This window comes from Pseudomonas sp. Pseusp11, assembly GCF_047304405.1.
Classification (GTDB): domain Bacteria; phylum Pseudomonadota; class Gammaproteobacteria; order Pseudomonadales; family Pseudomonadaceae; genus Aquipseudomonas.
Genome location: NZ_JBGLZF010000040.1, coordinates 1 through 48141, shown reverse-complemented (window position 1 = coordinate 48141; position 48141 = coordinate 1). Strand labels below are relative to the sequence as shown.

36 protein-coding genes, 1 tRNA gene and 1 riboswitch are annotated in these 48141 nt (G+C 57.4%); of the genes, 9 read left to right on the top strand and 28 right to left on the bottom strand.

Features of this window, described 5'->3' with window-relative positions:
* Positions 1 to 178: 178 nt before the first annotated feature.
* From ACCC96_RS24730 to ltaE, 5 genes are all read right to left on the bottom strand, one after another.
* Positions 179 to 269 (bottom strand) — tRNA-Ser (locus ACCC96_RS24730).
* A gap of 62 nt (positions 270 to 331) precedes the next feature.
* Positions 332 to 520 carry a carbon storage regulator CsrA gene (csrA, locus tag ACCC96_RS24725; RefSeq protein ID WP_002554426.1) on the bottom strand — a complete coding sequence of 63 codons (189 nt, stop codon included), beginning with the start codon at positions 518 to 520 and terminating at the stop codon, positions 332 to 334.
* A 188-nt stretch (positions 521 to 708) separates the two neighbouring features.
* A complete protein-coding gene (locus ACCC96_RS24720; RefSeq protein WP_007934911.1) occupies positions 709 to 1950 on the bottom strand; it encodes an aspartate kinase in 1242 nt (413 codons plus the stop codon).
* Positions 1951 to 2040: 90 nt separating this feature from the next.
* The gene (alaS, locus tag ACCC96_RS24715; protein ID WP_413697168.1) at positions 2041 to 4662 is read right to left on the bottom strand and encodes an alanine--tRNA ligase; all 2622 of its coding nucleotides are present in this window, start codon (positions 4660 to 4662) and stop codon (positions 2041 to 2043) included.
* A 146-nt stretch (positions 4663 to 4808) separates the two neighbouring features.
* Positions 4809 to 5813: a low-specificity L-threonine aldolase gene (ltaE, locus tag ACCC96_RS24710; protein ID WP_413697167.1), complete on the bottom strand. Its 1005-nt coding sequence runs from the start codon at positions 5811 to 5813 to the stop codon at positions 4809 to 4811.
* Positions 5814 to 6012: 199 nt separating this feature from the next.
* A riboswitch (FMN riboswitch) is annotated at positions 6013 to 6183 on the top strand.
* Between the two features lie 100 nt (positions 6184 to 6283).
* Between ltaE and ACCC96_RS24705 the strand changes: the two genes are divergently transcribed.
* Positions 6284 to 6793 (top strand): 6,7-dimethyl-8-ribityllumazine synthase, encoded by a 510-nt coding sequence (locus ACCC96_RS24705; protein WP_019582888.1) that lies wholly within the window; start codon positions 6284 to 6286, stop codon positions 6791 to 6793.
* A gap of 177 nt (positions 6794 to 6970) precedes the next feature.
* Here the strand turns inward: ACCC96_RS24705 and astE are convergent, their stop codons facing one another.
* The 7 genes from astE to ACCC96_RS24670 all read right to left on the bottom strand — a co-directional run bounded on the left by astE (position 6971) and on the right by ACCC96_RS24670 (position 14743).
* Positions 6971 to 7981, bottom strand: a complete 1011-nt coding sequence (gene astE, locus ACCC96_RS24700) for a succinylglutamate desuccinylase (RefSeq protein ID WP_413697166.1) — start codon at positions 7979 to 7981, stop codon at positions 6971 to 6973.
* Positions 7982 to 7993: 12 nt separating this feature from the next.
* A complete protein-coding gene (locus tag ACCC96_RS24695) occupies positions 7994 to 8284 on the bottom strand; it encodes a hypothetical protein (RefSeq protein WP_046042326.1) in 291 nt (96 codons plus the stop codon).
* A 25-nt stretch (positions 8285 to 8309) separates the two neighbouring features.
* Complete coding sequence (gene astB / locus ACCC96_RS24690) at positions 8310 to 9656, bottom strand: N-succinylarginine dihydrolase (protein ID WP_019651767.1); 1347 nt, start codon at positions 9654 to 9656, stop codon at positions 8310 to 8312.
* A gap of 143 nt (positions 9657 to 9799) precedes the next feature.
* Positions 9800 to 11269, bottom strand: a complete 1470-nt coding sequence (gene astD / locus ACCC96_RS24685; RefSeq protein WP_413697169.1) for a succinylglutamate-semialdehyde dehydrogenase — start codon at positions 11267 to 11269, stop codon at positions 9800 to 9802.
* Positions 11266 to 12291 carry an arginine N-succinyltransferase gene (astA, locus tag ACCC96_RS24680; RefSeq protein ID WP_019651765.1) on the bottom strand — a complete coding sequence of 342 codons (1026 nt, stop codon included), beginning with the start codon at positions 12289 to 12291 and terminating at the stop codon, positions 11266 to 11268. The genes astD and astA overlap by 4 nt, the downstream gene beginning before the upstream one ends.
* A gap of 79 nt (positions 12292 to 12370) precedes the next feature.
* Positions 12371 to 13390 carry an arginine/ornithine succinyltransferase subunit alpha gene (aruF, locus tag ACCC96_RS24675; protein WP_007934901.1) on the bottom strand — a complete coding sequence of 340 codons (1020 nt, stop codon included), beginning with the start codon at positions 13388 to 13390 and terminating at the stop codon, positions 12371 to 12373.
* A gap of 132 nt (positions 13391 to 13522) precedes the next feature.
* The gene (locus ACCC96_RS24670; RefSeq protein WP_096480933.1) at positions 13523 to 14743 is read right to left on the bottom strand and encodes an aspartate aminotransferase family protein; all 1221 of its coding nucleotides are present in this window, start codon (positions 14741 to 14743) and stop codon (positions 13523 to 13525) included.
* A 286-nt stretch (positions 14744 to 15029) separates the two neighbouring features.
* Between ACCC96_RS24670 and ACCC96_RS24665 the strand changes: the two genes are divergently transcribed.
* Positions 15030 to 19895: a dermonecrotic toxin domain-containing protein gene (locus ACCC96_RS24665; protein ID WP_413697165.1), complete on the top strand. Its 4866-nt coding sequence runs from the start codon at positions 15030 to 15032 to the stop codon at positions 19893 to 19895.
* 33 nt (positions 19896 to 19928) lie between these two features.
* Here the strand turns inward: ACCC96_RS24665 and ACCC96_RS24660 are convergent, their stop codons facing one another.
* From ACCC96_RS24660 to acs, 7 genes are all read right to left on the bottom strand, one after another.
* A complete protein-coding gene (locus ACCC96_RS24660) occupies positions 19929 to 20909 on the bottom strand; it encodes a GlxA family transcriptional regulator (protein WP_007934898.1) in 981 nt (326 codons plus the stop codon).
* 112 nt (positions 20910 to 21021) lie between these two features.
* Positions 21022 to 21786, bottom strand: a complete 765-nt coding sequence (locus ACCC96_RS24655; RefSeq protein ID WP_007971015.1) for an ABC transporter ATP-binding protein — start codon at positions 21784 to 21786, stop codon at positions 21022 to 21024.
* Between the two features lie 27 nt (positions 21787 to 21813).
* A complete protein-coding gene (locus ACCC96_RS24650) occupies positions 21814 to 22926 on the bottom strand; it encodes a succinylglutamate desuccinylase/aspartoacylase family protein (protein ID WP_413697164.1) in 1113 nt (370 codons plus the stop codon).
* 1 nt (position 22927) lies between these two features.
* Positions 22928 to 23626, bottom strand: coding sequence for an ABC transporter permease (locus ACCC96_RS24645; RefSeq protein WP_018926395.1), 699 nt, complete (start codon positions 23624 to 23626; stop codon positions 22928 to 22930).
* On the bottom strand, positions 23623 to 24312 hold the full coding sequence (locus tag ACCC96_RS24640; RefSeq protein WP_007934894.1) for an ABC transporter permease: 690 nt from the start codon (positions 24310 to 24312) through the stop codon (positions 23623 to 23625). The genes ACCC96_RS24645 and ACCC96_RS24640 overlap by 4 nt, the downstream gene beginning before the upstream one ends.
* Positions 24313 to 24402: 90 nt before the next feature.
* Positions 24403 to 25176: an ABC transporter substrate-binding protein gene (locus tag ACCC96_RS24635; RefSeq protein ID WP_204125589.1), complete on the bottom strand. Its 774-nt coding sequence runs from the start codon at positions 25174 to 25176 to the stop codon at positions 24403 to 24405.
* A gap of 642 nt (positions 25177 to 25818) precedes the next feature.
* Positions 25819 to 27774 carry an acetate--CoA ligase gene (gene acs, locus ACCC96_RS24630; protein WP_413697163.1) on the bottom strand — a complete coding sequence of 652 codons (1956 nt, stop codon included), beginning with the start codon at positions 27772 to 27774 and terminating at the stop codon, positions 25819 to 25821.
* 367 nt (positions 27775 to 28141) lie between these two features.
* On the opposite strand from acs, the gene ACCC96_RS24625 reads away from it, so the two are divergent.
* The 3 genes from ACCC96_RS24625 (at position 28142) to ACCC96_RS24615 (ending at position 30766) form a co-directional block, all read left to right on the top strand.
* On the top strand, positions 28142 to 28405 hold the full coding sequence (locus tag ACCC96_RS24625; RefSeq protein ID WP_413697162.1) for a DUF2790 domain-containing protein: 264 nt from the start codon (positions 28142 to 28144) through the stop codon (positions 28403 to 28405).
* 182 nt (positions 28406 to 28587) lie between these two features.
* Complete coding sequence (locus tag ACCC96_RS24620) at positions 28588 to 28860, top strand: hypothetical protein (protein ID WP_019651757.1); 273 nt, start codon at positions 28588 to 28590, stop codon at positions 28858 to 28860.
* A gap of 655 nt (positions 28861 to 29515) precedes the next feature.
* Positions 29516 to 30766, top strand: coding sequence for a ribonucleotide-diphosphate reductase subunit beta (locus tag ACCC96_RS24615; protein WP_413697161.1), 1251 nt, complete (start codon positions 29516 to 29518; stop codon positions 30764 to 30766).
* 329 nt (positions 30767 to 31095) lie between these two features.
* On the opposite strand, the gene ACCC96_RS24610 is transcribed toward ACCC96_RS24615, so the two are convergent.
* From ACCC96_RS24610 to ACCC96_RS24585, 6 genes are all read right to left on the bottom strand, one after another.
* Complete coding sequence (locus ACCC96_RS24610; RefSeq protein ID WP_413697160.1) at positions 31096 to 32748, bottom strand: DNA cytosine methyltransferase; 1653 nt, start codon at positions 32746 to 32748, stop codon at positions 31096 to 31098.
* A gap of 172 nt (positions 32749 to 32920) precedes the next feature.
* Positions 32921 to 33835: a PD-(D/E)XK motif protein gene (locus tag ACCC96_RS24605; protein ID WP_413697159.1), complete on the bottom strand. Its 915-nt coding sequence runs from the start codon at positions 33833 to 33835 to the stop codon at positions 32921 to 32923.
* Entirely contained in the window at positions 33828 to 34526 is a 699-nt protein-coding gene (locus tag ACCC96_RS24600) for a hypothetical protein (RefSeq protein ID WP_413697158.1), read from the bottom strand. Before ACCC96_RS24600 ends, ACCC96_RS24605 begins: the two co-directional genes overlap by 8 nt.
* The gene (locus ACCC96_RS24595; RefSeq protein WP_413697157.1) at positions 34523 to 35482 is read right to left on the bottom strand and encodes a hypothetical protein; all 960 of its coding nucleotides are present in this window, start codon (positions 35480 to 35482) and stop codon (positions 34523 to 34525) included. Before ACCC96_RS24595 ends, ACCC96_RS24600 begins: the two co-directional genes overlap by 4 nt.
* The gene (locus ACCC96_RS24590; RefSeq protein WP_413697156.1) at positions 35479 to 37524 is read right to left on the bottom strand and encodes a hypothetical protein; all 2046 of its coding nucleotides are present in this window, start codon (positions 37522 to 37524) and stop codon (positions 35479 to 35481) included. The genes ACCC96_RS24595 and ACCC96_RS24590 overlap by 4 nt, the downstream gene beginning before the upstream one ends.
* A 3-nt stretch (positions 37525 to 37527) precedes the next feature.
* A complete protein-coding gene (locus ACCC96_RS24585) occupies positions 37528 to 40356 on the bottom strand; it encodes a Z1 domain-containing protein (RefSeq protein WP_413697155.1) in 2829 nt (942 codons plus the stop codon).
* A 468-nt stretch (positions 40357 to 40824) separates the two neighbouring features.
* On the opposite strand from ACCC96_RS24585, the gene ACCC96_RS24580 reads away from it, so the two are divergent.
* Together ACCC96_RS24580 and ACCC96_RS24575 are read left to right on the top strand one after the other, a co-directional pair.
* Complete coding sequence (locus ACCC96_RS24580; protein ID WP_310659617.1) at positions 40825 to 41244, top strand: very short patch repair endonuclease; 420 nt, start codon at positions 40825 to 40827, stop codon at positions 41242 to 41244.
* Between the two features lie 388 nt (positions 41245 to 41632).
* Complete coding sequence (locus ACCC96_RS24575; protein WP_413697154.1) at positions 41633 to 42142, top strand: Bro-N domain-containing protein; 510 nt, start codon at positions 41633 to 41635, stop codon at positions 42140 to 42142.
* A gap of 269 nt (positions 42143 to 42411) precedes the next feature.
* Here the strand turns inward: ACCC96_RS24575 and ACCC96_RS24570 are convergent, their stop codons facing one another.
* Positions 42412 to 43878, bottom strand: coding sequence for a DNA sulfur modification protein DndB (locus ACCC96_RS24570; RefSeq protein WP_413697153.1), 1467 nt, complete (start codon positions 43876 to 43878; stop codon positions 42412 to 42414).
* A 303-nt stretch (positions 43879 to 44181) separates the two neighbouring features.
* Between ACCC96_RS24570 and ACCC96_RS24565 the strand changes: the two genes are divergently transcribed.
* Positions 44182 to 45171 (top strand): hypothetical protein, encoded by a 990-nt coding sequence (locus ACCC96_RS24565; RefSeq protein WP_413697152.1) that lies wholly within the window; start codon positions 44182 to 44184, stop codon positions 45169 to 45171.
* 3 nt (positions 45172 to 45174) lie between these two features.
* On the opposite strand, the gene ACCC96_RS24560 is transcribed toward ACCC96_RS24565, so the two are convergent.
* Both ACCC96_RS24560 and ACCC96_RS24555 read right to left on the bottom strand, forming a co-directional pair.
* A complete protein-coding gene (locus ACCC96_RS24560) occupies positions 45175 to 46365 on the bottom strand; it encodes a hypothetical protein (RefSeq protein WP_413697151.1) in 1191 nt (396 codons plus the stop codon).
* A gap of 103 nt (positions 46366 to 46468) precedes the next feature.
* Positions 46469 to 47296, bottom strand: a complete 828-nt coding sequence (locus ACCC96_RS24555; RefSeq protein ID WP_413697150.1) for a sulfite exporter TauE/SafE family protein — start codon at positions 47294 to 47296, stop codon at positions 46469 to 46471.
* Positions 47297 to 47408: 112 nt separating this feature from the next.
* On the opposite strand from ACCC96_RS24555, the gene ACCC96_RS24550 reads away from it, so the two are divergent.
* A partial coding sequence (locus ACCC96_RS24550) for an AraC family transcriptional regulator (protein WP_413697149.1) occupies positions 47409 to 48141 on the top strand: 733 nt, incomplete at its 3' end.

The window sequence follows — 48141 nt, the reverse complement described above, 5'->3', positions numbered from 1 at the left end:
ACTCGACAGGATTCGAACCTGTGACCGCTCGGTTCGTAGCCGAGTACTCTATCCAGCTGAGCTACGAGTGCATTTGTTGCCGCGCATTATAGGCCGTTAAATCTTTTTGTAAAGCACTTTTTCTAGTAATTTCAACAACTTACCGAAGAAGCCAGATTACAACGTACTAAGCAAATAATGGCGGAGAACGGGGGATTCGAACCCCCGACACCCTTTTGAGGTGTACTCCCTTAGCAGGGGAGCGCCTTCGGCCACTCGGCCAGCTCTCCGCAACACGGGGCGTATATTAACCAGCTTCTTCCCCGTTTGCAAACATAAAAAACGATAAAAATTAATGGCTTGGTTCTTCGTCCTTCTCTTTCTTGATACGCAGGTAAATTTCCTCACGATGCACAGCCACCTCTTTCGGGGCGTTGACACCAATACGCACTTGATTTCCTTTAACGCCGAGCACGGTCACGGTGATTTCGCCATCACCAATAATCAGGCTTTCTGCGCACCGACGAGTCAGAATCAGCATACCTTTCTCCTCACGCATTTCATTTCAGGGACAACAGTCTGCAAAAAAAAGGCACCCGACCTACAACCGAAAAGGTCGCAGCCCTACATGCCTGAGTATTGACTAGCGCGAGCAAAAGAACAGTTTTGGTACGCACCATTCAAAAAAACGAAGGGCGCGGTCAGACCGCGCCCTTCGGGGGGAACGCATTACTCGCCCTGTCGGGCCGGCGCGTCCAGTTCGAAAGCTGTGTGCAGGGCGCGCACAGCCAGTTCCAGGTACTTCTCTTCGATCACCACGGACACCTTGATTTCCGAAGTCGAGATCATCTGGATGTTGATGCTTTCTTTCGCCAGGGATTCGAACATACGGCTGGCCACGCCTGCGTGGGAGCGCATGCCGACGCCAACGATCGAGACCTTGGCAATCTTGGTGTCGCCAACGACTTCACGGGCACCGATCTCGCGAGCGGTGTTTTCCAGCACCGATTGCGCCGCCTGGTAGTCGTTGCGGTGCACGGTGAAGGTGAAGTCGGTGGTGTTATCGTGCGCAACGTTCTGCACGATCATGTCGACTTCGATGTTCGCGGCACTGATCGGGCCGAGAATCTTGAACGCCACGCCCGGGGTGTCTGGCACGCCACGGATGGTCAGCTTGGCTTCATCGCGGTTGAAAGCGATGCCGGAAATGATCGGCTGTTCCATGGTTTCCTCTTCATCAATAGTAATGAGGGTGCCCGGACCCTCCTTGAAGCTGTGCAGTACGCGCAGCGGAACGTTGTACTTGCCAGCGAACTCGACCGCACGGATCTGCAACACCTTGGAGCCGAGGCTGGCCATTTCCAGCATCTCTTCGAAGGTGATCTTGTCCAGACGCTGAGCCACGGACACCACACGCGGGTCGGTGGTGTAGACGCCGTCGACGTCAGTGTAGATCTGGCATTCGTCAGCCTTCAGGGCTGCCGCCAGTGCCACGCCAGTGGTGTCGGAACCGCCACGACCGAGCGTGGTGATATTGCCGTGCTCGTCGACGCCCTGGAAACCGGCGACAACCACCACACGACCGGCCTTCAGGTCACCGCGAATCTTCTGGTCATCAATCTGCAAGATACGCGCTTTATTGTGCGCGCTATCCGTCAGAATCCGTACCTGGTTGCCGGTGTACGACACCGCTGGCACGCCGCGCTTGATCAGCGCCATGGCCAACAGTGCAATCGTCACCTGCTCACCGGTGGAAACGATCACATCCAGTTCGCGTGGAACCGGTTGGCCGTCGCCACTGATTTGCTTGGCCAGATCGATCAGACGGTTGGTTTCGCCGCTCATTGCAGACAGCACAACCACCAGGTCATCGCCCGCATCGCGGAATTTCTTAACCTTGTCGGCGACCTGCTCGATTCTCTCGACAGTGCCGACTGAGGTGCCTCCAAATTTCTGTACGATCAAAGCCATTTCAAAGCCGCCTCTGCCCATGAAGGGCGCCCAATAATCACTCAAACAGCGTTCTGGCCCGCCACTAGACCGCGGGCCAGGCACACTGCCTTATAAACCCTGCTCTACAAATGGAACAGTCAGGGCCAATGCGGCATCCAGTGCGCCAGCGTCAATACCACCGCCCTGCGCCATGTCTGGACGACCACCGCCCTTCCCGCCCACTGCCGCAGCAGCCTGCTTCATCAAATCACCGGCTTTGAGTTGGCCAGTCAGGTCTTTGGTCACACCTGCAACCAGAACGACCTTTTCCTCATGGACACTGCCGAGCAGGATCACTGCGCGGCCGAGTTTGTTTTTCAGTTGATCGACCAGCGCCAGCAGCGCCTTGCCGTCCTGACCGTCCAGACGCACGGCCAGCACTTTCACGCCTTTGACGTCCAGGGCAGAAGCCGACAAATCGTCGCCCGCTGCGCTGGCAGCCTTGGCCTGCAACTGCTCGAGTTGCTTCTCCAGCAGACGGTTGCGCTCCAGCACAGCCGACAGCTTGTCGATCAGGTTATCGCGGCTGCCCTTGACCAGGTTGGCCGCTTCCTTGAGTTGTTCTTCTGCAGCATTCAAGTAGGCCAGTGCCGCGGCACCGGTGACTGCCTCAATGCGACGCACACCCGAAGCCACACCGCCTTCGCTGATGATTTTCAGCAGACCGATATCGCCGGTACGGGTGGCGTGAATACCGCCGCACAACTCGACGGAGAAATCGCCCATGCTCAGCACGCGTACGCTTTCGCCGTACTTCTCGCCGAACAGCGCCATGGCGCCTTTCTGCTTGGCGGTTTCGATGTCGGTTTCTTCGGTTTCAACTTCGGAGTTCTTGCGAATCTCGGCGTTGACGATGTCTTCCAGCGCCTTCAACTGCTCAGGCTTGATCGCTTCGAAATGGCTGAAGTCAAAGCGTAGACGCTGACTGTCGACCAACGAGCCTTTCTGCTGAACGTGCTCGCCCAGCACCTGACGCAATGCGGCGTGCAACAAGTGAGTTGCCGAGTGATTCAGCGACGTCGCGTGGCGCACTTCGGCATCGACATGAGTCTCCACCGGAGCACCTACGATCAGGCTGCCCGAATCCAGCACACCGTGGTGCAGGAACGCACCGCCGGTCTTGGTGGTGTCGCGCACGTCGAAACGCGCAGCGCCAGCCTGGAGGAAGCCGCAATCACCAATCTGACCACCGGATTCGGCATAGAACGGCGTCTGATCGAGAACGACCACGCCCTCTTCGCCTTCGCTCAGTACGTCAACCGATTGCCCTTCTTTATAGAGAGCAACGATTTTGGCGGAACCGCTGTGAGCGGTGTAACCGGTGAACTCGGTGGCCACATCAACCTTGACCAGGCTGTTGTAGTCCATGCCGAAGGAGCTGGCGGAGCGGGCACGCACGCGCTGGGCTTCCATTTCGCGCTCGAAGCCAGCTTCGTCGATGGTCAGGCTGCGCTCACGGGCGATGTCGCCGGTCAGGTCCATCGGGAAACCGTAGGTGTCGTAAAGCTTGAACACTACGTCGCCCGGCACCACGTCGCCTTTGAGTTCAGCCAGATCCTGCTCGAGGATCTTCAGGCCCTGCTCCAGAGTCTTGGCGAATTGCTCTTCTTCGGCCTTCAGCACGCGCTCGATGTGCGCCTGCTGGGATTTCAGTTCCGGGAACGCTTCGCCCATCTCGGCGACCAGGGCCGCAACGATCTGGTAGAAGAAGCTGCCCTTGGCGCCCAGTTTGTTGCCGTGACGGCAAGCGCGACGAATGATCCGGCGCAACACATAACCGCGGCCTTCGTTGGACGGCAGCACGCCGTCGGCAATCAGGAAGCCGCAGGAACGGATGTGGTCAGCCACGACTTTCAGGGAAGCCTGATTGTCGTTGGTGCAGCCGATGGCCTTGGCCGATGCGCTCAGCAGGCTCTGGAACAGGTCGATTTCATAGTTCGAGTGAACGTGCTGCAGCACGGCACTGATCCGCTCAAGACCCATGCCGGTGTCCACCGACGGGGCTGGCAACGGGTGCAACACGCCATCGGCGGTGCGGTTGAACTGCATGAACACGTTGTTCCAGATTTCGATGTAACGGTCGCCGTCTTCTTCCGGCGAGCCCGGTGGGCCACCCCAGATGTCGGCGCCGTGATCGTAGAAGATCTCGGTGCAAGGACCGCACGGGCCGGTATCGCCCATGGTCCAGAAGTTGTCGGACGCGTACGGCGCACCCTTGTTGTCGCCGATGCGAACCATGCGCTCGGCCGGAACGCCGATCTCTTTGGTCCAGATGTCGTACGCCTCGTCATCGCTGGCGTAGACGGTGACCCAGAGCTTTTCTTTCGGCAGGTTCAGCCACTTCTCGGAGGTCAGGAAGTTCCAGGCGTAGGTGATGGCGTCACGCTTGAAATAATCACCGAAGCTGAAGTTACCCAGCATTTCGAAGAAGGTGTGGTGACGGGCGGTATAACCGACGTTTTCCAGGTCGTTGTGCTTGCCGCCGGCACGCACGCATTTCTGGCTGCTGACGGCGCGGGTGTACGCGCGCTTTTCCTGGCCCAGGAAGCAGTCCTTGAACTGGTTCATCCCCGCGTTAGTGAACAGCAGGGTTGGGTCGTTGCCCGGAATCAAAGAGCTGGAGGCTACACGGGTGTGGCCTTGCTCTTCGAAGAAGCGAAGGAAGGCTTCACGGATTTCTGCGCTTTTCATTAGGTTCTTCCACGGAGGCTGCGGCCAAAGGCCTGTGCGAAACGTCAACAGACGAAGCGACGGCAAAGGGCCGCATTATATCGGCCCTGCGCGCGGGGTACAGCGTGTTTATACGATAGAAACGGTCAATTGGACCGCTAACGCGATCAGATGCGGGAAAACTCGACGAATGTAGCGACGACCTGCTCGATTTGCGCACGGTTGACGTCCATGTGCGTGACCATTCGCAGACGAGCGGCAGCGCTGAGCTTGACCCCGCGTGTCGCGGCGAAGGCCTTGATCGCTTCAGCCTTGTCGCCCATTTTCACGTAAACCATGTTGGTCTGCACCGGCTCGACCTCATACCCCGCCGCTCGCAGGCCTTCGGCCAGCAACTGTGCATTGGCATGGTCGTCGGCCAGGCGCTGAACATTATTATCCAGCGCATACAGCCCCGCCGCCGCGAGAATCCCGGCCTGGCGCATGCCGCCGCCGACCATCTTGCGCAAACGCCGAGCCTTGGCGATCAACTCGACCGAGCCGCACAACACCGAACCAATCGGCGCGCCCAGGCCTTTGGACAGACAAACCGACACCGAATCGAAATGCTGAGTGATCTCCCGGGCATCGACACCCAGCTTGACCGCCGCGTTGTAGAGCCGCGCGCCATCCAGATGCAGCGCCAGGCCATGCTCACGAGTGAAGCGGCGAGCCTGGGCCAGATATTCCAGCGGCAGCACCTTGCCCTGCATGGTGTTTTCCAGGGCCAGCAAACGGGTGCGGGCGAAGTGGAAGTCATCTGGTTTGATCGCGGCGGCGACTTGCGCCAGGTCCAGCGAACCATCGGCTTGCACTTCCAGCGGCTGCGGCTGGATTGAACCGAGCACCGCCGCGCCGCCACCTTCGTACTTATAGGTGTGGGCCTGCTGACCGACAATGTACTCGTCACCGCGCTCGCAGTGGGCCATCAAGCCCAGCAGGTTGCTCATGGTGCCCGTTGGAACAAACAGCGCCGCGGCAAAACCCAGTCGTGCTGCCAACTCGGCCTCCAGACGATTGACCGTCGGATCTTCGCCATAAACGTCGTCACCGGTGGCCGCATTGGCCATTGCGTCGAGCATCCCTGCGGTCGGTTGAGTGACGGTGTCGCTGCGAAGATCGATAACGCTCATGAATCTGGCCTCGGTTAACAGGGGAAAAATCCGTTTCGGAAAGGAATTACTGCGGTCATGCCGACAATTAATCAAGCCTTGGACGAGGAAAAGGCGCTTTATGCCTTCGGAAAACCCGATAGCAATCATCAGAAAGCAGCCATGCACGCCCCGTAAATATGTGTTAAAAACGCTTCGCCGCCAAACAATCTGGCGGCAAAAACGTTCTCAGGGCGGGGTGTAACTCCCCACCGGCGGTAATTGCGCGCAATGCGCATAGCCCGCGAGCGCTTGGCGACAGGCACGGCAATGGCTGTGATGGCGACAAGGTCAGCAGACCCGGTGTGATCCCGGGGCCGACGGTCATAGTCCGGATGAAGAGAGAACGGGATTGACATCAAAGGGCCGTCCGCAGCTCGTGCGAGCGTGCGTACCCTTAAATCCCATTCGATTCATAACGCCCTGTTTTTCACACAAACAGGAGTCAGAACATGCAACCCACCGCAATCGATAGCAAGAGCAAAAACCATCAGGGCGAGCGCGTCGCGTTCATCCAGGCCTGCTGGCACAAGGAAATCGTCGATCAGAGCCGTAAAGGCTTCGTCGCTGAAATGATTGCCCAGGGTTATCAGGAGTCGGACATCGATTTCTTCGAAGTCGGCGGCGCCTTTGAAATTCCGCTGCACGCCAAGTTGCTGGCCAAGTCCGGTCGTTATGCCGGCATCGTCGCCGCGGGCCTGGTGGTCGATGGCGGCATCTATCGCCACGAATTCGTCGCCCAGTCGGTGATCAGCGGCCTGATGCAGGTTCAGTTGGAAACCGAAGTGCCAGTGTTCTCGGTGGTTTTGACCCCGCACCACTTCCATGCCGGTGAAGAACATCAGAAGTTCTTCTTCGAGCATTTCGTGCATAAAGGTCAGGAAGCGGCGAAGACGTGTGCAGATACGCTGCACAAGACTCGCGCATTGCGCCGCAGCGAGCCTCGCGCGGTAGCTGTCTAAACACCGATAAAACCTGTGGGGGCGAGCTTGTGTGGCGAGGGGGCTTGCCCCCGTTGGGTCGCGAAGCGGCCCCCGGCTTGGGTTCAGACCTATCTGGATTTACGACTGCTTCGCAGCCGAACGGGGGCAAGCCCCCTCGCCACACAGGCCCGCTCCCACATTTGACGGGTGTTGTGCCTAGACCAGGTTTTCGTCGGTGGTCGGTACGATCAGGATGCCGGCGCGCAGGCCGTTCTTGACCCTGGGGTTCGGGAAGATGATCCGGGCGCCCTGCTCTTCGACGATCCAGCGGGTATTGGCAATATCCTCGGCCAGCACATAACCCACTTTCAATTCCGAAAAGTTTTCGATGTCCGCCGGCAGGTTCAGGCGGAAGTTATCGCTGTGCTTGATGACTTCCCGCGACACGCTGAACAACTGCAAGCCATCCAGCCCGTCGTCGGTCATTGGCGGCTCGGTGCCTTCGATGATCTGCTTCAGGCGGGTTTCCAGCAGACTGACGTTGACCCCTTCGTTCTGCCCGAATGGACGAGCCTTGCCCAGTTCCAGAGTGAAGGACTCGGCATCGAGCTTGTCGTAGGTGTAGGAGCTGAAGACGATGGAGGGTTTGTTCTGCAACAGCACCGCTTCCATGCCGGCGGCGCGCAAGCGAGCCAGCTCCTGGCGCGAATGCTGACGTCCTTCTTTCCAGGGGTACAGGGCGAACTGCTCGATTTTCGAGCCACGGATCGCCGTGTGCAGGTCGTAGTGCAGACGGTTGCGGTCCGGCAGGCTGAAGAACGTCGCCGCCAGCCGCTCCAGCTCACAGGCGCGCAAGGCCTCGGAACCGCTGCTTTGTTCGTGACGGCCGTTGAACAGCCGATTGACGTCCTGCTCGATGAAACGCTCACCGCGACGGATGGCCTCGGGATTGCCGAACAGGAACAGAATACGGGCGCGCGGCTTCAAGTCACCGCGGGCGATGTCATGCAACAGGCGATCGAGCAGCTCGATCGGCGCTGTTTCGTTGCCATGGATACCGGCCGACAGCAGCAGGTCCAGGCCATTGTCGCGAGCTTCAGGTGGCCGGACTTCCAGCGCACCTTCGCTCAACCAGCGCATCCGTACGCCTTCGACAGTCAGTTGAGTCTTCTCCGCCGGTTCGCGGCCGGCGAGGGTCAGTTCAAGCAGTTTGCCGAGGGCGAGCATAGAGCGGTTTCCTTAGTGGTCGTGATTGCAATCCGGGCCGTGCACGTGGTCCTCATCATCGCCGAGCTCGGCCGGTTCCATCTCCAGTTGCAGACTTACCAGATTAGTCGCCAATGGGCGCAGCAGCAGGTTCGCGTATTCAGCGTCACCCTCTTCGACGTCCACGCCGATCAGCAACTGGCCACGGCCGTCCTGCTGGATCCACAGCTCTTTGCCTTGCCACAGGACCGCGACGCGGGTGCAGGAAGTTTCCAGTTGCGTGCCGTCGGTGTCTTCAAGGATCAGCTGCAGGGTATCGCTCATGTATTTACACTCTCGTCTGGAGATATCAATTGATCTGGAATGGATAAACCGCGCCCAGTTTAAGGATTTGCGTCAGTTCATCCAGTGCCGTCCGGCACTCAAGCAACAATTGCGGGTCCGCCAGATCGTTTTCGGTCATGCGGTCGCGGTAGTGCTTTTCGACCCACTCGGTCAATGTGCCGTACAACGGAGCCGTCATGATAACCCCTTGGTTGACGGCCGCCAGCTCGGTTTCGTTGAGGGCGACGCGCAACCGCAGGCAAGCCGGGCCGCCGCCATTCTGCATGCTCTGCTTGAGATCGAACACTTTCACTTCGCGGATCAGGCCGCCAGAGCTGGTCAGGCCTTGCAGGTACTGCCAGACGCGTTCGTTGCCATGGCATTCTTCCGGCACGATCAACAACATGGAGCCGTCAGGACGCGACAGCAGTTGGCTATTGAACAGGTAGGAACGAACGGCGTCTTCCACGGTGACCGCGGAACGCGGTACGCAGATCGACTGAAATTTCCCACCGACTTTTGCCAGTTTGCCTTGCAACTCAGCGAGCATCTGGTCGGTGTCGAGGAAGGCGTCCTCGTGATAGAACAGCACCTCGCCGTTGCCCACGGCGATCACGTCGTTATGGAACACGCCCTGATCAATCACCGAAGGGTTCTGCTGGGCGTAGACCACGCCGTCATCGCTCAAGCCGTGCAGGCGAGCGACGGCCTGGGAGGCTTCGAGGGTCTGGCGCGCCGGGTACTTCTGCGGGGACGGATAACGGGTGTCGAACGCGCTGCGACCGAACACGAAAAACTCGACGCCGGCTTCGCCGTAGTCACGGCAGAAACGGGTGTGGTTGGCCGCGCCTTCGTCACCGAACTGCGCCACGGCCGGCAACGCGGCGTGGTGAGCAAAGTGTTTCTGGTCAGCGAACATCGCGCCCAGCACGCGACTGGTGGTCGGGTGCTCGATGCTGCGGTGGTATTTGCAGTTCAGGTTAGCGGCGGTGAAATGCACACGACCGTCGGCGGTGTCGGCACTCGGGCTGACCGTGGCGGCGTTGGCCACCCACATGCTCGACGCCGAGCAACTGGCAACCAGTAGCGGCATTGCGTCTTTGGCGGCTTGCTCGATCACTTGCGCGTCGGTGCCACTGAAACCCAAGCGACGCAGGGCGGCTACGTCAGGGCGCTCCTGTGGTGCGAGCACGCCTTGCTGAAAGCCCATATCCATCAGCGCTTTCATTTTCGCCAGACCTTGCAGCGCGGCTTCCTTCGGGTTCGAGGATTGCTGGCTGTTGCTCTGGGAGGCGACGTTGCCGTAGGACAGGCCACCGTAGTTATGGGTCGGCCCCACTAGACCGTCAAAATTGACTTCATAGGATTTCATCAGCGAGGCTCCACGAGAATCTGTTGTTATAGGCTTCAGTAACTAACTGTTCAGTGCGACCGAGTCGCGGCCATCGCGGGCAAGCCTCGCTCCTACAGGTTTTGCACAATCCCGTAGGAGCGAGGCTTGCCCGCGAATGGGCGTTACGACATGCGCACGCCGGGCGTAAGGGCCGCTGGCAAGGTCAGGCTCGGGGTTTCCAGCGAGGCCACCGGGTACGCGCAGTAATCCGCCGCGTAGTAGGCACTGGCGCGGTGGTTGCCCGAGGCACCGACGCCGCCGAATGGCGCGCTGCTCGCAGCACCGGTCAGCTGCTTGTTCCAGTTGACGATACCAGCACGGCTTTCCAGCCAGAACTGCTGATAACGCGCTTCGGAATCCGACAGCAGGCCGGCCGCCAGACCATAAGCTGTGTCGTTGGCTTCAGCGATCGCCGCTTCAAAATCAGCGTAGCGGATCACTTGCAGCAGCGGACCGAACAGCTCTTCGTCAGGACGATCGGCAACCGCAGTCACGTCCAGAATGCCAGGGGTCAGCAAGGCAGCCTGAGCCTGAGGCTGAGTCATTTCCAGCAGCGCCACGGCGCCATTGGCCAACAGATGCTCTTGCGCTTCCATCAGGGCTTTCGCAGCGCCGAGGGAAATCACCGAGCCCATGAACGGCGCTGGTTGCTGATCGAACGCACCGACGTCAATGGTTGAGCTGACCGCCACCAGACGCGCCAGCAGCGTATCGCCCCAGGCGCCTTGCGGCACCAGCAAGCGACGGGCGCAGGTGCAACGCTGGCCGGCAGAAATGAACGCCGACTGAATGATGGTGTAAACGGCCGCATCGAGATCAGCGACCTGATCCACCACCAGCGGGTTGTTACCGCCCATTTCCAGCGCGAGGATTTTGTCTGGACGACCGGAAAACTGCTTGTGCAGATGATTGCCGGTACGGCTGGAACCGGTGAAGAACAGACCGTCGATGCCCGGGTTCGCCGCCAGGGCGATACCGGTTTCGCGAGCACCTTGCAGCAGGTTCAGCACGCCGGCCGGCAGACCGGCTTCGATCCAGCACTTGACCGTCAGTTCGGCGACTTTCGGTGTCAGTTCGCTGGGCTTGAACAGCACACTGTTACCGGCCAGCAGCGCCGGCACGATGTGACCGTTCGGCAAGTGACCGGGGAAGTTGTAAGGACCGAACACCGCCACCACGCCGTGCGGCTTGTGACGCAATACGGCGGAGGCGTCGCCCAACGGGCCGCTCTTCTCGCCGGTGCGTTCGCGGTAGCTCTGTACCGAGATGGCAATCTTGTTGACCATGCTGGTGACTTCAGTCGCCGCTTCCCACAAGGGTTTGCCGGTTTCTTCACCGATGGTGCGAGCCAGTTCGTCGGCGTGATTCTTCAGCGCGGCGGCAAAAGCTTCCAGTACGCTGATGCGCTCTTCCAGGGTACGACGGGCCCAGCCCGGGAACGCCTGACGCGCGGCTTGCACGGCCGACTCGACCTGAGCGGCAGTGGCGCCTTCGCCGGCCCACAGCACTTGCTGGGTCACCGGGTTCACCGATTGAAAGCTTTCACCCTGGCCAGCCAGCCATTCACCGGCGATGTATAACGAATTCATTATTTCGACTCCCGAGCTGCAGACAACGGAACGGCGCGTACTTGATCGCCAGCGTTGAGTTGAAGACGTTTGGCGGTCAGCGGATCAACCACCAGCGTGCCAGCGGCGAAGCGTGCTGGCGCGGCAGTGATCCGGCAGTCTTCGCGCTTGCGGTTATGGATCAGGAACGGCGTGGCGTCATCACCCGGGGTGCCGATGGCCAGCACCAGCGCCTGGCTGTCGCGCACCGCGCGGATCTTGGCGGTTTCGCACTCCACCGCAGGGCCTGCGTCGAAGATGTCGACGTAGCCTTGGTAACTGAAACCTTCACTCTTGAGCATCGCCAGGGCCGGCTCGGTGTCCGGATGAACCTGGCCAATCACGTTGCGCGCGTCTGGCGACAGGAAGCAGGTGTACAGCGGGAATTTCGGCATCAGTTCGGCGATGAACGCCTTGTTGCCCACGCCAGTGAGGTAATCGGCCTGGCTGAATTCCATCTTGAAGAAATGCCGGCCCAGGCTTTCCCAGAACGGCGAACGCCCGGCTTCGTCGGACATGCCGCGCATTTCAGCGATGATCTTGTTGCCGAACAGTTGCGGGAACTCGGCGATGAACAGCAGCCGCGCCTTGGCCAGCATGCGACCGTTGAGGCCACTGCGGTAATCGGCGTGCAGGAACAGCGAGCACAGTTCAGAGTTGCCGGTCAGGTCGTTGGCCAGGAACAGCGTCGGAATTTCGCGGTAGATATTCAGCTCTTGCGAGGCGCTGACCGTCAGGCCCACCCGGAAGTTGTACCAGGGCTCACGCAGGCCGACGGCGCCGGCAATCGCGGAAATACCCACCACGCGGCCATTGTCGTCTTCGAGTACGAACAGGTAGTCCGCATCGCCCCGCCCGGCGTCGCCGCGGAAGGTTTTTTCGGCCCAGCCAACCCGATGGGCCAGACGCTCTTCGTTGGCCGGCAAGGTGGTAAGGCCAGTGCCGGTGCTGCGGGCCAGGTCGATCAGAGCGGGTAAATCGCTACTGCGTACGGGACGAACGATCATGCTATCTCCTCAAACGGGCCGCTTGCGCCACCCGCGAAATTTCGCTGCTTTCCAGACATTTCTCTCCAGGAAGCAGGCGTCAAACCGCCACCAGGCGCACGCTGGCACCTTCACCGACGCCCAAGGCTTCGGCCGCTTCAAGATCCAGGGTCACGGGTTTGCCCGGCGCGTAATCGAGCTCAAGCAACACAGCGCGGTAATCCTGCAACTGGGCGTTGGCCACCAAATACTGACGACCGGCGCCTTTGACCGGCTCACCGATTTTCACCGGGACCACACGGCTCTGGGCGATCGAACGGATCCCCGAGACGCGGGCATGCAGAGTCGGGCCACCATCGAAAATATCGATGTAGTGATCAGTCTCGAAGCCTTCGCGCATCAGGATGTCGAAGGTGATTTGCGCCCGCGGGTGCACCTGGCCCATCGCCTCTTGAGCGGAGTCCGGCAGCAACGGCACGTAGATCGGGTAATGCGGCATCAGCTCGGCGAGGAACGTGCGGCTCTTCAAACCGCACAGACGCTCGGCTTCGGCGTAGTTGAGGTCGAAGAAGTTGCGACCGATGGCATCCCAGAACGGCGAATCGCCATTTTCGTCGCTGTAACCGACGATCTCGGTCACCACGGAATCGGCAAAGCGCTCCGGATGGCTGGCCACGAACAACAGACGGCCACGGGAGTTGAGCTCCGCCCAAGGCGTGCCCACCAACTCCCTCTGCACGTAGAAACTGGTCAGCAAGCTGTTGCCGGTCAGGTCGTGGCACTGGGAGAGCACGTGGATCTTGTTGTGAATCTTCAGCTCGCGGGAGGCGTGCACGAACGTTTCGTTTCGAAAACTGTAGAACGGCTCGGAATAACCGGCCGAGGCAACGATGGCCGAACAACCGACCAACTTACCAGTGGCGGTGTCTTCGAGGACGAAGAAATAGCTCTCTTCACCGTTGAAGCTCACTTCGGCGGCGAACGAGGCTTCGCTTGCGGCGATCTTGTCGCTAAGGCGTTCAACGTCATCCGGCAAGGAAGTGACACCAATCGGGCTGTCCGCAGCCAGACGCTGTACCTCGCCCAGATCAGCCATTTGCGCGGGGCGCATCACCAGCATGGTGTCACTCCTTTCTTAACATCAGGTTGGCGAATTGCGCCAACTCGGGGAAAAAAATGCCGGGCAGGCCCGGCACAGGAAATAATCTCAACGCCTATCTATTACGATAGGCGCTGAGGAGCACTGTATGAATCAGGCTTGCGTCAGCTTGGCCACGGCGCGTTCGAAGCGGTCCAGACCGGCATCGATATCGGCGTCTTCAACCACCAGGCTTGGAGCAAAACGAATCACGTCCGGGCCGGCTTGCAGAATCATCAGGCCTTCACGCTCGGCGGCGTTGAAGATGTCCTTGGCCTTGCCTTTCCAGGCGTCGCTCAGCACGCAACCGAGCAGCAGGCCCAGGCCACGAACCTGAGTGAAAAGGCCGTATTTCTCGCCGATCTGCTCAAGACGGGTCTTGAACTTGTCGTGCTTGGTTTTGACACCGTTCAGCACTTCGGGCGTGTTGATCACATCGATCACTGCTTCAGCGACAGCACACGCCAGCGGGTTGCCGCCGTAAGTGGTGCCATGGGTGCCGACAACCAGATGTTTAGCCAGGTCTTCAGTGGTCAGCATCGCTGCGATCGGGAAACCGCCGCCCAGGCTCTTGGCACTGGTCAGGATGTCCGGGGTCACGCCGTAATGCATGTAGGCGAACAGCTCACCGCTGCGGCCCATGCCGGTCTGGACTTCGTCGAAGACCAGCAGCGCGTTGTGCGCATCGCACAGTTCACGGGCGCCTTGCAGGTAAGACAGCTCGGCCGGCAGTACGCCGCCTTCGCCCTGGATCGGCTCCAGCACCACCGCGCAGGTCTTGTCGGAAACAGCGGCTTTCAGCGCGGCCAGATCGTTGTAAGGCACGTGGGTGATGCCGGTGATCTTCGGACCGAAACCGTCGGAATACTTCGACTGGCCACCAACGTTCACGGTGAACAGGGTACGGCCGTGGAAGCTGTTGAGCGCGGCAACGATTTCGTACTTCTCGGTACCGAAACGGTCATGGGCCACGCGACGGGCCAGCTTGAAAGCGGCCTCGTTGGCTTCGGCGCCGGAGTTGCAGAAGAACACACGATCGGCAAACGTGGCGTCGACCAGCTTATGGGCCAGGCGCAAGGCCGGCTCATTGGTGAACACGTTGGACACGTGCCACAGCTTGTTCGCCTGTTCGGTCAATGCAGCGACCAGCGCCGGGTGCGCGTGGCCCAATACGTTAACGGCAATCCCGCCGGCGAAGTCGATCAGCTCGCGGCCAGACTGGTCCCAAACACGGGAACCGGCGCCACGCACAGGAATGAAAGCGGCAGGCGCATAGTTGGGAACCATTACCTGGTCAAAATCGGCGCGTTCTACCGCAGCGTGCTCAACGGACATCGGAGTCTCCTGATGAGGAACACTCGCCTGAAACTGGCGAGCGATGAGGGGATTGTAAGGACAGTTTTCAGCCCGGCCTTGCCGCCAAGCGACAACTTCTTATAGCGCAAACACCGGTTTTGCCCGGGTTTACGGCAATGCGACAAATACCGTCGCAAAGGCGCAGTTTAAACTGTCGACACAGGTTATAGGCAGGGTTGTCGGACAGTGCGGTAATTATGTACCGCACCAGACACATCATGATCTGTTTTGCTGGCGGCCAATCAAAACGCTAAGGGAATAGCGCATGAGCCGATACGAAAATGATCGCCCTTCCACTGTCGCCGTCAGTGAATCCGCCACACAACCGGACGATCACTACCATCACCTGTTCAATAATCTGCCGAGCTGGGTATTAGAAGCCTCGCCTGGTACACGTAGCGCCCTCAAACAAGCCTCGCTTGCGGTGCCGGACTGGCATGGCACCGCGACGCCGTCGCAACATGAATCGCTGAAAAAACTCAGCCAGGAACACTGGACCCATCGAAATCGCCTGGATTCGATGCTGTCGAAGCTGCAAAACGCACGAGACTTTGCCGAACCCCTTTTGAGCGCTTCCCTGAAAACCCGGTTTGACCTGGCACTGGATGTCAAAACCACTTTCCTGCGCCTCTACACGCCTCAAACAGTGCCCGCATTCGGGATCAAGACGGGTGCTGCGCGTACCTGGACCGTCTCGCTGCTCGACGCCTGCCTTCATAATTTTCAGGAATCGGAAACCGCAGCGGATGCTTATGAGTCCGCCTCGACGTTCATCACCGCACCGTCGCCCACAGGGCAGTTCGAGACACTGCCGATGGTCAAGCAGAAACTCACTGTCGTAGCCTTTGCCCTGTTGTGCCGGGAACTGGATATCGGCGCCCAGTACACCACTTACCTTAAAGACAATCTGGGGCTGACCAACCCGGTGGCCGCTGCGGTGCTGAAATCGAAGGTGATCAGTTCGTACAAAACCGCACTCAAATCCGCACTGCAAATGGCGCACATCCGTCGCGACATTCCAGAGGACGCCCGTCTCTCGATCCTGCGCATTGTGGAAGGACGTTCGGGCGCGCGACTGGATGGTCAGCCGCTTTATTGTCACGACCTGACAATAATGTCCTCCTCACTGACCGGCATCGTCATGTTCACGCCGAAGCTTGACCGGGCACGCAAGGCAACGCGGGTCATCGCCTACATCCCGGACGATCCGGAGCATCCTCTCAAGCAATACCCAGACACACTGGCGTTCCTGAACGAGCTAACCCGCAAGCTGCGCGCTCCCGCTTACCAAACGTTCTTCAGTCGCTTCGTCGACCACAAAGAAAGGGGACATTTTTTTGCTGATCTCAATCGTCGCCTACAGAGCGTAACCTGGCACCCACACCAGCATGGTGACCCAATGCCGAGTTGGCGCGAAACACCCATCGACAGGCCCAACCTCCGGTTTTCGATGACCCCGTTCAGAGCGAACCTGTGGAACCATCTCCATCAGCGGCAACTGAACAAGATCCTCAACGACGCCAGCACGCTCGCCGTCTCCACCGCCTCTGCCGACCGAAACGCACGGTGGGCATTGTGGGATGCCTTCAGCAAAGTGGCCTCGACACTGCTTGAAATCGCGACATTTGTTGCGTTGCCTTTTGTTCCGTTTCTTGGCGAATTGATGCTGGCCTATATGGCCTACCAGTTACTCGACGAGACCTTCGAAGGCATCGTGGACCTGGCCATAGGGCTGAAAACAGAAGCCCTGGGGCACTTGATGACGTTCGCCGAAACAGTGGTCCAGATAGGCACCTTCGCAGTGGGCGGCGCCATCGCTGCCGGCGCCTTCAGTCGCCTGCTTTCGCGCGAAGCTGTTGAGCTTATCGCCCCATTCAAACCCATCACGACACCTGAGGGAAAAACCCGTTACTGGAAGCCGAATCTCACACCTTACGAACAAACACTCAGTTTGCCCGAAGGATCAAAACCCGATCAGCTTGGCCTCTATCGTCACGGGGGCAAGACACTGCTGCCACTGGAAGAAAAACTGTATGCCGTGAAACCTGATCACACGTCGGGTGCATTTCAAATTGAGCATCCGAACCGGGCCGATGCTTATCAGCCGACTCTGCTGCATAACAACCACGGCGCCTGGCATACAGAGCTGGAACAACCGTTGAACTGGGACCGGGAAAAGGTCATGCGTCGCCTCGGCCATAGTGTTGAATCGTTCAGCAGCGCCGAGCGCGAGCAAATCCTGCGGATCAGCGGTTACCACGACAACGTAGTGCGTGAAACGCATGTCGAGCGGTATCGCCCGCCTTCGCTGCTGACAGACACGATCAAGCGCTTCAGGATCAATCGGGACATTGAAACCTTTATCGAACAGATCGGCAGCGACCAACCCGAGGACTATCGAAAGGCCGATCCGGCCATGCAATATCTACTGCTGAGCCGGTACGACTCATGGCCTGTCGACACGCCTGTGTCGGCACTGGAAACCCAAACGCAAACACTCCGAAAGCAGACTGCGGATCTCGCCCTGAGGTACCGCAAATCGCTGTTCGAAATGCTCTACCGCGCAAAGGAAAAAACGGATAGCCCGCCAGTTCAGCGACTGCTCGACGACGTGCAGGGACTACCAACCGATATTGCACAAGAGTTGGTGAGCAATGCCACCGGCACCGAATTACGGCAGTTGCACAGCAACCGCATCCCCCAACGCCTCAAGGACGCGGCACAAAAAGCCATGGAAGCCGTACGCGCAACCCGAGCCTGTGAAGGCCTTTATTCCGAAGCTCTGGAAACCACCGATACCCATCGACTGGCCTTACATAGCCTGAACTCATTACCCAACTGGCCTGACGAGCTGCGTATCGAAGTGAGGGATTATTCCCATGACGGGACCCTGCGTGACAGCATTGGTCAGCCCGATGCGCCGACACTTAAAACGCTGGTGCGTGCCGAAGACTGGACCTACCAGATTCACCAGGACAGTGAATCAGTACCCGGTGATTTCTATCAGACCCTCTTTCAGGCGCTGCCGGATGCACAACGCAATGCACTGAGCCCTTCGCCTGGAGACGCCCGGACATTCAAACAACGCATCGTCGAGCACGCTCTGGAGCAACCGGCATTACGCGCACTGTTCGCAAAAAATCCCCATCGCAAACCCTACTATGACCCCACCACCATGCGCCTGCCCGGTGGCACGCAGGGCTATAGTCGAGCTAACCGCGAGACACCTACGCTTAATGACCGGGTTCGAGATGTTTACCCCAACCTGTCTCAAGAGCAATTGCAGTCCATAGTCCAGGCATTGCAGAGTCACCCCGATGGCGCTCGCGTTGAACTCTCACGCCTGAATAGAGAGCTGATCCAACTGCATCAGGATCTGGGCACCTGGATAAACGAGACGCCCACTGCTCATCCTGAAACCGGACTCCCTCTCAGTGAGCTGGATCAACAAGCTGAGAGAAACAATCGCAAGTTGCTGGCTCAGGAAATCCAGCGCAGTTGGCGGCGACAGACCGAACGGGACTTCGACGCACTGGATGAGACTAGCCGGTATACGCTCAGGTTTGCAGAGCCGATAATTGGTGACTTGCCGTCAATAAATGCAGATTTTGCTCATGTGTCGCTGCTATCCCTGGAGGGCAACCATACCGTGCAGGGTATTCCAGTGTTTCTACAGCGATTCAGTGGATTGCGCCGCTTGGAGTTACGCCGTTTTTCCCTGACCACCCTCCCCGACGCCATCCCCCGAATGACAGACCTTCACGCCCTGGTTCTAAGCGATTGCGGCATCAGGATTGACGCGGCCACATGGTCGAAACTGACCTCATTGAAGAAGCTCGCCTCGCTGGATCTTTACAAGAATCCGTTTGAAACCGCACCCCGCATCGACACAATGAGCGAACTGACTCACCTGGATCTGAGCGCCACCGACCTGTCCGAAATTCCGGCCGGCGTCCTGCAACACCCAAGGCTCGACACCCTTCTGCTGACGAACAACCGTATCAGCGAGTTGCCTGCCGGGTTGTTCGAGAGCTCGTTGTACAACAAGCGTGGCATACACCTCACGCACAATCCGGTTTCCAACAGAGCCCGGGAACTGATCAAGCGACACCACTTCGATACCGCTTACGACATGTCCGTCTATGCCCCCGAGGCGGACATTGATCGCGTCACTGCGCTATACCCCGGCATGGACGTCGAGCAAGCGAGTCAGTTTGTCTACGAATTGCCGGGCACGCTGGAGGAAGGCCGCGCCTATCTGGCACGTCTTGAAGAAGAACTTGCTCAATTGAGAAATGATTTGTCTGTCTGGACCGCCGACGCTCCGGACCGGCACCCCGTTACGGGCACGCTCTTCACCGCCAATCAACTGGCTGTCGAACAAGCCAACCGTGACCAATTCAAACAGCTTCTTGAGAGGTGCTGGCAGCATGAATCCGAACTGGATGATTTCAACGACGCACTTGAGCCCACGTTCGAGCTCACATTCCAATCCATCATCAACGGAGACCTGCCGAGCCTGAGAGCCGACTTCAACCATGTGTCGGCGCTGGAACTTCGGGGTGCCAACGGTGCGCCCCGTATCGGGCGCTTTCTGGATTCCTTCCCCAACCTTAAAAGCCTCAGGCTGCGCGAGTGCTACCTGGGCAACATTCCTGATGCGGTATTCAAGATGAGTCAACTGAGATCGTTGTCATTGCCCGACTGCTACATCAGTTTGTCACCGGAGTCGACAAACGCATTAGCGGGAATGGAACAGCTTGAGTATCTCGATCTGGGCCACAACCCTCTGGGGCAAACACTGGACCTGAGCCAGATGCCGAGTCTGGCGACCGTCCTGCTTAACGACACCGGCATCACCGAAATACCACATGGCCTGTTACAACTGACTGAACTGGATTGGGCAGACCTGAGCGAAAACGCAATCACCGAAGTCCCCAGTGACATTCTGGAAATGCCATTGGACATCGCGGAGAACATTAGCCTGAGAGGCAATCCGCTTTCCGAGGAGAGCCTGTTACGGCTGATCGACTACTTTGAAGGCACGGGTGCGGATTTCGGCGTGGAAGCAGTCATCAATCGAGGCGAAATGGAGATTTCATCCTCCGACAGCTCCGCGATGGACGAGTAACACAGCCTTCAGCTCCGAGCGTGGAGCACTTGTTCACCCGCGCTCGGACGGCACCGACGACAACTCGAAAGGGCTGCTGCTGCGCCGCTGGTTGCGATCTTCCCTCGGCGTAGCGCCGAAGAAGTTGCGGTAGGCACTGGAGAAATGCGGCCCTGAAGAGAAGCCACACGACAGGCCGATCTGGATGATCGACTTGCTGGTTTGCATCAACATCTGCCGGGCCTTGTTCAGGCGCAGTTCCAGGTAATACTGGCTCGGCACGCGGTTGAGGTATTGCTTGAAGATCCGCTCCAGCTGCCGACGCGATACGCACACATGCTGAGCGATTTCGTCGGTGGTCAGCGGCTCTTCGATGTTGGCTTCCATCAGCAACACCGCCTGGGTGAGCTTCGGATGGCTGGAACCCAAGCGGTTCTGCAATGGAATACGCTGGCGCTCGCCGCCCTCGCGAATGCGTTCGACCACCAATTCTTCCGACACCGCACCGGCCAGTTCGGCGCCGTGATCACGGGCCAGCACGGCCAGCAACAGGTCGAGCACCGACATGCCGCCGCACGCGGTCAAGCGATCACGATCCCAGTCGAACAGGTGACTGGTGGCAATCACCTTCGGGAAACGCTCGGCGAAATCGTCCTGCCAGCGCCAATGCACGGCAGCGCGATAACCGTCGAGCAAACCCAATTGCGCCAATGGGTAAACACCGGCGGACAATCCGCCGATCACACAACCGGCGCGCACCAGTTGTTTCAACGCACTGCTGAGCGGCGGCGCGAGAGAAGTCGGCGGCTCATCGGCGAGCAGGAACAGTTTCTGAAAGTTTTCGAGCTTGCCGGCCCATGGCTCACCGGGCAGTTGCCAGGCGCCGTCGGTCGGCGGTTCGGCCTGCAAAAACGACAATTCGTAAACAACGTCCGGGTGCACACGCTGGGCAACACGCAAGGCCTCCTCAGCCAGCGCAAGCGTCAGAGCTTTAGTGCTGGGCCAAATCAGGAAACCAATTCGATGGGCAGTCATGGCGGGCAATCCGAAACGAAGACAGTGTTAAAGCCGAAGGCGGCTGCAACCAAATTAGACCATCTGGCGCGCGGTGCGCAGCATGACCTAATTTGGTGCGTAACGGGAGCGATTACTTGAGGCTGCCCGAGAGGAATTGTTGCAGGCGTTCCGACTGCGGATTGACCAGCACTTCGCGCGGGTTGCCGCTTTCTTCGACGACGCCTTTGTGCAGGAACACCAGCTGGTTCGACACTTCACGGGCAAAGCCCATTTCGTGCGTCACCACCACCATGGTCCGGCCTTCCTGTGCCAGGGCCTGCATGACTTTCAGCACGTCACCGACCAATTCGGGGTCGAGGGCCGAGGTCGGTTCGTCGAACAGCATCACCTCAGGCTCCATCGCCAGCGCACGGGCAATCGCCACACGCTGTTGCTCGCCACCGGACATGTGCCCTGGGTAGGCGTCCTTACGATGAGCCACGCCGACCTTGTTCAGGTAGTGCTCGGCTTTCTCGCGGGCTTCGGCCTTGGACACACCGAGTACATGCACCGGCGCTTCCATAATGTTTTCCAGCGCAGTCATGTGCGACCACAAGTTGAAATGCTGGAACACCATCGACAGGCGCGAACGCATGCGTTGCAGCTGTTTCGGGTCGGCGGCTTTCAGCGCGCCGTCCTTGTTGGCAACCAGTTTCAACTCTTCGTTGTTGAGCAGAATCTTGCCCGCGTGCGGCTGCTCGAGCAGGTTGATGCAACGCAGGAAAGTACTTTTGCCGGAGCCACTGGAGCCGATGATGCTGATCACATCGCCAGCCGCCGCTTTCAGGGACACGCCCTTGAGCACTTCGTGACTGCCATAGCGTTTATGCAGGTCTTGGACTTCAAGTTTGTACATGCGGTCGGTTCTCACAAAAACAGTCAGTCAGTCGTTGAGCAAGCGCCCGTGACGCAGCGCTTCGCGCCCCGCCACCTTGGCCAGCCAGAAACCGGGTTGGGCGTAACGCAGCCGTTCAATGGCAAACAGCACCCCGGACGTACCAGCACACACCGTGCTGACCCGATCCGCCAGCGGATCGATCACTTCAAAAATCTCGTCGCCGGCTTCAACCCATTCACCGGGTTTACGCAGAAAACTCAGCACGCCAGGATGCGGCGCGAACAGCAATTCGGTGCCTTCGAACGGCATGCCTTCGCACGCGTCTTGCGCAGGCTTGGGCCATTCACCGCCGATCAAGCCTTGCTCGGCGAGGAACGCCAGAATGCCTTCGGCGTGAGCCTTTGCTTCAGCGCGACCGGTATCGGCCTGACCACCCAGTTCGATGGTCGTCGCCAGGCAGGCCAGTGGAATCTGCGCATCCGGGAACAGACGCGACAAACGCAGCCACGGCAGCGAGCACGCTTCGTCAAAGGAACTGCCGCCGGAATCTTCCGCCAGCAGGCCGACCTTGACGTTCAAGTGCGCAGCCAGTGAACGCCAGTGCGACCAGTGTTGCGGCAAGGCGTACATGTGCAGCGCCGCTTCGCAATCGCAATGCAGATCCAGCACCACATCGGCGGTGCAGGCATGGCTGAGCAAGATGCGCTGCATGCCTTGCAACTGGCTGCTCGCCTCTGGCAAAGCCGCCAGGTGATCGCTCATGGCTTGGCGGATGAGTCGAATATTGGCATGCGGATCATCACCCAGATGCCCATCGAGTTCGGCGGCCACCGGCGCACTGAGTTCGACGAAATCCCGGTTGAAGTTCTTACCGCTGCCCGCTTCGAAACGCCCCTGATGATTGCCTTGCAGCAATTGCCCCAGGCCCAATGGATTGGCCACCGGCACCAGTTCGATCACACCGTTGAGCAAGCCTTGGGCTTCGAGTTCGGTCAGGCGCTTTTTCAGCTCCCAGGCCGTGCGCATCCCCGGCAATTCATCGGCGTGCAGACTGGCCTGGATGTAGGCCTTACGCTCGCCAGCGCCGAAGCGGAACACCGAGATCCGGCGTTCACTGCCCAGGTGGCTCCACGGCAAAGCATGATCGATACGTTCCATATCAATGCTTCCGCGGGGCCAGATAGCCCAGCCAGCGGTGTTCGGCCATTTTGAACAGGCGCACCAGAATGAACGTCAGGCACAGGTAGAACGCGCCGGCGGTGATGTAGGCTTCGAACGGCAAGTAGAACTGAGCGTTGACCGTGCGCGCGGCACCGGTGATGTCGATCAGGGTCACGATCGACGCCAGACTGGTGGTCTGCAGCATCATGATCACTTCGTTGCTGTACTGCGGCAGCGCCCGGCGCAGGGCCGATGGCAGCAGGATCCGCTTGTACATCTTGATTCGCGACATGCCCATGGCCTTGGCCGCTTCGATCTCGCCGTTCGGCGTGGCGCGCAGGCTGCCGGCGATGATTTCGGCGGTGTAGGCGCTGGTGTTGATCGCGAAGGCCAGGCACGCACAGAACGAGGCACTGGACAGCCATGGCCAGAGGAAGCTTTCACGTACTGTTTCGAATTGCGCCAGACCGTAGTAGATCAAAAACAGCTGCACCAGCATCGGCGTGCCGCGGATCACGTAGGTGAACAACCAGGCACTCATGTTGACCAGCGGCTGCTTGGAGACGCGCATCAGCCCCAGCGGCAATGCCGCCAGCAAACCGAAGAACAGCGACAGCGCGAGCAGTTTGAGGGTGGTCACCAGCCCGCCAAAGTACAGCGGCAAGGCATCCCAAATGACGTTGTAGTCGAAGATCATAGCTCAGCCGCCCTTACGCCTACCGAGTAGCGCTTCTCAAGATGACGCAATGCCAGCAACGAGACGCTGGTGATCACCAGGTACATCGCCGCCACTGCGAGGAAGAAGGTGAAAGGCTCACGGGTAGCGTCTGCCGCCTGCTTGGCCTTGAACATCATGTCTTGCAGACCCACCACCGAAATCAGCGCCGTAGCCTTGGTCAGTACCAGCCAGTTGTTGGTGAAACCCGGAATCGCCAGGCGAATCATCTGCGGCACCAACACCCGGAAGAACACCTGAAAACTGCTCATGCCGTACGCCATGCCGGCTTCTGCCTGACCCTTGGGGATCGCCATGAACGCGCCACGGAAGGTTTCCGACAGGTACGCACCGAAGATGAAACCCAGGGTACCGATACCGGCGGCCAACGGGTTCAGGTCGATGTAGTCGTCATAGCCGAGCATCGGCGCAACGCGGTTGAGCAGGTCCTGGCCGCCGTAGAAAATCAGCAGGATCAGCACCAGATCGGGAATACCGCGGATCACCGTGGAATACAGATCGCCCAGCCAGGCCAGCCAGCGCACCGGCGACAGACGCAGCGCAACGCCGATCAGCCCCAGGACGATGGCCAGGGCCATGGACGACAAGGCGAGCTGAAGCGTCAGCCATGCGCCATCGAGGATGACAGCCCCGTAGCCTTTCAACATGATTCAGGTCCTCGAAAGTTGGGATGAAAAAATGGCGCAAACCTCAGAGATCCTGTTGCTTGCGCCATTTCGGACTTGTTGCGGGGACGATTACTTGCCGTAGATATCGAAGGCGAAGTATTTGTCCTGGATTTGCTTGTACTTGCCGTTCTCGCGAATGGCCGCGATCGCGGTGTTGATCTTGTCTTTCAGCGCGTCGCCCTTGCGAACCGCGATCCCTACGCCGTCGCCGAAGTATTTGACGTCGGTGAAGGCCGGGCCAACGAAGGCGAAGCCCTTGCCGGCGTCGGTTTTCAGGAAGCCGTCATCCAGCAGGGTAGCGTCTGCCACGGTGCCGTCGAGGCGACCGGCGGCCACGTCGAGGTAGATTTCGTTCTGCGAACCGTAAGGCTTGATCTCGGCACCCAGCGGGGCCAGGACTTCGCGAGCGAAACGCTCGTGGATCGAACCACGTTGCACGCCGATGTTCTTGCCCTTCAGCTCAGACAGGTTTTCGCTGACCTGAGTGCCGGCCTTCATGACCAGGCGAGCCGGGGTGTTGTAGTACTTGTTGGTGAAGTCCACGGACTTCTTGCGGTCTTCAGTGATCGACATGGACGACAGGATCGCGTCGATCTTGCGCACTTTGAGTGCAGGGATCAGGCCGTCGAACTCTTGCTCGACCCACTGGCACTTGACCTTCATCTCTTCGCACAGGGCGTTGCCGATGTCGTAGTCGAAACCCACGATGCTGCCGTCCGGTGCTTTGGAGGCGAACGGAGGGTAAGCCGCTTCGATACCGATTTTCAGAGGTTTTTCATCGGCGAATGTCGGCAGGGACAGCACGGACAGTGCCAGGGCGCCAAGCAGCACGAGTTTCTTCATCTTGGGACTCCATCGGTAAAGGGCAAAAACGGCAGAGTGAGCGACAGCCCAATATGCGAATGGTTAAACCAAAAAGCGGTGCTGCGTCCTAGGAACCGTGCGCTGATTTCAACGCAGGCAACGACGAGCGAGTGATTGGCATTCTAACGACAGGCCAGAAGCCGATATTTCTTCAATGCGACAACAAATTACAGAAGCACCGAGAATGCCGCTTGGGCACGTTGACAGCCCTGCAATTTCATGCAAGAGCAAAAGACAGTGAACCGATCTATGTTGCAAATTGCGGGCCTATTATTGGCAAACCCTTCTAATCCAGCAAGCACAGCGTGGTGTCTAATTTTTTATGCAAGGTTCAGAGGCCCTGAAACGGGGCTTTGCGTTTCCCTATGCCTCGTTATCGGGCGAGCGGTTACACATTCAGTTACTTGAAGGGTGATGGGTAACAGTAGGAAATGGCCCACGGTGGAAGCCGATAATTATTGGTTGAAGATCAACAGCAAAGGATCGCAGCCTTCGGCAGCACCTACAGCTGGAATGCGATCTCTGTAGGAGCTGCCGAAGGCTGCGATCTTTTGATCTTCAACAACAAAAAGCCCCACCAGACTCAACACCTGGCAGGGCTTCGATGACTCCGAATGCTACTTACGCAACATTCATGGTCTTGTGCGTATCAATCAAATGCTGCACCACTCCCGGATCGGCCAGGGTGGAGATATCGCCCAACCCGTCGTATTCCGCCGTGGCGATCTTGCGCAGAATCCGGCGCATGATCTTGCCCGAGCGGGTTTTCGGCAGGCCCGGCGCCCATTGAATGACATCCGGCGAGGCAATCGGGCCGATCTCTTTACGCACCCAGTTCTTCAGCTCCAGGCGCAGTTGCTCGCTCGTCTCTTCACCAGCGTTCAACGTGACGTAGACATAGATGCCCTGCCCCTTGATGTCGTGCGGCACACCGACCACCGCCGCTTCGGCGACTTTCGGGTGAGCGACCATCGCGCTTTCGATCTCGGCGGTGCCCATGCGGTGGCCGGAAACGTTGAGCACGTCATCCACGCGACCGGTGATCCAGTAGTAACCGTCTGCGTCACGACGCGCACCGTCACCAGTGAAGTACATGCCACGGAAAGTCTTGAAATAGGTGTCGACGAAACGGTCATGGTCGCCATACAGCGTGCGCGCCTGGCCTGGCCACGAGTCGAGGATCACCAGGTTGCCCTCGGCAACGCCTTCGATGATGTTACCCAGGTTGTCCACCAACGCCGGCACCACGCCGAAGAACGGCCGCGCTGCCGAGCCAGGTTTCAGCGCGTGAGCACCCGGCAATGGGCTCATCATGTTGCCGCCTGTTTCAGTCTGCCACCAGGTATCCACGATCGGGCAACGGGACTGGCCGACATTCTTGTAGTACCAATCCCACGCTTCCGGGTTAATCGGCTCACCGACTGACCCCAACAGACGCAGGCTGCTGCCATCGGCGCCTTCAACAGCGGCGGTGCCCGACGCCATCATCGCGCGGATCGCGGTCGGCGCGGTGTAGAGGATGTTGACCTTGTGCTTGTCGACAACCTTCGCCACCCGGGTGATGTCCGGATAGTTCGGCACGCCTTCGAACAGCAGCGTGGTCGCACCGTTGGCCAGCGGGCCGTAGACGATATAAGAATGGCCGGTGACCCAGCCGACGTCGGCGGTGCACCAGTAGATTTCGCCCGGGTGGTAGTCGAACACGCGCTCATGGGTCATTGCCGCGTACAGCAAATAACCGCCAGTGGTGTGCTGCACGCCCTTCGGCTTGCCGGTGGAACCGGAGGTATAAAGGATGAATAGCGCTTCTTCGGCGCCCATTTCTTTTGGCGCGCAGACGGTGCCCGCCACTTTCATCAGGTCTTCGTACCAGATGTCGCGATGCTGGTTCCACTTGATGTCGCCACCGGTGCGCTTGCACACGATGACTTTCTGAATGCTGCTGGTTTCCGGGTTGGTCAGGGCGTCGTCGACGTTGGCCTTGAGCGAGATCTTCTTGCCGGCACGAATGCCTTCGTCGGCGGTGATCACCACTTTGGATTTGCAGTCGATGATGCGACCGGCCAGGGCTTCCGGCGAGAAACCACCGAACACCACCGAGTGAATCGCACCGATCCGGGCGCAGGCCAGCATGGCGACCACGGCTTCGGGGATCATTGGCATATAGATGGTCACCACGTCGCCGCGGTGCACATCCTGGCCGCGCAAGGCGTTGGCGAACTTGCAGACTTGTTCGTGCAGTTCGCGGTAGGTGATGTTGCGGCTTTCGGCAGGGTCATCCCCTTCCCAAATAATCGCGACTTGATCGCCACGCTCGGCCAGATGACGGTCGAGGCAGTTGTAGGAAACGTTCAGCGTGCCGTCGGCGAACCATTTGATATCGACATGGTGATCGTCGAAGGACGTCTGCTTCACCGTGGTGAAAGGCTTTATCCAGTCGAGGCGCTTGGCTTGTTCGCGCCAGAAGCCGTCCGGGTTGACGACCGACTGCTGGTACATGGCCTTGTAAGTGGCCTCGTCAGTCAGCGTATTGGCTGCTACCTCGGGACGAACGGGATACAAAGAAGCCGCACTCATCTTTCTTACCTCGGTGGAATAGTTGTTTTTGTATGGCCCCAGTTGTAGCCGGGGCGGGCCTATAGAACCATTCGACGATGGTAGTAACAAGCCCCTACAAAATGTGGCTATACCGCGACGAAGCGCTCAAACCCACTGTTTTAGGGGGCTCGACGATTATTACCAAATCTGCCAAAGGTGTTTATCAAAAGCACAGCTATATGCCCGTCATGCCCAGGCCTAAAATCGGTCTCGCCAACACGGCAACGTGATTAACCCAGTTGCAGCCCCCACGAAGGCAGTTAATCCAAGACTCTTTACTAAAGCTCCACACGCAATCCCAAAAGGATTGCGTGACCCCATTCGACCTCAGAAAGGTAACTTTTAAATGAAAGCTTTATTGGTTCTGGCCCTCAGCAGTCTGTGCGCAACCGCCATGGCAGACGAGGCCCCGACTGATGTCGCACAGCAACAACCCGTCGTCGAGGAATACACCTACTCCACCCACCTGGACATCGCCAAAGTCATCTCGATGAGCGAAGTCCCGAACGTCTGCGAAGTAGTCCCGGCCAAAATGGTCTACGACGACTCCAAAGGTCAGCGGCACATTCTGCGCTACAGCGTCATGGGTAACGGCTGCTCCAACGGCTGATCCGCCCCACTCTTATCCCCCAAGGCTCGACCCATCCTTTTCAAAGACCGATGAAGCGCCGAGCCTTATATCGATTAACTCGATTGCTTTAAGCATATATTTGCACTTTTTAATCAAATTATCTGGCGTAGTATGAATTCCACACCAAGGCACACAACGCCAACGAACCTGGAGCCACTACCATGAAAACCAAACTGATCCTCGCCCTGACCCTTTCCGTCCTGGCCGCCAACACCTTCGCCGCCGATGGCTACGACCGCACTGGCTCGGCTGCTTTCAACGACGCGGCTGTCGCTTCTGACGGTTACGACCACACCGGTTCTGCCTCTTTCGCGGCTGACGGTTTTGATCGTACGGGCGCTGCCAAAGTCGCTGCCGATGGCTCCGATCACATCGGCGCCGCCAAAGTTGCCGCCGATGGTACTGACCGCGTGGGTGCCGCTCGTTTCAGCTGAAACCGGGCGCGACATCACAGCCCGACTTCGGTCGGGCTTAGTTGTGTCTGGAGTGGTTGAAAATCGACCAAAACCACAACATGTAGTGAAAAACAGGGGTTTTTGGTTGTTTTTTGAACAACGCTTTTCAAGACCCTTTGCAGCTCGGAATTGCACACAATCTCGTCCACAAAACCCCGTCTATTGCTCTGCAAGCCCCGCCCCATCTGGCTTGCGCCATAACAGCTGCCCGTAACGGTGCGAACACCCCGGCCTCACCGTCAAAAACCAGCCGAAACAGGCGAAAAAAAAACTTCCTCCGCCAAAGCCCTGTAAACCCTCGCTCCAACCTGAAAACGCCCCTCACCGAGCCCTCCAGGTGCCATTTCGCCGCACCACGGGGCCGAAAATTTCCTTATAATGCGGACTTAAACGGGCCTGCAATATTCCCTTACAGGAGTGAAAAGCCAGTCTGAAGCCCACGCAGAGCGGTTCGCGATCTCTGCGCCCATCAGCGGCTTCGGAACACCCGTACAAAATTCTGTTTATTGCCTGCGTTGTACTGCTGCAACAAACGATTTCCTTTAGATCCAACGCGGCCAGAACCGGCCGTGTGAAAAACCAACCTATCAGTTTTCACACGGGCAACTGGCCCTCACGCAGGAGACGACACGTCATGCTGAGCTGGGACGAATTCGACAAAGAAGATGACGGCGAAGTCGCTGTAAAAGGCGCCAATGCCGGCCACGCTTCTGAAGCCAACATGGACCGCCTCGACAGCGCCGGTGGTGCCGCCGCTCAAGAGGCCCGCGCCGTGACCGCGACGGACTCCGCCGCGATCGCCCGCGCCAAGGCTGCCCTGGATTCCCTCGACGTCGCCGAAGGCCTCGCCGAACTGGAAGGCGCCTCCGCCCGTGTAGCTGTCGATGAAAAGCGCATGATCAACTGCCGCGCCGACCTCAACCAGCTCGTGCCATTCAAATACGACTGGGCATGGCAGAAGTACCTGGACGGCTGCGCAAACCACTGGATGCCACAAGAAGTCAACATGACCGCCGACATCGCCCTCTGGAAAAACCCGGAAGGCCTGACCGACGACGAGCGCCGCATCGTGATGCGCAACCTCGGCTTCTTCTCCACCGCCGACTCCCTGGTTGCCAACAACCTGGTCCTGGCCGTGTACCGCCTGATCACCAACCCGGAATGCCGCCAGTACATCCTGCGCCAGGCCTTCGAAGAAGCGATCCATACCCACGCCTACCAGTACTGCATCGAATCGTTGGCCATGGATGAAGGCGAGATCTTCAACATGTACCACGAGATCCCATCGGTCGCGAAAAAAGCCACCTGGGGCCTGAAATACACCCGTTCGATCTCCGATCCGAAGTTCGAAACCGGCACCATCGAAACCGACAAAGAGCTGCTCCGCAACCTGATCGCCTACTACTGCGTTCTGGAAGGCATCTTCTTCTACTGCGGCTTCACCCAAATCCTCTCCATGGGCCGCCGCAACAAAATGACCGGCGTCGCCGAGCAGTTCCAATACATCCTGCGCGACGAATCCATGCACCTGAACTTCGGCATCGACGTGATCAACCAGATCAAAATCGAAAACCCACACTTGTGGGATGCTGAGATGAAGGAAGAGGCTTCGCAGATGATTCTGCAAGGCACTCAGCTGGAGATCGAATACGCCCGGGATACCATGCCACGCGGCGTGTTGGGCATGAACGCGGCGATGATGGAGGACTACCTGAAGTTCATCGCTAACCGTCGTTTGAGCCAGATTGGTTTGAAGGAAGAGTATCCAGGGACTACGAACCCGTTCCCTTGGATGAGCGAGATTATGGACTTGAAGAAAGAGAAGAATTTCTTTGAGACGAGAGTTATTGAGTATCAGACTGGCGGGGCTTTGAGCTGGGATTGATTCCTGAGCTTGCCGCGATTTGACGATTAAATCGACAAATCGAAATACTAAAAGCCCCGATCTGATCGGGGCTTTTTTATTGAGTAGGAAAATACTTACTCAACTCAACCTTCTCCACTAAAACTCCTACAGCAATGTAAGCGTCCCTGCATCCCACTCCAAACTTCGGCTCGACTGGCTAAGATTGAGATAATCGTAGATAGAGATCTTCAACAAGACCGAGGGATGGTAAGAAGGTCGGCGAGTGTCGGTTGGTATAACGCTTTCAAACCCAATTTGAAATGCGATCAGTGCTCTACAGCAGTAAAGGGCGATTCATTTTGCGCAGGTCATTTACCCATAACTTCTGAACATTCGGCAACCCGCCGACAGACAACATCATAAACAATTTTCGCGATTTTGTTTGCCAACAATGGCGGTACCGCATTACCCACTTGGTGGTATTGCTGGGTTCGATTCCCTTCGAAATAATAGTTGTCTGGGAACGTCTGAAGCCGCGCGGCCTCGCGAACGGTCAAGCTCCGACATTGCGCAGGGTCGTAGTGAATAAAGTAGTGCCCATCCTTCGAGATATGACTAGTTATAGTAGTTGCAGGAAGCCCTGCAAGCTGCACCCTGAAACGGTCACTAAACTTACCGCTTTCCCAATTCTTGTGAGCGGGAGCGAGACCAGGAAGAGAAAATTGCTGATGACCTTTGGGCGAGTATTTGTTGTGTTCAGCAAAGGTACTCGCAAACGCATATCGCCGCAGGTCCGACAGCATATGACTGCGGGCATCGTGACTCATCCAATATTTGATATTGGGATCCTGATACCAAGCATCCAAGGATGGTATACCTGTATTACCTTGACCCTGCTCCTTTTGCACTCGTTCGCCACCTGAACTCTTTGGCGCATTGAAAAGTGCTTGACGAGTAGCTCGCAGAGGCGCGATCAGTTCGCCACTTTCAAGTTCCGCGTGACGCAGCAAATCATCTACTTCGTCAGCAACAGCCTGATACCAAGCTTCTTGAGAATCCGAACGCTTTGACAGCTTGCTTCTAAGCTTGGGCAGACCACCAATAGCTTGCCTCACCGATACCGGGTCGGTTGTTTTCAAAAGGTCATGGGGCGGAACATTACCGTGCTCGTCGAGCGCTATCCCCAGAAGGATGACACGATGGCGAGCTTGTGGAATTCCGTATTTTTCTGCTTCGATAATAAAAGACTTGGGATTTACCCTGCCCATGCAATCTGCAGAGCTGAACGACTCTTCGGAAACCAGAGAACAAATCTTGTATTTTTGGCCTCCTTCTGCGTTATCCAATGCTTTTGTAGGATCCACCAAATCTTCCAAAATTTGAGCAAAGATCCCTTTACCTCCAACTTTTGAAGACAAGATCCCCTTCACATTTTCCATAACGAAAACAGTAGGGCGATAATCTTTGATGATGCGTAAATAATCTTTATACAGAAAATGCCGATGATCATTCTCGGGAACATAACCCTGCTTGGCTTGGTTTCTGGATCGACCAGCGAGCGAATACGCTTGGCATGGAGGACCGCCAATTAGGACCCACGGACGCCCGTCCTTTTTCAATCTGTCGTTGATGAGACCATTCAATTCCTTGTCGCCCGCATCCGAACCCAAGGTTATTTGCCGTGCCTCCTGATCGGCGCGGCTCCAGAACTCTGCTGTTTCAGGGGTGCTAGGCTCTGCTGCCTCGCCATTGCAGTATTGGTAGTAACCCTTGAGTCCTTTAGGGTACTCGCGCTTGAGCAAGCGGTAGAAAGCACGCAGTCTAAGCGTCCTCCTAGCGACAGGATCCATTTCGGCAGAAACAATGATATCGAAATGACGGCCATCACCGGAGGATGAAAAACCCTCACCCAACCCGCCAGGGCCAGCGAAAAGGTCGACGATCTGGATCGCGTCCTCAACTGCAACAGCTGGCTCAGCGATCGCCCTCGGCGGGAAAAGAAGGTTCTGGTATTGAGTCATGGGCATCATTGGTCAAAAAATCAAGAATGGCAACCGCGTAGGCAGCCGAGTCGCGACACTCTACCAGGATTAGGACAGCAGCGCACTGCAGCCGCGCTCGCGACGATCACATCCTCAATACAGTTGGGCTGGAGCGTCGAATCGCCACTTGGTACGAAACTAAAGTCAATCTCTAATACGGCTGAGACTTCAGACCGGAAAGATCAACTCTATACTCAAACTGAACAACGCCTTCTGGGAGCACGCCACCTATAAAACTCGCAGGCGTTATTCGGGGAAAGCTGTCATCAACCGTATAGGACCGTGCCTCGAGCAGGTTGTACTCCTCTTTCCGAGCGGAACATCCTGCCTCCATCCCGAGCCGCTGCAACGCGCCCTCCAGCATGGCGGCGTCGACGCCGAGAGCAATGAGACGATCACAGATGAGATCGATCGACAGACCATCATTGACCGGCTCGAACCTGAAGTGGACCAGTTTTAACGGCTTACCGGATGAGGCGGCCAGCTGGAACTGCCCGGAGATGTTGATCACGGCCCCGTAACGGCTGATCGTCGACTTGACCTCGTAATCCGTCGTTGGAGTCTTGATGTCAACTACGCCGCCGAAAGGGCCGCTCCACTCATAGGTAGCTCCTTTGATGACCAGCATTTCCAAGGCCAGCAGTTCAGCAAGCACGTCATAGCCATGCTTGTCGACCAGAGCATTGCCCAGCAAATGCCGCCACCGTTGCCACCAGGCTAACGGGTCTGCCAGCAGCGCTTGACGTACAGCAATCCCGGATTCAACGCTGATCATATGCTCGCAGATCAATCCGAACTCGTTGCGGAGCCATTCAATGGACGACTCCAGCCGCAGGAAGCGCCGATGCTGCCCCCCGACAACCCGCTCCACTGTCCGGAGCCTGGCGCCGGCGAACCCTTCTGAAATCTCCAGGGGTTCGGAGCATTCAACAGCAACACCGAACCTGTCGCTTTCTCGAAAGACCCACGCCGGGCACGCTGCTGGCATCGCCTTGATGGGCAACATTCGGCCGCTCTCGTCAAGGTTGGCAAAGCCTTCCTGGATCTCTTTCAGAAGATCAGTCATGGTCACTATCCAAATCGATGGGCGCGCATCCCACATCGGCAAACAGCGCGTCCACGTAGCCGAACAAACCGCCCTTGCAAAACAGGGGTTCCTTCAACACTATCTGCGCCGTATTGAGCTTCATGATTGCCCTGAACTGATCCTGCGAGGGTTTGCGCAACCGACGCATCTTGAAAATCAGCCGTGTCAGATCAATCCTGAAGCCGCCCTTGCCAGGTCGCTCGACCAGTTGCACTACCGTATCCGTGGTCACACTCTCCAGTACTTTTCGGGTATTTTCCTCGGAGCCCTGCCACGTAAGGTGGACGGTCCACCACATCGCCCGCAACCAGATGCGGCTTCGGCCCTTCCAGTACCGCACAGGTGGTGCGCTGTCCCAACGACTTTTCACTAGATCCGGCAGCACCCGCAGGGAGAGAAAGCGCCACCAGCCATCATCTGCGGCGGTGCGAATATCCATGCCGGCCTCTGCCAATACCCGGTACAGGGCAAGGCCAACTTTCATGTCATAGGCGCCAGGGCCTGAGGCGTTACTTCTCGCTGTGGAGTCATACAGCGAGACGATGGCGAGTAATTGACGGCGGACCTCTTCCATTTCCGGACTGGACATGTCGGGGAGAAACGCATCGCTTTTGACCATCTCTTCAAAGTGGCGCTGCGACAGTTTGAGGTTCAGTGTCGGGAAACTCATGCTGCGCTCTCCAATTCCCGCACCCGGTGATCAAGCCAGCATTGGGTAGATATGAACAACTCCGGAAGTGAGCCTGTTTTCAGATCACCCAATCGAATGAATGAACGAACTGCGTCAGCAATACTCGCGATACCTTCATCGGCATCGGGCGCGCCCAGATACGTATCGAACTGTGCGCCCATGTCTTCCTTAACCTGAGCAATGACCAGCGCAAGCCAGGCTGCGAACACCTGACGCATCAACGGCGATTGCTCGATATTCAGAGCCCGGCGGTCGCGCAATTGTTCGAAATGCGGGTGGGCGTTGTTAAGTACAAGGGCGACGTAGTCGCTGGAGAATGGTTCATCCTGCGGATCGCTCCAGCAAGCTTTTAACTCCCACAATGGCCCCTCTGCACCCAGTGACTCCTCCAGCACAGGGAAAAGAGAGCCGTCACCGTCGATGACAATTTCGATTGGCTGTGCCAAGGAGCCCAGTCGTGCGCCTGGCTGATGCGCAAATCCGGGAACGAATTCTGCCGCGTATCGGCCTAGAAATGCTTGAACCGATAGAAGACCACTACCTCTGAGTGTCCCGGCGGCCAGTTCGATATCGAGTACCACGCCCTTGTCTTCTGCTTCGTGCCGCAGGCTACGAACAGACCCAAGCGTTCGCCAGCAGGAGTCTGCAGATGCCCACTCCAGCGCGAGTAAAACCTCAGCGTCCGTGTTCACCACACCGTCAGGACCGAAGATGGCTTCCAGAAGCGGAGCCCGCTCGATCAAACATTGAACCACCAAAGGATGTTCGGCCGGGTTCCAGTCGCTGTCCTTGCCCAAGGCATATTGATCACCACTCACCGCCGTCGCGCCCGGATCAATACCCTCATCCGACCGGAAGACATAGTTCACTTCCGACTCGCTTCCGCCGCCGAGTGGCGCATTCAGCATTCGGTATAGCGGCAGTCGCGTACTCATTCCGCAACTCCATTTGAATCCGAAATCCGGATACTGATCACCGGCCGTAACAACTTGCCACCGGACTCAGTCATTCTGACGTTAAGCTCCCCTTCCAGAATCAGTCCCGATTGAACAGACGCCGTACCAATCGAGAGTCTGACACCGGTTCCACCGGCAACCTCCATGCTCTTTACAGAAAAGGTCGCGTTACTGATGCGGAGTGACTCCAGTCGAAAGGGGAATGCGCCGAGCCCGCTCTCAAACCATGTATCAAAGGTTATCGGCCCGGCTTCGGAGTCTACAGATACAGTGATCTCCCTCGGCATGTTTGGCTGCACCATCCCCCATCTCAGACACCATTTCATAACGATGGCGGATGCTTTATGCCTGACTTCCACAATCTCCAGTTCGGGCGAAAGCACCGCACCTCCTCTGGATTCTTGTCTAATGGCCGCACGCGGCGCCGCCTTGCCAAACCGCCCATCCCCGCCAAACCCACGGCTAGGCAGTACGAGTTCGGCAAGTTTGCGTGACATCCGCATCAAAGGTTTTACGGTCACACTGGGCTGGGGCGGTACGCCGAAATCCTTCAAGGCCCGGCCACACTGAGCACGAATCTTCTCAACGACTCGCCCTCCGTTCACGTCTACCCAAGCGGCATGATCCGCACGCTCGCAACTTCTCAGATACCCTTCGAGATTCTGTATGGTCGAGCGTAGCCCTCTGGCTTGGGAGGGTAGGAGCTCCTGCCCCGAATCTGGCAGAAAGAGCGCCATAACGTATCGGCCGTCCGCAAAACCAGTGAGCCCACCGGCCCAGCCTCGCGAATCGATATTGTCATCCCAACAGACGTTCATTCCAGGAGAGCGCATGAACGTCACTATCGGACGATGGGGTGCGCCGCAGTCTGCCTTGGAGAAGATGCAGGTTTCCGGGCTAGCCACGTTGTCTGGCGCATCCATCTGCAACTGGCTAGGTGTTATCGCCACGGCAAGCAGCCAGCCCGCCGGAGCACTACCCACGAACTCACCGCGCAATTGAATAGCTCTGCAGAGTACATCATCACTCTTGACGCCTCTGGCCGTCAGATAATCTACCTCCTCAGGCGCCTCTCCTATCGCTCGGTCGTACAGGCACTGACTCACCCGGAATGTTGGCAACATGTCCTCGCTGGCTATCTCCTTGCCGTTCACCGATGCACTCAGATGTCTACCACTGGCGAAGAAGGGGTTATCCAGCCGCGCACTGAACCAGCGCTGGATCGCAACATTCACGTAATCTTCGTAACTGCTGTACCACCATGGCGCCGGCCTGCCCTCTTCGTCGAACACCGGCAGCAGGTTGTCCTTGAGCAATGGAATGATGATTGCCGTTCCGGTCGTTTTACCGGTGAACGGCCGGGCACCCAATGCCTCCAGGATCTCGTGGATGTGCTCCGGCGCCGTGATCGCTCGCAAGCTGTCATTCGCCCCCCACCAGGCAATGCCCGTTTGCGTCTTGCTCTGCAGGCGGTCGAATCGGCTTTCATCCTCGACAAGCGAAGCTACCAGCCGCTCTTCATACCCTTCGACCGTCTTGATCCGGCTGTAGTAGATGACCAGACCAGCGCCCATGCGGAAGTAACAGGTTTTGCCCAAACCCCATGAACCTCCCGCCCCATCATCAGCGCGAGTCCTGCCGATTTCGAACACGAGCTTCAGGAAATTGCCATGCTGACAGTTAGCTTCCACGCTGTCGAAGCTCATCGGCCCTGTCAGCCCCTCAGTGTCTGAATCGCGAATTTCAAGCAGTTTCGGAGTACGCGGATAGCGTTTCCCAAGCACCTCCAAGTTCAGCCCTTCGCTGAACGTGGAGGTAATGGCGCCCAGCGAGTGCTCGCGAATATGGAAATCCACCGAAATCGGCAGTGCCTGATTACCGTTGCGCCCTGCGTCGAGCGCATTCTGAACAGATTCGCGTACCAGCAGGTCCAGCAAAGGCGTTTCTTCGTTCTGCAGCGCACGGAGCAGGAACGCACCGGACTCCTGCATCGGCTGCAGTTGGAGGCTGTAATATTTCATGGGTCAGATCACGCCTACCGTTTCTTCAAGGTTATTTTCCGATGTAATGAAGTTATCCGGAATATCGACCGTCACATGAGTGACGTAGTGCTTCTTCTTGCCTTGCGAACCCGGCAGATAAAGGCTGATACCTAAAATGTGTGCCTTGGCATTGAGTGATTCCCTCACTCGGCGCGGCGCAGCGGCCACCTTTGTAGGAGGTTCATACTTGCTGTCTTTGTCGATGAGATAAATCAGCAGTTGAGGTACTGTTCCGACACCACCTTTGCTGCGAAGCTCCGCCACTTGGGAATTACTGAAACCTGCTTTCGAAAGATCACTCTCTTCAAGGCCGCGGGCGTCCGCTAGTAGATCCTTAGGATCTCGCAGCGCACCAATCGACACGCCATCATCCGAACGTTTATCAGCGAAGCGGCTACGGTTGATCCGACCTACAGCTTTGCCAGAAATTTCCCAGCTGTTTTCCGGCTTCGGTGAGCTGCCAGCTACTACGACGTTCCATTTCGTGTAGCCAGCGTTTTCAGCGTGCTCACCGAGCCATTTCAGAAACGCTTTTATGTCGGAGAAGAACTGATTCCCAGGATGAAACGACAGGTCTGCCAAATAATCGGCTACCCGACTTACGTCAACTTCACGCCAGACAAGACTGTGGGCCCCTTTCAATTTGGACTTTTCGAGGTCGGCACCTGCCGAACTCAAAAATCTATCAGTTGATGACAAATTGGCTTCGAGCACCACGGCAGCATCCTCGCCGTCATGGAAAACGGTTGTTTGCCGATTAATTCCCGAAAAGTCGAATGCCGCCTCGATCGCGCGCTGCATCTTGCTCGCACCTGTCGGACGAATCCAGGCCAAGCTCGCATGTACACGCACGCGAGGCCCGAAATCCTCAGGCTTGGCGCCGCCATGCATGAAGCGCTGCAGATCGTCACGAAGCTCCTCCTCCGCGACTGTCATGAACTCGTACTTTGCTCTCGTATCATCGGACATCCAGATGCGCGGCAACAGCTCATAGCCTTTGCGGTAACCAAACCAGCGCCCCATCTGCATGAGGGAATCTGCTTGCGCCGAGCCCCTAAGGAAAAAGGTGCTGACCAGATTTTCAATCGTCAGCCCCCGGGAAAGCGTACCGCCGCCGATAACGATGAACGCCGTACAAAAATTCAGGCCTTGCGACGCGTCAGGATAAAAGAGCCGCCGGACTTCGTTCTCGTCGGTCACCCCATTATTTGCGCAGTTATCGACACACACGTGGATACCGCGGTGGTACGTCCGTTTTGAGTCCGCATCCAGCTGAATGGCCGTAACCATATCGAGAAGTGTCCGGATTTCTGCAAAGAAATTGTCAAACGGCGGCAGCTCGCTAATCTCGGAGAGTCGTCCGTAGTCGTGGAAACGCTCGACAAACTGCGCAACATCCAGATCTGACGAAACCCTATCCCACACAGGCTTGAAAGTGTCGGCCAATTGATCATCATCATATGATGACCAAGCTTCGAGCGCTGCCTGCACCGCTTCACTCATGTAATCATGATGAAGCTGCCTTGCGCTGGTATGGATCAACATGCTCACGGGCTTTGCGGCGCCGGACAATCGCATCACTGCCACGCAGCACAGGTACCAGATCAGGCTTTCTTCCAGCGCGTGAGGCAGGGTCAGATCTTCCCCTTTGTGAAGGCTAGCAACCTGCTCTAGGTCCTTGTCAGTGACTTCACGAACGATTCCGAGCGGCTCCTTCTCATTTTCGGTGTAACCGAAAATCTGCACGGGCCCGAAATGTTCGTCCGCCTGCGGCAGAACCGCTATGAAATCCGTTGGATACAGGGTATCGCCAGGGCCCTCATTGAGAAAGTTGGCGGCGGGAGTGGCAGTGAACGCGACGTAATTCACGCACTGCAACGGCAAACTGATCAACTGCAGGATAAGCCCGTTGATGACCGTACGCTCTGCCTTCGAAACGTCATTCGAATTGATACCCGCCTGATCCGCTTCGTCATCAATAACCACAAGCCGCATCTGCGACATCCCCAACGGGTGTGCCTTGATCCAATCAATAAGATGTTTCAGTCGAGCCGGGTTCTTCAGGCAAACAACAAGGTGACGGTCTCTTCGTCCTGCATCGAACTGCATGTCCTGCGCACGAGCACCATAAGGGCTGTTCCTCGACGGATGCTCGATCGACTTCCAACTGACGTTACCATCATGCTGGAACAAGTCGCCGACCAGACGCTTACTGGTTTGTACCCGCAGGTTCTCGAGCGTCCCGGTCAGCACGACGAACAGGTTCCATCGATAGTCGGCCGCCATGGAAATCAGGCCAGCCATGTTGGCTGTCTTGCCTGACTGTACATGCCCGACCACCAGCCCTTTTACAGCCATGCGATCTTTTGTGGTCAGACGAAGGCGCTGGAGGACGCGAACCGCAGATCTCTGAATATTATCGACCGAGGTTTTCTTCCAGCCCTGCGCGATGAGGTATTTTTTGTAGAGCTGCCATGCGCTTCGAGCGTCTTGCGGAACTGCCATACCCGGCTCGGCCTCTTCCGCCCCTACAAAGACCAAGGGTCTCGTCGCGGCGACAGATTGCTGTTCCGCCTGCTCCTTGCGCCGAACGATTTCCTTCCAGCATTCAAACCGTTCTTCTGGGCTATTGCCCAGCGAAGGCCAGTCGTCCATTTCCTCCTGCGACAGAAACCAGTCATTGACCTTCTCAAGTGACTCTCCCATCCGGCCGAGCCTGGCGATATCGTCCCAGCCCCTTCCTTTCAGGCGCCAACCATCAATGAACGCGCGGCATTTGTCGTACGCTGGGTCAATACTGTAATCAGCCATTAGCATCCCTACTGTATTCGGAAGAGAACTCGAATCAGGAACATCGCCTGCATCCAAGTCAGGGGCAGGAATAGTGGCACAGAGCCGGCTGCCTTACAAAACCCTGTTATCAGGCGGTCGTGAATTACGAGTCCGCTCTTGCTTGCATATTTTTCATCGCCATCAGACAGCGATATCTGTTCAGCCTTTTCAAAGAGCCGTTAAATTATCTGCTAAATACACTCTTGCCAGAGGTCGGGAGCCGCGTGCGTGAGAATTCAGCATAAGCGTCCGGGCATCCCGTCTTGCGTAACTAGGCCGGTTGCCAGCGATGCGGCAACAGTTCCCCTATTTCTTCACTCGCCCGTTGCGTCGCCAGGCGAGTGAGGACATCCTTCAATTTTGGAGGTCGGAAGGCATGTTTGCTGTTCGCTTACGAATCTCGATCAAAAAATCGAATCAATGGACTAGCGCGGGTGACTACACTTGATGAGTGCAGACATCGTCTCCCCAGAACACCGCTCCAAGATCATGTCAATGATCAGGGGTAAAAACACGAAACCCGAAATGGTTGTGCGTTCGGTGTGCCATGAAATAGGGCTTCGCTATCGTCTGCATCGTAAAGATCTGCCAGGTGCGCCTGATCTGGTATTTCCCAGACATCGATTATGCATCTTCGTCCACGGCTGCTTTTGGCACCGGCATCCTAACTGCAAATATGCGTATACACCCAAAAGCAGACTCGACTTTTGGCTTCCTAAACTCGCGAAGAATGTTGAGCGGGACTCGCAGGTTCAGGAAAAGCTGAAGGCACTTGGGTGGAAAGTCGTAGTTGTTTGGGAATGCCATACCAAAGACAGAGAAGTCCTACGCAATGAAATCCGTTTCGCATTCGGTTTGAATGCGTAAACCTACGTGCATTTAGCAAACAGTCGATGATCAATTTTATAGGGTTGACCATGCTGCTTTGACACCCTAGGCTTCAGTTTCGGCGCCTAAGAAACGCCCCAACCAGAGCGGTGTCCGCACCCGACAGTCATGCGGCTTTTTTTCGTCTGCGGTTTCTCTACGCCTGCGAGAAAATCCCCGTTATGTCGGGAGTGGGCGAATACAAGACCCGAAAGGGGAATATGTCCGGCCCGTCTCTGGTGGGTTTCTTAGCTCCCGACACCCATAACGAATGCCCTAAGAAAGCAGCCAGAGGTAAAGGAAATGCCTGAATCCCCATCCTTCACGATGAAGGAAAATTGCCGTACCCGCAGATCGAATCCCGTGCTTCCGCTTCAGGAGGTACGCCATGTCTGAACCGCTCATATCAACCCTTTTCACTCGTCACAACATCCACCTTCACGCCCTTCTTGTGGAGAACCAGGCCTGGTTCTGCGCTCATGACCTAGGGCGTTTGATGGGCAAGTACCTCGATGAACGCATGTCGCGCAAGCTCGATGCTGATCAGAGGCAGATGATGTTTGTCTACGCCCATGGCGCTGCGGAAGAACGCTTGATGGTGAGTGAATCAGGTGTTTACGCGTTGTTGGTTTATCACTACTGCCCTGAGTATCGATTACTACGCGAGTGGCTGACGCATCAGGTGGTGCCTGCGTTGCGTGATGCTCGACCATCGCGGGCGGTCGAGCGTCCGACGTTGAGCGTGCTGGATTGGCCTCAGATGTCGCTCAGCATGCTGCACTGGCAGGATGAACCCTGGATTCGGTTGCGGGATATGCCTTGTGTGTTGGCTGATGGTCCATTCAATCGGTGTGAGTCTTGGTGGCGGAAGGCTTCTAGGGTGTTGCGCGGTTTTTGATTGTTCGTCGCCTGTATAAAAAATCCGCTGTTTAAGGTTTAAGCAGCGGATTTTTATGTGGCATCTTTACTAACTCTTTCGACTTGGCCTGCTGCGCCGCTCCGACAGCCTATGAAGAAACTCTAGAACGCCACGCGGGCATCAAAAATGAGCGGGGAGTGATCTTAAATCTTGCACGAAGCGCTGTGAGATTATGATCTCCGGCAGATCATTCACTGTAAGTAAAAAAGAAGGCTGGCACTCTTGCGCTAGCTTCCGCCCTTCCAGCTTTATGTCCGTCGGCTCGGAAGCCCTGCCGCCCAGCGGATCATGTCTGCGAGAATCGGAAAGATGTCGTTATGCTTCGCCCCGAAGCGCATAAATCCCCCGCCCTGTATCGATCCAATGTCTCGATTCACGCCTTGTGTTTCCTCAGGGAGATAGTCGACCAGCGTGCCCAGACCTGCATCCAAACGCTTCCCGTCGGTTAAAGAATAGAAATTCCACATCGGGTTTTGGTGCGAGAAGTCAATGCTCGGGATCTTCTCCAGGAGTTGCGCGAACTGTCTATCCGCATCGGCCGGACGACGGTTGCTAAAGTTCAGGTCGTAGGTGATCTTGGCCAGCGCTTTCAAAATAACCGGCTGTGCAGCAACCGTCTTTTCCTTCGCCCTGTGGTTACCGAAATCCGGAATTTCCACAATACGGCTCCATAGGTTCAAAACCACCTCTTCACGCGGCTCGATGACTGCAGGAGTGGCTCCGGCAACATTCCCCTTGTTTAGGAAGGCGATAGCGTTTACCGCAGCCATTTCCTTGAGAACGAGTGCTCCGGAGTCTTCGGACCAATCTTTAGCCTCGGCTTCTGTGATCGTGATCCCGAGTTCGCCCGCCAGCTTGTGCTTGATGAAGTGGGTGATGGGGTTCGACCCATCGAACTGGAAGGCCAGTGATGCATCAACCTTCTTGCCCAGACGGTTTAGATCATGGAAGAGCTGTCGCTCCTGATCTATATCAAGTCCCAAGTGCACCTCGACAGTCAGCGTGGCATAGGAGCGGGCGGCCTCATACGCTTCATTCCAGACGAGCATTTCCTCCTCCGAAACCTGCTTGCCTTTCTCCACGAAGAGGACCGCCCCTTTGCCGGGATACTTGCCTGTCTGTCGAACCTGTTCTAGGAAGGTCATCACCATGTCGGCGGCGTGACGGCGATGCTGTCCATCAACGACCCAGAGGATGTGGCGCTCCGAAAGGAAAACCTTAAAGGCCGCCGTCTCGCCAGCACTGGTTTCAAGGCGAAAACCGCGAATGCCGCCTGCTCCATTGCCGCCCGGAGGCACATTGCGGATGTTGCAAACGAGTGGCTGGAGCGAGAAGTAGGGTTGCTCACCGAGCATACGAAGGATCGCGTCAAATGCTTCCGGAACCGGTTTCCCTGTGGCGGTGCGTCGTATCTTTGCTGCAGATACGAGCCCCTTCACCATGTAAACCGAGAGTTTTTTGGCGTGGTTCTCGTCTAGCGTCCTCTGGGCGACTGGCCCAGTTTCGCGATTGTTTGCGACTGCCGATATGTCGGCGAATTTCCGGAAAGGTACAGACATCGTAAATACCCGATGCCCCAGATTGTGACCGATGAACACTTTGAAAGGCGTCTCGTTAACGTCTCCAGCATCCGACAGTATGTCGAGACTGTCGAGGCTCTGCGGGGTGTTCGAGCCAACGAGGGGAATAGGTAGTTCGCCAACCTTTGGGTACATAGCTTCACCTTTTGTATTTGAGTATTCCGCTTGCGTCTGTTTTTCATTCCAGGAACACAAAAATAATCACCCTTGGCATCAAGAAATGTCAACAAATATCACTCCATGGGATATTATTTTTTTATCCGAGTGGGTCAGGCTATTGATTTTTAAGCCTTTGCCTACACGCTTAATTGTTGATGCAGGGCATTGCGAGTAATGCCTCGCTCCTACCCCGGTTTTGCACCGCGTTGAAAACAGTCAGTGCAACCCGCCCCGCCTCCCGCTATTAATACCCTTCCCCACTCAAGGACCCGAGCCCCCATGAAATTCGACCTCGCCTACTGCCTCAGCCTCGACGACAAGCTGTCGATCTATGACGTGCGCGATTTGAATTTCGACGAAACCATGGAGTTCGATTCCGCCAAGGAGCATTTCCAGTGCCCCAACGATGCCTGCCGTTTGGCGTTCGATGCGGCCAACGTGTTGGGGACGTTCAACGCCAAGAATGTGAATTACGTGCGCACGCCGCACTTCAAGAACATGCCCAGCACGCGGCATGTGGCGGATTGTCCTTATGTCAGCCTGAAGACGCCGGCGTCGGGCCTGGAGACGGACGGTACGGAATCGGATGACGGTCGGGAGGAGCATTTCCCGTCGGAGTTGTTACTGACTCGGCGTGAGTATGTGCGTAAGCCGTCGAACCCGGCGGTGGCGGCGGATGTTATGCGCGATGACCCAACACCCACTTCAGCGGCCAGTAACGTCGAGCAGCCGAGCCGGGAGTCGGCGCCGGACAAGACCAGTGTCTTCGCCCATCCGGTGGAGTGTTTTGTGTCGAACTTCGCGGACAAGGAGCTGCTCAAGCGCATGCCGCTGAAGATTGGCGAGCACACGGCGCCTTATGGGTCGTTCTTCAAGAAGATCGAGTATCTGCAGGACAACAAGGGGCTGATTTACTGGGGCAAGATCAAGGAGATCAAGGATTACACCCAGAGCTTTCGCATCGATTTCGAACAGAAGGTCTGGTTCAAGCAAGCGGACGAGGCGAAGAAGAAGCCTTATTCGGTCAACGTTTACCTGAGCAAGAAGCTGATCGACAACTACCGCAAGCGCAAGGCGTTTCTGGAGGAGATCAAGCACGCCGTCGACAGCGAAGCGGAGTTGTATTGCTTCTTTTATGGCGTGACGCCGGAGTTGAAGCAGGTGCCGAGCAAGAAAAACCCCGAACAGACGTTCGGGGTGTTCAGTGCCAACATCGAGAACCTGGATCACTTCATCATTCGTGAAGCGCCGGGGTTGGCAGCAGGCTAAGGATTAGTTGTGGGGCAGTTCGAGTTTGACCGCGCCGGGATGTTGCTTGACCACGGCGTACGGCAGCACTGACCAGCCTGGGTCATCGCAATTACGTTGTACGCGGGCGAAGTACGGTCCCAGGTACAGGCCTTTGGCGGTGAAGTGCCAATTGGAATAACCCCAAACGCTTTCGTCGGTGTAATCGCAGCTGTCCTCGTCAGCCGGCTTCTGCATTTCGTCGGGGTACAACGCGGTGAATTGCTTGATCAGCCATGGTACGAACACTTCGCGCTGATAGGTGAATCGTGCCTTGCTCTCTTCCTCGGTCAAGGATGTATCGCTCGCGCCGTCGCGGTCGGCGTGCAGCAGTGGCTTGCCGTTACCCACCCACAGCACGTCTTCCAGCGACAGGCTATGGCCGGTGTGAACGTCGAGGTTGATCGGCGAATTGCCAAAATCCGGGTGAGCGCCGCCGCAGCTGTAGCCGGTGGAGATGTTCAGGCTGACCACATCGGGCGATAGGAATTGGGGGGCGACGCCTTGGTCGAACTCGGCATATTCCCCACCTCCCAGCAAGCAGCCGTGGTAGTTGATGACTTCGCTCCAGAGCCGCTCCAACAATTGCTGATTGACCCGCTGCTGGTCAGCTTTCGGGTAGCCGGACTCGATGCTGAACATGGAGAGACCGGACGCGGGCTCCGTCCACCATTGCAGGTCGTAGCCCATGAAGGACTCTTTCTTGCCCGGTTTGAGTTTCAAGCCTTGCAGGCGCAGATATTCGTAAGGATCGCTTTTCGGCAGCGCGGCGATGAAGGGCAAGGCGTCTGCAGCCGGTGCCGGGAGCTTGGCCTCGGTCAATTGCATTTGCAGAACTTTGCCCTTGGGGCCTTTCCATTCGCCTTGCCAGCCGTTGGCCGTTTCTTGCAGCTTCAGGGTTGGCTGGGGTTTGTCTTCACCGTAGCGGTTGTTGCCTTCGGTTAGCGTCAGGGTCTCTTCTTGCAGCGAGCCGCTCAGCTCCAGGTCGCGATGGTATTTCTCATAGAAGTAGCGGCCGGTGACTTCGTCCGGCTGGTTGGTGTTGAGTTCCAGCACGATCGGCATCTTGCCCAGGGTGCCGGTGAACACTCGTCTCCCGTCCTCGGCATGAGCAGTGGAACACAGCATGAGTAACAGCGTGGCGACTGGCGCCAGGCGTAACAATCCTTTGAACATTGATCGATCCCTGAATGAGTCGGAAGCCGCGCCGGGCAGGTTGCATGCGGCGCAGGTTGAACGGGGGACGGATTATGGCGAGGTTGCAGGGGAGAATCGAGCCTCACACGCCCCACTTCGTCGCCATGCTGAGCATCACCACCACCAGCAAACCAATATAAACCCGCGCATGCACCCGATCCGGTATCCGCCCGATCCACGGCGTGGCCAGCCGAATCCCCACCAGCGACCCAACCGTCAGCAGCGTAAACGCCAGCGCATCCACATAACCGATAAACCACGGCCCCAGATCAAACTCGGTAAACCCGGCCATCGCCATATAAGTCAGCGTTCCGGCCACCGCAACCGGAAGACTCAATGGATTAGCCATGGATGTGGCTTGCGACATGCTGAGGCCACAGCGTCTTAGCAACGGCACGGTCATGACGCTGCCGCCCACCCCAAGAAAGGTGGCGATAGCGCCAATTCCCACGCCGCCGCCAGACACTTCTGCCCCGCCCAATCGCCGTGGGATCACAGCATCAGACGGTGTAAGAAAACCGCGTCTGAACAAGCAATCCAGAATGGTCACGCCCAGGTAAACGATGAAGGCAGAACGGATCAGCTCACCACTCGCCCACATCGCGGCCGCAGCTCCGACGATCGCGCCCAAGCCGATGAACCCGCCCAACGGCCACAGGTAATGGCGGATGAGATTGCCCGTGTGGTGATGTTTTCTGGTGGCGATCAGTGCATTGACGATCATCACGCAGGTCGAGGTGGCTACGGCAATGTGCATCGCCGATTGGCCGATGGGATCGTCGATGCCGTGGCTGGCCGTGAGCATGCGGTACAGCAAGGGCACGACGACAAATCCGCCGCCGAAGCCGAATAGCACAGCGGTGACGCCGGTCATGCAGCCGAAGAGTGCCAGCAAGAGGTAGAAGAACATCGCGCATCGTCCGTGGGTTGAGAGTGGCCGACGATAGAGCGACGGGGCTTGGCCTGCTTCAGCAAGTAAGCCAATAATGTTTGCGTTTACGCCAACCGCTGGGTGCCGCTCGATGCGCAATGTTTCGATTGATCTGCTGGACGACACGCCACGGCCGGTGGTGGCCATCGGTACGGATTATCCCGACGGTCATCGGTTGCCGCGCCATACCCATCGACGGGCGCAGTTGTTGTATGGCGCCACGGGGGTGATGCAGGTGAGCACGCTGGACGGCAATTGGGTGGTGCCGCCGCAGCGGGCGGTGTGGATTCCGCCGGGGGTGGCGCATGAGGTGTTGATGCTGGGGGTGAGCACCCGCAGCGTGTATATCGAACCGGGGGTGGTTGATCTGGGCAGCCGCTGCCAGGTGATCAGTGTTTCGCCGTTGCTGCGGCATTTGTTGATGGAGGCGGTGGAGGTTGCGCTGGAGTACGACGAGGCCGGGCGCGATGGGGCGCTGATCGACTTGTTGCTGCATGAACTGGCGCGCAGTGCTCCCCTGCCGTTGCACATTCCGCTGCCTGTGGATTCGCGGCTGCTCGGGTTGTGTCAGACGTTTCTCCGGCAACCGAACGCTCACCAATCGCCGCAGCAATGGGCCGATCAGTTGCACATCAGTTTGCGTACGTTCAATCGTCTGTTCCGCCAACAAACCGGGCTGAGTTTCAGCCAATGGCGGCAGCGGGCCTGTGTGGTGCTGGCCTTGGCGCGGCTGGCGGTGGACACACCGGTGACGCGCATTGCCCTGGATTTTGGCTATGAAAGCCCGGCGGCGTTTTCGACCATGTTTCGTCGGGTGCTGGGGC

What these genes read in the sequence shown, in the direction of transcription:
- ACCC96_RS24560 (WP_413697151.1), bottom strand. Translation starts at nt 46,365, where the DNA reads ATGTTCAAAGGATTGTTACGCCTGGCGCCAGTCGCCACGCTGTTACTC.
- ACCC96_RS24640 (WP_007934894.1), bottom strand. Translation starts at nt 24,312, where the DNA reads ATGTTGAAAGGCTACGGGGCTGTCATCCTCGATGGCGCATGGCTGACG.
- aruF (WP_007934901.1), bottom strand. Translation starts at nt 13,390, where the DNA reads ATGCTGGTGATGCGCCCCGCGCAAATGGCTGATCTGGGCGAGGTACAG.
- ACCC96_RS24600 (WP_413697158.1), bottom strand. Translation starts at nt 34,526, where the DNA reads ATGAGTTTCCCGACACTGAACCTCAAACTGTCGCAGCGCCACTTTGAA.
- ACCC96_RS24565 (WP_413697152.1), top strand. Translation starts at nt 44,182, where the DNA reads ATGAAATTCGACCTCGCCTACTGCCTCAGCCTCGACGACAAGCTGTCG.
- astE (WP_413697166.1), bottom strand. Translation starts at nt 7,981, where the DNA reads ATGCTCGCCCTCGGCAAACTGCTTGAACTGACCCTCGCCGGCCGCGAA.
- ltaE (WP_413697167.1), bottom strand. Translation starts at nt 5,813, where the DNA reads ATGAGCGTTATCGATCTTCGCAGCGACACCGTCACTCAACCGACCGCA.
- ACCC96_RS24655 (WP_007971015.1), bottom strand. Translation starts at nt 21,786, where the DNA reads ATGTACAAACTTGAAGTCCAAGACCTGCATAAACGCTATGGCAGTCAC.
- csrA (WP_002554426.1), bottom strand. Translation starts at nt 520, where the DNA reads ATGCTGATTCTGACTCGTCGGTGCGCAGAAAGCCTGATTATTGGTGAT.
- ACCC96_RS24570 (WP_413697153.1), bottom strand. Translation starts at nt 43,878, where the DNA reads ATGTACCCAAAGGTTGGCGAACTACCTATTCCCCTCGTTGGCTCGAAC.
- ACCC96_RS24620 (WP_019651757.1), top strand. Translation starts at nt 28,588, where the DNA reads ATGAAAACCAAACTGATCCTCGCCCTGACCCTTTCCGTCCTGGCCGCC.
- ACCC96_RS24595 (WP_413697157.1), bottom strand. Translation starts at nt 35,482, where the DNA reads ATGAGTACGCGACTGCCGCTATACCGAATGCTGAATGCGCCACTCGGC.
- ACCC96_RS24590 (WP_413697156.1), bottom strand. Translation starts at nt 37,524, where the DNA reads ATGAAATATTACAGCCTCCAACTGCAGCCGATGCAGGAGTCCGGTGCG.
- ACCC96_RS24580 (WP_310659617.1), top strand. Translation starts at nt 40,825, where the DNA reads ATGAGTGCAGACATCGTCTCCCCAGAACACCGCTCCAAGATCATGTCA.
- ACCC96_RS24615 (WP_413697161.1), top strand. Translation starts at nt 29,516, where the DNA reads ATGCTGAGCTGGGACGAATTCGACAAAGAAGATGACGGCGAAGTCGCT.
- acs (WP_413697163.1), bottom strand. Translation starts at nt 27,774, where the DNA reads ATGAGTGCGGCTTCTTTGTATCCCGTTCGTCCCGAGGTAGCAGCCAAT.
- ACCC96_RS24660 (WP_007934898.1), bottom strand. Translation starts at nt 20,909, where the DNA reads ATGACTGCCCATCGAATTGGTTTCCTGATTTGGCCCAGCACTAAAGCT.
- ACCC96_RS24705 (WP_019582888.1), top strand. Translation starts at nt 6,284, where the DNA reads ATGCAACCCACCGCAATCGATAGCAAGAGCAAAAACCATCAGGGCGAG.
- ACCC96_RS24650 (WP_413697164.1), bottom strand. Translation starts at nt 22,926, where the DNA reads ATGGAACGTATCGATCATGCTTTGCCGTGGAGCCACCTGGGCAGTGAA.
- ACCC96_RS24720 (WP_007934911.1), bottom strand. Translation starts at nt 1,950, where the DNA reads ATGGCTTTGATCGTACAGAAATTTGGAGGCACCTCAGTCGGCACTGTC.
- astB (WP_019651767.1), bottom strand. Translation starts at nt 9,656, where the DNA reads ATGAAATCCTATGAAGTCAATTTTGACGGTCTAGTGGGGCCGACCCAT.
- ACCC96_RS24645 (WP_018926395.1), bottom strand. Translation starts at nt 23,626, where the DNA reads ATGATCTTCGACTACAACGTCATTTGGGATGCCTTGCCGCTGTACTTT.
- ACCC96_RS24625 (WP_413697162.1), top strand. Translation starts at nt 28,142, where the DNA reads ATGAAAGCTTTATTGGTTCTGGCCCTCAGCAGTCTGTGCGCAACCGCC.
- ACCC96_RS24665 (WP_413697165.1), top strand. Translation starts at nt 15,030, where the DNA reads ATGAGCCGATACGAAAATGATCGCCCTTCCACTGTCGCCGTCAGTGAA.
- ACCC96_RS24575 (WP_413697154.1), top strand. Translation starts at nt 41,633, where the DNA reads ATGTCTGAACCGCTCATATCAACCCTTTTCACTCGTCACAACATCCAC.
- ACCC96_RS24585 (WP_413697155.1), bottom strand. Translation starts at nt 40,356, where the DNA reads ATGGCTGATTACAGTATTGACCCAGCGTACGACAAATGCCGCGCGTTC.
- ACCC96_RS24635 (WP_204125589.1), bottom strand. Translation starts at nt 25,176, where the DNA reads ATGAAGAAACTCGTGCTGCTTGGCGCCCTGGCACTGTCCGTGCTGTCC.
- ACCC96_RS24670 (WP_096480933.1), bottom strand. Translation starts at nt 14,743, where the DNA reads ATGTCCGTTGAGCACGCTGCGGTAGAACGCGCCGATTTTGACCAGGTA.
- ACCC96_RS24695 (WP_046042326.1), bottom strand. Translation starts at nt 8,284, where the DNA reads ATGAGCGATACCCTGCAGCTGATCCTTGAAGACACCGACGGCACGCAA.
- ACCC96_RS24605 (WP_413697159.1), bottom strand. Translation starts at nt 33,835, where the DNA reads ATGACTGATCTTCTGAAAGAGATCCAGGAAGGCTTTGCCAACCTTGAC.
- ACCC96_RS24555 (WP_413697150.1), bottom strand. Translation starts at nt 47,296, where the DNA reads ATGTTCTTCTACCTCTTGCTGGCACTCTTCGGCTGCATGACCGGCGTC.
- astA (WP_019651765.1), bottom strand. Translation starts at nt 12,291, where the DNA reads ATGATCGTTCGTCCCGTACGCAGTAGCGATTTACCCGCTCTGATCGAC.
- alaS (WP_413697168.1), bottom strand. Translation starts at nt 4,662, where the DNA reads ATGAAAAGCGCAGAAATCCGTGAAGCCTTCCTTCGCTTCTTCGAAGAG.
- ACCC96_RS24610 (WP_413697160.1), bottom strand. Translation starts at nt 32,748, where the DNA reads ATGACTCAATACCAGAACCTTCTTTTCCCGCCGAGGGCGATCGCTGAG.